Below are 57,671 nucleotides of genomic sequence, written 5' to 3'. Positions count from 1 at the left end.
ACTAACCGTCCTGCTGCTAGCGTAAGAAACAAAAGAAGCGTTCCTGCTCTTTACAAGCAGAAACGCTTCTTAAATTATATTAGGCCTGAGGTTCCTTCGTCTCGTCAGCCTCTTTCATCTTCTTTTCAATGTCAGCGATTGAATAGACGGACTTCGGCTTCTTAACGTCGGATTCGGGTTCCATGTTCCGGTAAACCGGAAGACCGGTACCGGCAGGAATAATCTTGCCGATGATAACATTTTCCTTTAATCCCAGCAGCGGGTCGTTCTTGCCCCGAATAGAGGCGTCGGTCAGAACCCGGGTCGTCTCCTGGAAGGAAGCGGCGGACAAGAAACTGTTCGTCTCAAGGGCAGCCTTGGTGATACCCAGAATTACGCTCTGCGCAGTCGCCGGAATGCCACCCGAAATGATCACGGACTTGTTGCGCTCCTTGAACTGGTCGATATCCATCACCTCGCCCGGAAGGAGGGTGGTCTCGCCCGGATCAAGGATACGGACCTTTTGCAGCATCTGTCTGGTCAAAACCTCGACGTGCTTGTCGGAAATATCCACACCTTGCATCCGGTAAGCTTTCTGGACTTCAACCAGGATGTACTCTTCGGTCGTCAGCGTGTCGGTAACCTGGATCAATTCCTTCGGGTCGACCGAACCAAGCGTCAGCTTGTCGCCGCGGCGCACTTCGTCACCCTCGGCAACCGCCACTGAGGCGGTGTAAGGTATGCTGTAGCTCCGAGTATCGATCCTGCCCTTAACGGTAATTTCACGCGTGTGTTCCGCCGGATTCTCCTGGATTGAATCAATGGTCCCATCGACCTCGGAGATGATTGCACGACCCTTAGGGTTACGTGCCTCAAACAATTCCTGCACACGCGGCAGACCTTGAGTAATATCTTCAGCACCGGCAACACCACCGTTGTGGAAGGTACGTAGCGTAAGCTGGGTACCCGGTTCACCGATTGACTGGGCAGCAACAGTGCCGACTGCTTCACCAACCTCAACCTCTTCACCGGTTGCCAGGTTCATGCCGTAGCACTTGCGGCAGATGCCGTGGGAGGTGTCACAAGTCAGAATCGAACGAATCTTGACGTTCTTGACGCCGGCATCACAGATTTCGTGCGTCAATTTTTCATCCATTAATTCGTTGGGACCAACAATTGCCTTGCCCGTCTGCGGGTTCTTAACCGTTTCTGCGGTAAAGCGACCCAACAGCCGGTCATAAAGCGGCTCGATCAGTTCATCGCCTTCCATAATGGCGTGAACGTTGATGCCCCGGTCAGTACCACAGTCATCATCACGAATGATAACGTCTTGCGCAACGTCGACCAGCCGCCGGGTCAGATAACCGGATTGTGCGGTCTTCAGGGCCGTATCGGTCATGCCTTTTCGGGCTCCGTGGGTAGACATGAACAGTTCCAGAACAGACAGCCCTTCCTTGAAGTTGGAGGTAACCGGAATTTCGAACAGCCCACCGTTTGGCGTAGCCATCAGGCCCCGCATCCCGGCCAGCTGGGTAAAGTTGGAGATGTTACCCCGGGCACCGGAATCGGCCATGATGGTAATTGGGTTCCGTGGATCGTAAATCTGTGCGATTTCATCCTGAACCTGGTCCTTGCATTCGTTCCAGATGCTGATAACCCGGTCATGCCGCTCTTGTTCGGTAATCAGACCACGTCTGAACTGCTTGGAAACAACGTCGACTTGCTTGTGGGCCTTGGCCACCTTTTCGTCCTTGTCATCAATCTCAGGAACATCGGTCATGCCGATGGTGATGCCCGAAGTAGTGGAACTGGTGTAACCCAGCGTCTTCAGATCATCGAGGTATTCTGACGTCCTCTGTACCCTGTAGTACTTGTAGATTGTGGCAATGGAATCAGACAAAAATGACTTCTTAAACGGCGTGGAAATAAGTTCACCCGCAACCGTGTCGATCTTCTCGTGAATATTCTCGCCCGGCTCCAAGAAGTACTTGGAATCAAGCGGATTGTTCAGGTTTTCTGCGGTCGGCTCGTTAACGTAGAAGTAGTCTTGCGGGAAAATCTGGTTGAAGATTACCCGCCCGTAAGTCGTAATGAAGATGCTGTGCTCATAGCCCTTCGGCCATGCCTTTTCTGGCATCGAATCAGCGGAAATACCAATAATCGTGTGGTAGTGGATGTCGCCGTTGTTGTAAGCAACCGTTGCTTCAGCAGGAGAATTAAAAATCATTCCCTCGCCTTCACGGCCCTTTTCGGCTTGGGTTAACCAGTAGTTGCCTAAAACAATATCCTGTGAAGGCGTCACGATTGGCTTACCGTCTTTAGGTGCCAGGATGTGGTGGGCCGCAAGCATCAGCAAACGTGACTCGGCCACCGCCTCGTCTGACAACGGAACGTGAATGGCCATCTGGTCACCATCAAAATCGGCGTTGTAGGCTTCACACGCCAGCGGGTGCAAACGAATAGACTTGCCCGGAACCAAGACCGGTTCGAAGGCCTGGATACTCAAACGGTGCAAGGTAGGGGCCCGGTTCAAGAGAACCGTTCTTTCCTTAATGACGCTTTCCAGTACGTCCCAGACGTCGTCATCCTCGCGGTCAATCTTGCGTTTGGCGCTCTTGATATTTGAAGCAAGCTTGCGCTTAACCAGTTCGTGCATAACAAACGGCTTGAACAGTTCAAGTGCCATCGGACGCGGAACGCCACACTGGTAAAACTTGAGCTTAGGCGAAACGTCGATAACAGAACGACCGGAGTAGTCGACCCGCTTGCCCAGCAGGTTTTGACGGAAACGTCCCTGCTTACCCTTCAGCATGTGTGAAAGTGACTTCAGCGGACGGTTACCCGGCCCGACAACTGAACGACCCCGGCGACCGTTGTCAATCAGCGCATCGACTGCTTCCTGCAGCATCCGCTTCTCGTTCTGCACGATAATGTTGGGCGCATTGAGGTCAAGCAGACGCTTCAGCCGGTTGTTGCGGTTGATAACCCGGCGGTAAAGGTCGTTGAGGTCGGAAGTCGCAAAGCGTCCACCTTCCAGCTGGACCATTGGACGCAAGTCCGGCGGGATGACCGGTACCGCGTCAATGACCATCCATTCGGGCTTGTTGCCTGAATTATTGAAGGCATCCAGGATGTCCAGACGTCTGATTGCACGTGTCCGCTTCTGGCCGGTAGCCGTCTCCAGCTCCTTGCGTAGCTCGGTTACTTCCTTAGCCAGGTCCACCTTGCGTAGCAGGTCCCGAATCGCTTCGGCCCCCATCTTGGCGGTAAAGCGGTTGCCGTACTTGGCTTTTTGCTCACGGTATTCAACTTCAGTCAGGAGCTGCTTGAATTCAAGGTCGGTATCACCCGGGTCAATCACAATGTACGCGGCAAAGTAAATGACCTCTTCAAGCAGTCTGGGCGACATGTCGAGTATCAATCCCATCCGGGACGGGATGCCCTTGAAATACCAGATGTGAGTTACCGGTGCGGCCAGTTCAATGTGACCCATCCGTTCTCTTCTAACCTTGGAGGAAGTAACCTCGACCCCACAGCGATCACAAACGATGCCGCGGTACCTTACGCCCTTGTACTTGCCACATGCACAGGACCAGTCCTTGGTCGGCCCAAAGATCCGCTCATCAAACAACCCGTCTTTTTCAGGCTTAAGCGTCCGGTAGTTAATCGTCTCTGGCTTCTTAACTTCGCCGTAGGACCAACTTCTAATCTTGTTCGGTGATGCAAGACCAATCTGCATGCTTTCAAATTTATTTACGTCGATCAAAAGTTTAACCTCCTAATTATTTAGAAATCTTGTTGTCATCATCGGACTCATCTACAGGAGTTTCGGCTTCTGCCGGTTCTTCTGCCTCGCCATCTTCTGATTTTGCGGTTTCTTCGGCCAACTTCTTCTTTTGCTGCTCTTCAGCCATCTTCGACAGCGTGTCAATGTTCAGGTGTTCGTTAGAGTCATCGTCCATGTCGCGCAGCTCGATTTCCTTGTGATCCATGTCAAGAACACGAATATCCAGTCCGAGGGACTGGAGTTCCTTGACCAGAACCCGGAAGGATTCGGGAACACCAGGCATTGGAATTCTTTCACCTTTGACAATTGCTTCATAGGCCTTCACACGACCAACGACGTCATCGGACTTGTAGGTCAAGATTTCTTGAAGCGTGTAGGCGGCACCGTAAGCTTCCAGTGCCCAAACCTCCATTTCACCAAACCGTTGGCCACCAAATTGCGCCTTGCCGCCAAGAGGCTGCTGCGTAACAAGTGAGTAAGGCCCAATTGAGCGGGCGTGAATCTTGTCGTCAACCATGTGCGTTAGCTTCAGGTAATGCATGATGCCAACGGAAACACGGTTATGGAATGGTTCACCGGTCCGGCCATCGTACAAAACGGTCTTGCCGTCCTTATCAATGCCAGCCTTGTGGACCGTGTCCCAAACGTCGTCTTCGCTTGCACCGTCAAATACTGGCGTTGCAACGTGAATACCAAGGCTATTGGCAGCACGCCCCAGGTGCAATTCCAAAAGCTGTCCGATGTTCATACGTGAGGGAACACCCATCGGGTTCAAACAAATATCAACCGGCGTACCATCTGGCAGGTACGGCATGTCCTCTTCCGGAACAACGGCCGCAACCGTACCCTTGTTACCGTGACGTCCGGACATCTTGTCGCCGACCTGAATCTTACGCTTCTGTGCAATATAGACGCGGACCAATGTGTTCACGCCAGGCGCCAGTTCATCGCCGTTTTCACGGGTGTAGACCTTGACGTCGCGCACGATCCCGCCGCCGCCGTGAGGCACGCGCAAAGACGTATCGCGGACTTCACGGGCTTTTTCGCCAAAGATGGCGTGCAGTAGACGCTCCTCGGCCGAAAGCTCAGTTACCCCTTTAGGCGTAACCTTGCCCACCAGAATGTCGCCGTCGTGCACTTCGGCACCGATGCGGACGACGCCGTGCTTGTCGAGGTCCTTGAGTGCGTCCTCACCAACGTTAGGGAGTTCGCTCGTGATTTCCTCGGGGCCAAGCTTCGTGTCGCGGGCCTCGGACTCGTAGTCTTCAATACTGATCGAAGTGTACACGTCGTCTTTAACCAGGCGCTCCGACAGCATGATGGCATCCTCATAGTTGTACATGTTCCAGGTCATGAAGGCGATAACCGGGTTTTGCCCGAGAGCAAGCTCTCCGTGGTCCATCGTTGGACCGTTACCGATAACTTCGCCCTCTTCAACCTTGTCGCCGAGCTTAACGTTCGGTGTTTGGTTGTAAGACTTGGAGTTATTAGACCGGCGGTACTTTTCAAGCGTGTACTTGTCCAACGTGCTGTCTTCACGTCTAACCCTGATTGAATTAGCATCGACGTATTCAACCGTACCGGCTGCCTTAGCTAAAACCGCGGCACCGGAATCGTGCGCTGCCCGGTATTCCATACCGGTACCAACGAGCGCACTGTGCGGATTGATTAGCGGCGCAGCCTGACGCTGCTGGTTGGCACCCATCAGCGCACGGTTGGAGTCATCGTTTTCCAAAAACGGGATACATGCCGAAGCGACCGAAACCACTTGCTTGGGGATAACGTCCATATAGTCAATCTTGTCCGGACTGACCTCAACGTTGTCTTCCTTGTGCCGCGCCAAAATCAAGTCATCCTTAAAGGAACCATCGGGATTCAAACGCGTGTTTGCACCGGCAATAATATAGTTATCCTCAACATCAGCGGTAAGGTAGTCAATCCTGTCGGTTACCTTGTGCGTCTTCCACGAAACGCGGCGGTACGGCGTTTCAATGAAGCCATACTTGTTAATTACCGCATACGTAGCCAACGAGTTAATCAAGCCAATGTTAGGGCCTTCCGGCGTTTCAATCGGACACAGACGACCATACTGGGTATAGTGTACGTCACGGACCTCATAGCCGGCACGGTCACGGGTCAAACCACCAGGTCCCAAGGCAGACATCCGGCGCTTGTGCGTCAATTCGCCCAGGGGGTTATGCTGGTCCATAAACTGTGACAGTTGTGAGGAACCGAAGAATTCCTTGATGCTGGCAACAATCGGCCGGATGTTGATCAATTGCTGGGGGGTCACCGTTGACGGATCCTGAATTGACATTCTTTCCCGAACAACCCGCTCCATTCTGGCCAGTCCAATTCTAAACTGGTTCTGCAGCAGTTCACCAACACGACGGATACGGCGGTTGCCTAGGTGGTCAATGTCATCGGTGTTGCCAATTTCATCCTGCAGCAGCAGGAAGTAATTGATTGACGCCAGAACATCGGCCGGCGTCAAATACTTGACGCTCTTGTCAATGTGACCGTTAGAAATAAGCTTAACCACACGTTCTGGGTTAACCTTAGAGTATACCTTGATTTCCTGAACGTTGATGGGATCCGGCAACACGCCCTCCTTTGAAGGCTCGTAGGTAACCATCTTAAAGTCATCCCGGTCAAGGTAGTCCTCAAGTGTTTCCATTAATTCATGGGTAACAACCGTGCCCTTCTTGGCAATAATTTCACCGGTGTCGGGGTCGGCCAGGGTTTCGGCCAGGGTCTGACCATACAGGCGGTTCTTAAGGGATAATTTCTTGTTAACCTTGTAACGGCCTACCGGCGCTAGGTCATAGCGGCGGGGATCAAAAAAGCGTGCGTATAGAAGCGAACGTGATGAATCAGTCGTCTTCGGTTCGCCCGGGCGCAGCCGCTCGTAGACATCCTTCAACGCCTCGGCAACGCGCGAATCGGCTGGATTCTTGTGCACATCCTTTTCCAGCGTGAACTGCAGGGTGTCACTCTGACCGAACATATCGAGGATTTCATCGTCTGAACCGATTCCAAGCGCCCGAATAAAAACAGTCAGCGGCAATTTACGGGTACGGTCAACCCGGACGTACGACACATTCTTGGCGTCGGTCTCGTATTCTAGCCATGCACCCCGGTTAGGGATGACGGTCGTGCCAAAAATCTGCCGGCCGTTCTTGTCATAGTCTCCAGAATAATAGACGCTCGGCGATCTAACTAACTGAGAAACAATTACTCTTTCGGCACCGTTGATAATGAATGAACCTGATTCGGTCATTAGCGGCAGGTCACCGAAGAAAACTTCCTGCGTCTTGATTTCACCGGTCTTTTGGTTGGTTAATTTCAGGGTGACGTTCATCGGTGCGGCATAGGTCGCATCGTGGTCCCGTGCTTCATCTACAGTATACTTGGGCTTCTGCAGCTTATAGCCTAAGTATTCTAAGGAAAGCTTGCCCGAAAAGTCACTAATTGGCATAATATCGTCAAAGACGTCTTTAATACCTTCATCCAAAAACCATTGATATGATTCGGTCTGGACATCGGTCAGGTTAGGCAGCTTCAGCACTTCTTTAATGCGGGAAAAACTGCGCCTAGTACGATGTTTGCCAAAATTCACTACGTGTCCATTTAACAAGGAGAAACATCCTTTCTGTCAGAGAAAGCTAATATTACATTTCGATTACAATTTTAAAAAGGGGTGATTTTAGGCATAAAAAAGACAAAAACAACATTGTCGTTTTTGTCTTCTATTATTTTGCTGGACAATATATCAGCAAAATCCTGAAAATCAGCTTTTTAATCACGTTTAACCATAACAAAAAACTTTTTTGATGTCAACGGATCTACCTTGCGCCGATCAAACTGTCCTCATTTGCATGCACAATGTCAAACTTCAGCTTATTGTGACTGCAGCCAATCTTTAACAAGTCGCCGGCCCCGAGGGCGCCCTTGACCAGCATTGAGGCAATCTCATCCTCGAAGTCGGTCTGAATCGCGCGGCGCAGCGGTCGTGCGCCCATCTCAGGGTCGTAGCCGTCCCTAACAACCTTATCGAGCGCCGCCGGCGATATCTTCAGGCGAATCTCCTGCTTGTGCAGGCGGTCGATCAGCTTGTGCGTGAGCAGCGTGACAACCTGACGCAGCTGCTTCTGGTCCAGCTCATCGAAGATAATCGATTCGTCAATCCGGTTCAAAAACTCCGGCCGAAAGAACTGCTTCAGCGCCTGCTGAACGCGGTCGTGCCGCATCTTGGCCATACGGGTATTGTCCGCCGAAAAGCCAACCGTCTTCGTCTCAAACAGTGAACGCGAACCCAGGTTAGACGTCATGATGATAATCGTGTTCTTGAAGTCAACCTTGCGTCCCTTCGAGTCGGTCAAAAAGCCGTCGTCAAGAACTTGGAGCAGCAGGTTGAACACGTCCGGGTGGGCCTTTTCAACCTCATCCAGCAGAACAACGGAATAGGGGTGGCGCCGGACCTTCTCGGACAACTGACCGCCCTCGTCGTAGCCAACGTAGCCGGGGGACGAGCCAATCAGCTTGCTGCTGGCTACTTGGTCCATGTACTCGGACATGTCAATCCTAATCAGGTTGTTTTCGGAGCCGAAGACGGCCGCCGCAATTGCCTTGGCCAGCTCCGTCTTGCCAACGCCAGTCGGCCCCAAGAATAGGAAGGAACCAATCGGTCTGTTCTCGTCCTTGATGCCGCTGCGACTGCGCCGGACTGCCCGGCTGACCGCAGAAACGGCCTTGTCCTGCCCGATGATCCGCTTGTGCAGGTCACCTTCAAGGTTGGCCAGCTGTTTGGATTCATCGCGGTTCATCTGGGTTACGGGAACGCCGGTCCAGTTAGAGACAACCTTTGCAATGTCTTCGGGCTGCACCATGGCCTTGCCCGTAATCGTCTTTTCCAAACGGTCGTCCAGCTTGTTCAGCCGCACCTGCAGGCTGTTCTGCCGGTCCTGGAGCTGGGCCGCCTTCACGAAGTTTTGGTTAACCGCGGCCTGATTCTTCTGGTCCACGACCTTTTTTATCTGCTCGGCAACCTGCAGCATCTGGTTGTTCGAGCCCTTGCCCGAACTAATCTTGACGGCCGCACTGGCCTCGTCAACCAGGTCGATTGCCTTGTCCGGCAAGTAGCGGTTAGAAATATAGCGGCTGGACAAGTCAACCGCACTTGCCAGCGCCTCATCCGTGATCTTGACGTGGTGAAACTTCTCGTACTTGGGCTTCAGGCCGGTTAAAATTGCCAGCGACTCCGTCCGGGACGGCTCGTTCAGCCGCACAATCTGGAAGCGCCGGGCCAGGGCCTGGTCCTTTTCCACGTATTTTTGGTATTCATCAAAGGTTGTGGCGCCAATCATCTGAATGTCGCCGCGCGCAAGGGACGGCTTCAGAATGTTGGCCGCGTCGATCGACCCCTCGGCACCGCCCGCACCGATTAACGTATGCATCTCATCCACAAAGAGAATGATGCTGCCGTCCGCCGTGATTTCCTTGATGATCTTCTTCATCCGGTCCTCAAACTCGCCGCGGTACTTGGTGCCCGCAACCAGACCCCCAAGGTCCAGCGATACCACCTGCTTGTCCAGCAGGTCGCGGGGCACCTTTTTATTAACAATCGCCGTTGCAATTGCCTCGGCGACCGCCGTCTTGCCGACACCCGGCTCACCAATGAGCACCGGATTATTCTTGTTGCGCCGCGAAAGAATTTCAATCACGCGTGCAACTTCGCGGTCGCGCCCAATCACCGGGTCAATCTGGCCGTTCTCGGCGCGTGCGTTCAGGTTAACCGAGACCTGATCTAAAGTCGGCGTGGAGCTCTGCGCACTAGGCGCGTTGTAGTCGGGACCGTTAAAGCTGGACCAGCCGTTATCATCGGACTGGCCGCCCCCGCCGAGGTCCTCCTCGTCCTCGCCCAGGCTGTGGAGAATATCGCTGCGCAGCCCGTCGAGGTCGATGCTGAGGTTGCGCAAAATGACTGAAGCCAGAACCTGTTCGTTGAGAACCAGGCCCAGCAGGATGTGGCAGGTTCTAATCTTGGCTGAGCCCTCACGTTCGGCCAGGGTGCCCGCATAGGCCAAAACCATGCTGAGGCGTGGCGACATTTCCATGTACGTGGTCTTGCCGGCCGACCCGTAGCCCGTGTAGCGCTCAATCTCTTCACGGATTGCCTTCGGTGTTGCTCCCCACGCACGCAGGTCCTTGCCCGCCTCACCATCGGATTCGATGACCATTGCAAGCAGCACGTGCTCGGTGCCGATCAGGCGGTGATGGAACGCCTGCGCTTGCTCGCGTGCAATTTCCAAGACTTGATTTGCACTGTTAGTATAAGATTTTTTCATTATTGCACCACCTTTAAAATTGACGTGTTTATACTATAAACTTTTTTGCCAGAATGTAAAATATTATGTTCTTAATTCTTTTACCGTCAAAAACATTGCAACCATTATATCAAAGACTACTTTGTGATGCTAATTTTCCACCTTTGGCGAAGCTTTATAAAGAAAAAGGCCCGGAAGTGCATGATCGAACACAAAAAATGCCTTCATGCCAACGATTCAAACCGTTAGCACAAAGGCAAAATTCCCATTATCGGGAAAACAGGATTCGAACCTGCGACCTCTACGTCCCGAACGTAGCGCTCTACCAAGCTGAGCTATTTCCCGTTTAATAAAAAGGCCCACCCCAAGCGGTGGGCTCTTTTTAGATAGAGCGGAAGACGGGATTCGAACCCGCGACCCCCACCATGGCAAGGTGATGTTCTACCACTGAACTACTTCCGCAAGACAAATATTATTATAGCAAATCGGTCCCAGTTTGCAAGTGCTTTTTGCAAAAAAATCTAAAAAAATATTCTGCTTGCAATAAGGCCCGGCTTATCAAGCTTTGCAGCGGCCAGTTTTTTTGCACCATCCCGCGGCGCGCCCCGCCTTGCCCAGCTTGCCGCACCGTTAAAAATGCTTGACGGCCATCCGTTGTCCGGGCTATCATTTCTTAACCACACATTTTTGATTTTGACAAAGGAGCCACCCATGCAGACATCCCTAGAAGAACTTTTACAATCAGACACCCCAGATTTCCGCTTCACGGATGCGCAGGTCGCCTTCATGCTGCAAAACGTGGGCAGCCTCGACCCCCACCTGCGCGATGACCTCATCTACAGCCTCTTTGCCCGCGGCTTTGCCGGGGATGCCTTCACCAAGAAGCAGGTAGAAACAATCATTGCGACGTTTATTAATGAGGAAAACCTGTTCAGGGGCATCGATGAGCCCGAAAATGACCTGGTCTTCTTGCGCACCTTCAGCGCGCTGCTTGGCAGCCTGCTGTTAGAGAAAGACAACGAGCAAAACATTCTAACGGATAAAAAGCGGCAGCTCCTGTTTGACTGGAGCGTTGCCTACCTGGTCCGCGAAAAAGACTACCGCGGCTTTGTGCCCGGCAAGGGCTGGGCCCACGCCGTGGCGCACGGCAGCGATTTACTGGGCGCAGCACTCGGTCACAAGGATTTTACAACCAGTGATAGCGCAAGACTCTTTGCACCGATTGAAACGATTTTCCACAACATGCAAACGCCCTTCGTCGACGACGAGGAGCAGCGCCTCGCCTATGCCTTCTACCAGGGCGTCAGCGTCGGCAATGTCGCTGGGGCCGACTTTAAGCACTTCATCTGCCACTTCGATGATGAACTCTACCAGCAGCTAGACTGGCAGAAGCAATCGGACTGGTACCGCCTGTCTAGCTGGCTGCGCCTACTGCAGAACTGGTACTTTTTCTTTTCAAGGCAAAAAGATATTCAGGATTTGTTAGCAGACAAAATCTACAAGTACTACGAAAAAATGGGCTATGACGTTTGCAAAAAGTAAGACCACCGCACTCGGTGGTCTACATTATCATTTGTTAATTTGTTAAAAAGTATTTAATTAGCCCGTTTTCCTTTGATATGCCTGAAGAATACAAACCACTCATAAACAAAATCAACAACTGCAATATCAAATTGCTTTATTTACTTCTGATATAAATGAGATACAATTGATTTAATCATATATTAAAGGGTAAAAATATCCGTGAAGAGGGGAACGGTTATGAACAGAGTATTTAAGTTAATAATGGCCCTAATGCTGGCAGCAGTCCCGGCAACCGTAATGGCGACTCATAGTGAAATCAAGGCTGCACAAGTGTCATGGCCTAAAGATGTAACTGCTAAAGCTTGGACCAAGCGTTTAGCCAAGGCTGGTTATGTTTTCAAACTCCCCAATGCTAACAAAGGAGTTTTGTATAAAAACACTGCGGCTAAAGGCGGTAATTCATACAGTAAAAAAGTACTCCAAAAAATTGTTCGACAGAATACCCTCTTCAAAGTAACGCGGGTATCAACGGTAAAAAATTCTGTAACTGTTGATTTGGTCTCACAAGATGGCAAGTATAAGGGTTATACGAACTATGTGAATGGTATTTATAATAAAAACTTGCTTAACAAAGATCTCCAGCCGCTAATCAAGGCGGAAATAAAAGTGATTAGAGCTAAAGGTAAGAAAGCTAAAGCTAATGAACTGAAAATAGTAAATGGTTTAGCAGCTGCTTTAACTGGCGAAAATCAAAAAATAGCTCTTGCTTCAATTAAAGAGCTAAAGCAGCTCATCAGGCATAACAATGACCTTTCAAAGGTTCCAGTTCTTTTAATTGGTCGTTATCCTGGCAACTTGCTAGAATTTAATCAGATTGGCCCGGTAAAAGTATAGCCGACTATGATAAAAAATAAATTAGTCCTTATACAAAAAGAAGACGAACTCAAACTCGTCTTCTTTTTCTCTATCAATTATTATTTGTTCTTCTTTTCCAAGTCGGCGCGCACCTCGCGGTCGATGTCCTCAACCTTTTCCGGACGCATCGTCGGGAAGAGCAAGACGTCGCGGATAGCCGGCGCATCGGTCAAGAGCATGACTAAGCGGTCGATGCCGATTCCGAGGCCGCCCGTTGGCGGCATGCCGTATTCCATGGCCCGGAGGTAGTCCTCGTCGATCATGTCGGCCTCGTCGTTGCCGGCTTCACGCTCGGCCATCTGGGCCTCGAAGCGCTCGCGTTGGTCGTCGGGGTCATTGAGCTCGGAAAACGCGTTGCCGTATTCCTCGCCCATGATGTAGATTTCGAAGCGGTCGGTGAAGCGCGGATCGTCTGCGTTTTTCTTGGCCAGCGGGGAAATCTCCACCGGGTGACCGTAAACGAAGGTCGGATCAACGATGGTTTCCTCGCAATACTTTTCAAAGAAGGCGTTGATGATGTGGCCCACGCCCCAGAAGCTCTCGACCTGAATCTTGTGGTCGCGGGCAATCTGCTGCGCTTCTTCCAGGCTCATCTTAGGCCAGAAGTCGACGCCGGTCTTCTCCTTGATCAGGTCAACCATGTGCACGCGCCTAAACGGCTTGCCCAAATCGATTGCGGTGCCCTGGTAGGTTACCTTGCCGTCGTCTGATACAACGCTGGCAGCGGCCCGGATAATGCCCTCCGCCTCGTCCATGACGTCGTGGAAGTCCCAGTATGCGGCGTAGGTTTCTAGCTCGGTAAATTCCGGGTTGTGGTGCGTGTCGAGGCCCTCGTTTCTGAAGACCCGGCCGATCTCATAAACGCGTTCCATGTCCCCGACAATCAGGCGCTTAAGCGGCAACTCGAGCGCGATTCGCATGTACAGGTCAATGTCCAGTGCGTTGTGGTGGGTAACAAACGGCCGCGCCTCTGCGCCACCGGGAATGTTGTGCAGAACCGGCGTCTCAACTTCCAAAAAGTCCTTCTTGTTCAAGAAGTCGCGGATGGCCTGGATGATCTTGGTCCGGTGGACAAAGCGTTCATAGCTGGCCCGGTTGGAAATAAGGTCAAGGTAGCGCTGGCGGTAGATCTGCTCAACGTCTTTCAAGCCATGATACTTGTCCGGCAAAGGCCGCAGGGCCTTGGACAGGAACGTGACGTGCAGTGCCCGGATGGTCAACTCGCCCGTGTCGGTCTTCATGACCTCGCCGTCAATGCCCAGGAAGTCGCCGATGTCAGACTTTTTGAAAATCTGGTAGTTGTCTTCGCCCACCATGTCCTTGCGGACGTAAATCTGAATCTTGCCGGTTCGGTCATACAGGTCGGCAAAGCCAACCTTGCCCTTGCCCCTTTTTGCCAGCATGCGCCCGGCAATCTTGGTCTTCGGCAGTTTTTCGTTCAGTTCATCCTTGTCTTCGTCCTGGTACTTCTCGTTCAGGGTGCGGGCCAGGTCTTGCCGGTCGAACTTTCTCATGCCGAAGGGTTCGATCCCCTTTTCCCGTAGCTCCTGCATCTTTTGGCGACGAACAATCAACTGGTCGTTCATTTCATTCTTAGCCACTTACTTTTCCTCCATCATTTTTCTTTCACTTCGGTCAGCTCTCTGCGCCTGCCGCTTCTCGTAGTCTTCGACAAAATTATCAAGCAGATCATATACTTCCTGGGCCGTCCACACCTCGTTTATTCTAGCGCGGGTGCGGGCCGAACGCGGAACGCCCTTCAGGTAATAGGCGGCCTGCTGGCGAAATTCCGGCACGGCAATCTTCTCGCCCTTGAGTTCAACCAGACCCTGCAGCTGGTGCTCGGCGGTTGCCACCCGCTCGCGCACGCTCTGCGGCGCGAGCTTTTCACCGGTATCAAGGTAATGCACCATGTCCTGCAGAATCCACGGGTTGCCCAGAGCAGCCCGGCCCACCATGATCGCGGTCGAGCCGATTTCCTTGAGCGCCTTGGCCGCTAGTTCGGGCGTTCTAACGTCGCCGTTGGCCACAAAGGGCACGTCGAGCACCTGGGCAACGTCGTGCAGCGTCTCCCAGTCGGCCTCGCCCTGGTACATCTGCTTGCGCGTGCGGCCGTGCATGGCAATCATTGCGGCACCCGCTTCCTGGGCGGCCAGTGCGTTCTCAACGGCAAAAATGTGCTTGCGGTCCCAGCCAATCCGCATCTTAACGGAAACGGGCTTGGACACGTTTTGCACAACTTTATGCACCATCTGGTAAATCTTGTTGGCGTCCAGCAGCCACTTGGAGCCCGCGTCGGTCTTCGTCACCTTGGGCACCGGACACCCCATGTTAATATCAATAATGTCGGCCGCAGTATGCTGGTCAATGTATTGTGCCGCTTCCAGCAGCGTCTCCTCGGAGCCCCCGAAAATCTGGATGCTCATCGGGTGTTCGCGCGGATCAACCTTCATCATCGACATCGTTTTCTTGTTCCGGTAAATTATTCCGTGATCGGAAATCATCTCGCATACAACCAGCCCCGCACCGTATTCCTTGCAAATTATGCGGAAGGCCGCGTTGGACACGCCGGCCATGGGCGCAACAACCACCCGGTTGGGAATAGTTATATCGCGAATTTTCCAGCTATTATCCACCAAATCATCCCCTTATATCTTTCATAATGATAACAAAAAGCGCCCCCTAAGCAAAATCACAAGGCGCGGACTAGGCAAAAACCCGTCCACCCGCAGCAGCCAATTATTTTTTAATAAAGAACTTGCCCGGCGCTACCCGGTTGTAGTAGCGCAGGAACGCCTTCTTGCTTTGATCGTCAACCGAAATATTGGTGACGCCGGCGTTCTGCACTTCCCCAATGGTCGCAATCTCTGGAATATTCAAAATGCTCTGGATCAGCGACCGCGAAGCCGTACCGTGAAAAACCAGGGCCACGGATTCATTTGCGTGCTTTTGCACCAGGTCATGCCAGAAGTCGGTCAGCCGCTGGGAGAGATGCTCGTAGCTTTCGCCCGTTGAATAATCTGTGTACTTTTCGTTAAAATAGCCCAGTTCATCGAAGACCTGCGGGTACTTGGCAATGATGTTCTGAATGGATTCGCCGTCCCAGTTGCCGTAATCCATTTCCTTCAAGCGGTCATCAAGGATAATTTCGTGCCTGCCCTGGTCCAAGATCTCGGCTGTCTGCTTTGCCCGCTTTAGGGGACTGGCGTAGACATAATCAATCTTGCCCAGGTCGAAGCTGTCGCGCAAGGCTTCGGCCTGCTTAATTCCCGTTTCGTTGAGGGGCAGGTTGGTACGCGACCCGTTGATGGCATCGGTCTTGTTCGTATCCGTTTGACCATGACGCACAATATACACGTTTAGCATTAATTACACTCCTTCTTTCTAATTCAAGTCAACCCTTCTATTATAATCAAAATTGGTACTTACCGCACCCCCTTAATTGGGCAAAACCGCGCTTTAGCAGTGGACTAGTCTTGAAAACGGAAGTCAGTCTTCCGGCAGCTGGACCACATCATCATAGTAATGCAATTCGGCATTGCGGTGCACAACGCTGATTACCGTCGCCCCGGGCAGATATTTTTTGATCATCGAGTAGACGTTTGCAATCGCATTTTCATCCAGGTTGCTGGTAAGTTCGTCAAGCAGCAGAACCTGCGATTCGCCGCGCCATTCCAACAGAAATCAGCACGTAGCTCACAAAAAAGCAGGTAGAGCAGACCCAGCTTAATTACGAGCGTCTCAGAAAAACGTGCTGATCACGCCCCTATTTTTTCGCCAGTATCGCCTTCAGCTCGTCTTCGGTGTAATGATACTTGCTTTTGCAGAAGCTGCAAGTCAACTCCGCACCGTGATCTTCGCTAATCATCGCTTTTAATTGGCTGGCTTTGATCGTTGCTAAGATTTTACCATACTTTTCCTTGGAACAATCACACTTGAAGGCAACCGGATCCTTTTCCAGGATTTTGCGATCGGGACCTAGAATTAGGGTCGCCAATTTTTCGGGCGTCATTCCACCCAAAAATGCGGTAGAAAGTGCCGGCAACTCATTAATCCGCGCAATCGTTGCATTAATCAGACTATCGCTGGCGCCGGGAAGGGCCTGCAGCATGAATCCGCTGGCCTCGCCAATCGTATTGTTGGGGTTGACGAAGACGGACAGACCCACTGCCGACGGAATCTGTTCGGACTTCGTCAGGTAATAGGCAATGTCTTCAGCAATCTCACCCGAAACAATCGGCACCTGCCCCGTGTATGGTTCTTTTAGCCCCAGGTCCTTCGTCACCTCAAGCCAGCCTTGTCCAACTGCCTTCTTCACGTTAATGTGCCCGTTTTTTTGCGGCGGCAGCGCAATGTGCGGATTTTTCACGTAGCCCTTCACCGTCAGGTCCGCCTTGGCCGTGACTACCGTGGGACCGACCGGTCCGTTGCCGAGCAAGCGCACCGTTAATTCTTCTTTGCCCGTCAGTTCCGCGCCCGCAAGCAGCACGCCGGCAACGAGGCTGCGGCCTAAAACGGCCGAAGAAGCCGACCAGGTGTCGTGACGCGTCTGTGCTTCTTGTACCAAATCCTTGGCCGTGATTGTCAACAGCCGCAGATTCTTCGTTTTATCAATCGCTCTAATCAAATAATCGTCCATCGTATTTCTCCCCAAAAAAATAGGGCCCGCGGGCCCTATTAATTATTAATCTTGGTGGTCTTCCTCATCAGAATCATTCTGTGGAGCAGCTTCTTTACCATCAGGCGCAGTTGAAGTTGGTTCCTTATCAGCGGAAGGTGCGGATTCGCGGGGGAATTCCATCTTTTCGGGATTCTCCGGATTCCTTTCTTCCGTTTGCTGGTTCTTTTCTAACGGCGTCTCAGGCTTAGCGTCTGCTTCAGAAGGCTTGGCTGTGTCTGTCTGGTTCCCTTGGGAATCGGCAGAAGTGGCCTTGGTGTTTTCCTTCTTCTCAGCGGCGGCCTTGGCCTCTTCATAGGTCAGGGCCTTGGATTCGCTCGGATATTCCTGCTCAGCTTTTTCAGGCATTTTTCCAGTGGTGTAAAGCGACATGATCTGCTTCTCATCCAAAGTTTCATACTTGAGCAGTGCTTCCGCAATGATCCGGTGCTTTTCGCGGTTGTTCTTAACGATTTCAACCGCCTTGGCGTGCGCCTCATTAAGCAGCTCCTTAACCGCCTCGTCAATCTTAGCCGCCGTGGCCTCACTGTACTGCTTGAAACCGTAAGGGTTGGTTTCACCCTCTTTTTCGAGTTCAACCATGCCCAGCGAATCGGTCATGCCGTAGTTGACAACCATGCTGTGGGCGATCTGCGTTGCCTGTTCGAAGTCGTTGGACGCACCCGTTGACTGGTCGCCAACAACCACTTCTTCACCGGCACGACCACCCATCAGTCCCACGATTTGCTCCATCAACTGTTTCTTAGTCAAGAGGAACTGGTCGTCTTTGGGCAGCATCAAGTTGTAGCCGCCAGTACGGCCGTGCGGGACAATCGTAACCTTGCGGACAGTCCGTGAATCGCTTAAAACCAGCCCGCAGATTGAGTGACCAGCCTCGTGGAAGGCGACCCTGCGCCTTTCCTTCTTTGAAATCAAGCTGTTGCGCTTGGCCGGGCCGGCAATCACCCGGTCCTCGGCCTCGTCAAGGTCAGCAGCCCCGATTTCACTAGCATTGCGCCGGGCAGCCAAAAGTGCGGCCTCGTTTAGCAGGTTGGCCAAGTCAGCACCGACAAAGCCGGGAGTCTGCCGCGCAATTTCCTTCAGGTCAACGTCAGCGGCCAGTGGCATATTCTTGGCGTGCACGCGCAAGATGGCCTCACGTCCGCGCACGTCGGGACTGCCGACCAGCACCTTGCGGTCAAAGCGACCGGGACGCAGCAGCGCCGGGTCCAAAACGTCGGAGCGGTTGGTAGCAGCGATGACGATTACGCCCTCGTTGCCCTCAAAACCGTCCATTTCAACCAGCAACTGGTTCAGCGTCTGTTCACGCTCATCGTTGCCGCCACCACTGGCATTGCTGCCACGGCGCCGTCCAATCGCGTCGATTTCATCAATAAAAATGATACTGGGACCGTTCTTTTTGGCGTTGGTGAACAAGTCACGGACGCGGCTGGCACCGACACCGACGAACATTTCAACGAAGTCGGAACCAGAAATGGAGAAGAACGGCACGTTGGCCTCGCCCGCTACCGCACGCGCAAGCAGCGTCTTACCGGTACCCGGAGGGCCTTCAAGCAAGACGCCAGATGGAATCTTGGCGCCGAGTCGCGTGAATTTAGCCGGATTTTTCAAGAATTCAACAACTTCGACCAACTCCTGCTTTTCTTCCTCTTCACCAGCAACGTCGGAAAAGCGGACCTTATTTTTCTTTGGATCCTCCGGCTTAACGTGCGAACGGCCAAAGTTCATGATGCCGCCATTGCCGCCGCGGCCACCGCCGCTGCTCTGGCTGATCATCATCCAAAGCATGACAATGAAGAGAACAGTCGGAACAAGCATGACGATGGTCGAGATCCAGTTGCCCGACTGCGACTCGCCCTGGGTTGTCATCTTGGTGCTGCTCTTTTGCGCCAATTCCTGCACGTTGGCAACACTGGAATCATTCTGCAGCATCGTCGTCGAAAAGCGTTCGACCTTCGAAGAGGAGCGGCCGCCAAAGAAGTCAAAGCTATTCTTGGACTGGGCCTTAGTATCCTGTGCTTCCTTATAATTGCCCGTAACGGTGTAGATGCCGTTTGCCGGCTGCACGCTAAAATTCTTAACCTTGCCATCGCGCAGGTCCTGGACAAATTCTGAGTAGCTGATATTTTCGCTGCCGCCAGAATTATCGGACCCACCGAGTGCCCAATTGATTCCCCCTAATAATAAAAGGAAAACGATTATATAGAATAAACCGTTTGAAAACAGCCGATTCCGGTTATTTTTCATAAAAAACCTCCGCAAAGTTTCTAGAGATACACGAATAAAAGTTTAACATAAATTTCACTCACACTCTAACATTTTATATTTTCTTATTAATTGCTTGCGTATAAATAATATTCCTGCAAATCGGCCCCGCTGCTCTGCCTGCTGTATGTCTGCTCAACGTAGACGGCGACGTCACCTTCATAGATCGTCAGGCAGTATGGGCGCAGCCTGCCGGGAATTGCCGCCTGGGCAAACTTCTTCTTGCCCTTAGCGTGCTGACCGTTTTTAAGCAGCAATTTCTTGCCGGGTGCGAGCGGTCCTGCACTCAGTTTCGCGTTAGCGCGCACAAAGAGCCGGCCCAGCGGCTGGGCTTGGCCCCTCTTGAACTTGGTAAGCACAAAGCGGCGACGCCCAAATGCAAATTCACGTTCCGGCACAACGAAGCTGATTGCGGGCTGGGGCGGCAATTTCCGGGGCAATAGGTAAAAATAGCCCTGATACGCAATTAGGTCAAAACGGCCCAGATTTTCGTTCACGCGGACGTGCCACGTGCGCCAGATGAAGTACTGCCAAAAAGAGAGTCGATCTGCTTCATCCATAGCGCGCAGAGTGGCTTGCGGCAAGCGGAACGCGACGCCCAAAAACGGCGTCGGCTGCCCTAGCTGCGTAAACGTGCGGGCAACGATGCTTGCCATCTGGTTGACCCGGCGGTTAAAGCGCAGGGCGCTGCGCCCGATGTGGGGATTTTCACGCTTAAGCACGGGAATCACCTGGTGGCGCAGCCGGTTGCGCAAGGCCTCATCTTCGTTGTTGGTCTCATCGATGACAAACGGGATGCCGCGGCTGCGGACGTAAGCCAAAAGATCGGCCTTCTCCAGCGTCAAAAGCGGGCGCAGGAGCAGTGCCCCACGCCAGCCGCTTACGGCCTGCAAACTATTCATCTCGCTAGGATCACCCGAGCGAATAAACTTGATCAGGATATTTTCCAGCAGGTCATCGCAGTGGTGGGCGGTTAGCAGGTAGTCACCGGCGTTTTTGTGCATCACCTGCGCCAAAAAATCGTAGCGGTAGCGGCGCGCCGCGGCCTCCACGCCGCTCTGGGGGTGCAGCGCTTGCGGCCAGGTGCCATGCACGACCTTAATCTGCTTTTTGCCGCAGTACTGGTCGATTGCTGCGGCCTCACGAAAAGAGTCGGGCCGCAGCCGGTGGTCGAGGTGGGCGGCAATCAGGTGAAAGTGCTGGTCGTCCTTGATGGTATTGAGCATGTCAAGTAGAGCCATCGAATCGGGGCCGCCGCTTGTTGCCACCACCAGCGTCTTGTTTTTCAGGCACAGGTTGTTCCTGCTGAAAAAAGCCTCAATCCGCATAACTGCTCAACTCTTGCTGCAGCTTCTCAAGCTCTTTTTGCGCATCCGCCACGGTCTGAGTCAACACCGGCAAAAATTTTTCTTTCTCCACGTTTGTAAATGGATTTGTCCGGTCAACCAGCGCAGCATCGTTAACGCGCATTTTTGACAGTGCAAGCTTCCCCTGACGGTTGGCCGTGACCACCACGCGCACCAACTGCCCCACCCGGTAATTGTGCCGCTCGCGGGCCCAATTATCGCCGAAGTCACTGTGGTGAATCAGCCCCGTGGCTTTCTGCGGAAGCGTCAAAAAGATGCCGAGAGCGCTAATATTGTTGATTACGCCCGTAACGCGCTGTCCAACTTGGTACTTCATTAGTCGTTATTTCTGTCCTCAGGCAAATTATAAACTTTTTCGTTCGGCTTCGAGTATAAGAACTTGGACCGAACGAGCTTGGCCACATAATCCGGATCCTTCAGGTCATCCCGCTTGGCAGCCAAAGTACGCTTCTGGCTGTTAACCTTGTTCAGCGTCTTCTTGGAGGCGTGCACCCGTTCGTTAATCTGGTTCGTCTGTGCGTGCGTATAAGCAATCTGGCCGCCCAAAACCGCAAAAATCACCACAAAAACAGCAATTATCCGGTTGCGCCGAACCCGGTGTACCTCTTTTGCCCTTTTTTCCTGCTTGCGCCGCAGACGGGCAAGCTGCTCCTCGGGGCTGAGTGAATTATAGATGCGTGGACCCTTCATAATTTCAAACCTCTATTACTAAAACAATACCCCTTAATTATAACAAGGGCCCCACCAAAAGTCATTAAATAGCGGGCATTAATCGACCAATTCATAGAGCTCGCTTGCTTCTGCCTTCTTGGTCGTCTCCCTGACCTCGCACACCCTGGCCTTGACCTTCCTTGCACCGTAGCCGACTTCGATTACGTCGCCCACCTTGACGTCGTAGCTCGACTTGACGACGTGCTCATTGACCTTGATCCGGCCCTGGTCGGCCATCTCTTTAGCGATGGGACGGCGTTTAACCAAGCGGGAAACCTTTAAAAACTTGTCAATTCTCATTTCAATACCTCGTTTTACCTTTGAATAATAGCGCTCGCCGCCGTCATGAACTTGGTCAGTTCATTGAATAGTTGGCGGTTATGCATGTCTTTGCTCGTTTCAAGCAGCACCACCATCGTGTGCTGCGGCGTTAAGGCGATTTTAGCCTTAAGCGTCACGTGCTCCAGTGCCTTAAAAATATTGGGCCCGGCGAGTTCTTTTGCCGCCGCTGGCTGAAACTCAACCCTTACCTGCTGGTTTTTCCTGATGATGCCCAGCGCCTGCGCACTGTCCGCTGCCGCCTTCAGTTTCGAAATGGCCAGCAGGTTTTCAACCGGCTGCGGGTAGTCTCCGAAGCGGTCAATCAGTTCATCCTGAATCTGTTCAACCTCGGTGGCATCCGCAGCCTTGATTTTTTTATAAAATTCGATTTTTTCTTCCTGGTCGCCAATGTAGCTTTCGGGAATGTACGCTTCAAGTCCCAGGTCAACCTCTGCGTTGCTCTTCTTGACCTTTTGCTTACCCTTGCGCTCCTTGACCGCATCGGCCAGCATCTGTGCGTACAGGTCATAGCCGACACTGTCAATGAAGCCGTGCTGCTGGGCCCCCAGCATGTTGCCGGCGCCGCGGATCGATAGGTCGCGCATCGCAATCTTGAAGCCGCTCCCCAGTTCGGTAAAGTCACGGATGGCGTCCAGCCGCTTCTCGCCGACCTCAGTCAAGACCTTGTTAGGCTGGTACAAGAAGTAGGCGTAAGCCAGCCGAGCGCTGCGGCCGATGCGGCCCCGCAGCTGGTAGAGCTGACTCAGGCCGTAGTGGTCGGCGTCCTCAACAATCATCGTGTTGACGTTGGGCATGTCGATGCCCGTTTCAATAATGGTCGTCGTCACAAGAACGTCAAATTCCCGGTTTAAAAAGCGGTAGAGCATGTCTTCCATCAGGTTCTTGCTCATGCGTCCGTGGACGCTGGCAATACGGGCAGTTGGCAGCAGGTTTTGCAGCTGGTTGACCACCTCATCGATATCGCCGATGCGGTTGTGCAGGTAAAACACCTGGCCGTCCCGCTGCATTTCGCGCAGGCATGCATCCTTGATCACGCTGGGAATCTGTTCCATAACGTAGGTCTGAATCGGGTAGCGGTTCGACGGTGGCGTCTCCATGACCGACAAATCGCGCACGCCGACCATTGACATGTGCAGCGTCCGTGGAATCGGGGTCGCCGTCAGCGTCAAAACGTCAATGTTGGCCTTCAATTCCTTCAACCGCTCCTTGTGCTTGACGCCGAAGCGCTGCTCCTCATCAACGATTAAGAGGCCCAGGTCCTTGAACTTGACGTCTTTAGACAGGATGCGGTGCGTCCCGACGACCAGGTCAATCTTGCCGCTCTTTAAGCCCGCAACGGTTTTTCTTGCTTCCTTGTCCGTTTGAAAGCGTGACAATACCGCATAATTGACCGGAAAGTTTTTGAAGCGGTCCTGAATAGTCTCGTAGTGCTGCTGGGCCAGGATGGTTGTCGGCACCAAAAAGGCCACCTGCTTGTTGTCCTCGATTGCCTTGAAGGCGGCACGCAGCGCCACCTCAGTCTTGCCAAAGCCAACGTCGCCCACCAGCAGCCGGTCCATGGGCTTGGATTGTTCCATGTCGCTTTTGACCTCTGCGATTGACCGCAGCTGGTCCGGCGTCTCCACGTATGGAAAAGCATCCTCAAACTGCCGCTGCAGCTCATCGTCCGGTGAATACGCAAAGCCCTTTTCGGCCTCACGCTTGGCATACAGGTCAATCAACTCGTCCGCAATGTCCTCGACCTTGGACTGCACGCGGTGTTTAGTTTTGGCCCACTCGCTGCCGCCCAGCTTGTTAATGTGCGGCGTCTTGCCCTCACTGGCCACATATTTTTGGACCAGCTTCAACTGGTCGGCCGGCACAAACAGCTGGTCGCCGTGCTGGTAGGTAATAGTAATGTAGTCACGCTTGGTGCCGTTGTTTTCAAGCGTCTTGATGCCCTCGAAGCGTCCGATACCATGGTTCACGTGCACGACGTAATCGCCCGGCTTCAGCTCGGTGTAGCTGCGCAGCCGCTGCGCGTTCTCCAGCGTCCTGATGCGCCGACTGTGGTGCGTCGTCTTGTTGAACAGTTCGTGCTCGGTCAGGTAAACGAGGTCGCTTACGGGCAGGGTAAAGCCATTGGCAAAGCCGTTAACCGTAATCTGTACGTGCCCCTCGATCAGGTCATCAGCGCTGACAACCGGCACGTCCATTCCAAAATCAGCAAGCGTCTGGCTGATTTGCCGGGCCCGCTTGGCATTATCGGCCTGCAGGATGACCGTTTGACCCTTCTTCTGGTAGGACTCCAGTTCTGCCTTAAGCAGGGGCATCTGACTAAAAAACTGCTCGGGTTCACGCGTCTGCCAGTCAAGCAGCTGACCCAAGCGAATGCGTCCAATACTCCTTTGGAAAAGCGAAAAGTAAATGTGGTGGTGCTTGTCCTGCGCCCAGTTGCGGTAGAAATCCGCACGCAGTTCCTGACCCGGCAGCATGGCACCGGTCTTTAATTCATCATCGATAAAGCCCGTGTTTTGCTGGTCAACGGTTTTGACCGCCTGGTCGATCAGGGGCCAGTCATCAAGCATGACCAGTCCGGTGTCATCCAAGTACTCGAGCAGATTGCTCGGGTGCGCGATCAAGAAGTCAACGAGAAATGCATAGTTCGGCGGCAGCGTGTCGGCATTCAATTCTTCCAGAAGCGGGGCAAAGTGGTTGTGGACCGCCTCTGCAGGCGCCGGTGCGTTTGCCATCGCCTTGTCTATTGCGGCAGTGGCACGCTTAAATTCACCCGTCGAAAATACCCGGTCCTGGGCCGCCGCTACCGCTACGCGCTCCAGGTCTTTCTGGCTACGCTGGCTTGCCAGGTCAAATTCCTTAACCGAATCCACCTCATCGCCAAAGAATTCTATCCGCACCGGATTCTCACGGTCCAGCGGGTAAATATCCAAGATATCGCCCCGCAACGCGAATTCGCCGGGCTTTGCCACCAGGTTCTCGCGGCTGTAACCCGCACCCACGAGCCAAGCGGTCAATTCGGATAATTCATACTCAAAGCCGGGTGCAAGCGTGCGGTGGACCTTGGCGTAATCTGCGGGTGCAGATAGTTTATACTGCAGGCCCTGGGGTGTCGTAACGACGATTCCACTCTGCTTGTGCAGCAAAAAATTGAGGGCCTGGATCCGACTGCTCAATTCATCGGGTGAGCTTACCGCCGTTTGCGTCGCAATCGTTGCGTCAACCGGAAAGGTCTGCACGCTTCCCTCCGGCAGCAGTGCATTCAGTTCACTGAAGCGTTTTTGCGCCTTGTTCTCGTTTTCTTCAATCAAAAGCAGCGGGCGATCGAGCTTAGTGACAATCTGCATTAAGAAGAGGCTAAAGGCACCGGCGTTGGCGCCCGTGAGCAGTGAATTATTGACCTGCGTGGTCTTGGTAATAAAATTGGTTAAATCGCGGTCTTTTTCGATTAGGTCTGTTAAGCGCATGTTAGTTGTATCTGTTCATTAAAAACTGGCTGCTCTTGCCCGCAATAAAATCGGCAATTACATCGCTGCTGCTGGCAAAGGCCGCCTCCATTAATTTTTGCTGGTCAGCGTTAAAGGGCGACAGTACCCAGGAAACGACGCTGGCGTTATCCGGATGGCGGATGCCGATCTTCAGGCGGTTAAAGTCGCTGCTGCCCAGGTCGCGGATGATGCTTTTAATGCCGTTATGGCCACCCGACTTGCCGTTTGCACGGATACGGATCTTGCCCAGAGGCAGGTCCATGTCATCGTGGATAATCAGGATGTCCCGGGGCGCAATCTTAAAAAAATGGGCAAACTGGGCAACAGACCGGCCCGAATCATTCATAAAGGTCTGGGGTTCAAGCAGGATCACGTCCGTTTCGCCAATCTTTTGCTTGGTGTACTTGCCCTCAAACTTCTCGCGCTCCAGCAGCAGGTTGTTCTTATCCAAATAATAGTCAAGTGCCATAAAACCCGTATTGTGTTTAGTTCCATCGTATTTTTGGCCCGGATTGCCCAGGCCCGCAATTAATTTCATCTGTCTTTCCCCTTGTTTTAGTCGTATTAATGATAGCACATTCTCTTCGCCTGCAATTGCAGCGGACTGTTACACTTTGATTTCACCCTGCAAAAATGCTTTTTTATTCCGGGGGCACGTGCTACACTTAATTGATCAATATTTTGTTTTTAATATTTATTTAATAGTATTGCTGATTATGGTATAATGTCGTGGAGCAATTTTATCAACGGAGGCTGTATCATGCTTATCAAATCTTTAGTTATTAAAAAAGATTACCTGACCACGGTTAACGAACACGCTACGCTTGAAGAAGCGCTGAAAATTTTGGAAGATTCAGGCTTCCGCTGCGTGCCGATTCTGGACGATACGGGTACTATTTTTCGCGGTAACATCTACAAGATGCACATTTACCGCCACAAGTCGCAGGGCAAGGACATGAATCTGCCCGTCACCTACCTGCTTAAGAACGCAACCAAGACCATCAAGGTTAATTCTCCGTTTTTTAAAGTTTTCTTCACAATCAAGGACTTGCCCTACATTGCCGTTTTGGATGAAAGCCACGAATTCTACGGCATCCTGACCCACTCGCGCCTGCTTGACATGCTGTCGGACGCGTGGAACGTCAAGAACGGGTCTTACGTTTTAACGGTGTTAACTGATAATTCACGGGGCAACCTGGTCAAGATGGCCAAAATCATCAGTAAATATTCTGTTATCGCCGGAACAATGAGCCTGGACGCATCCTCTGCTAAAAAGAGCGACAACTCCGTGCGGCGCATTCTGTTCACCCTGCCCGCAGGTGTCAGCGAGGAGACGCTGAAGACAATCGTCAAGAAGCTGGAAAGCAAGAGCTATGTGGTCGCAGAAATCGAAGACTTGCAGGCTGGAATGACGCTCATGAGTGATGAAAATCCAGGAGTTTACCTCAACACATCACAAGATGAATAATCATTGTCCAATTAACTAAAAGAGTCTGGAAAAAAACTCTAATCTAACTAAAAAGGCTGACAAATCACATTAATCAAACGTTGATTTATCGGTCTTTTTAAATTGTGAAATTTTTTAATTTAACTTCAAGAGCACTTTTTTCCCAGACTCTTTTTAGTTTTCTTATTTACTCTCGTAGTATTCGCGCGGCAAGCGGTCGGTGAGCAGGCAGGCAACTTCGTAGTGGATGGAATCAACGTAGTCGGCGGCTTTTTTAATGCTATTCGACGCCGCTGGATCATTAGAAATGAGTACCACCTTCGTGCCTGCAGGCATTGAATGCGGTAGGCGCACCATCAACTGGTCCATGCAAACGCGGCCCACAATCGGGCAGTAATAATCGCCCACTTTGACCTCAAAGCCCTGAAACTTACGGATAAAGCCATCGGCGTAACCAACCGGAACCGTCCCGATAACTTGCTCGCTGGCCGCAACGTACGTTGTGCCGTAACCCACGCCCTGACCCCGGGAAATCGTATGGACCTGCACCAATTCGCTTTCAAGCGACAGGGCAGGCCTGAGCGCGATTTTGGTTGGCAGGTCAGGTCCATTGGGATTAGACGACGGATTGAGGCCGTAGATGCCGATGCCGAAGCGTACCAGATCGCTGTGCACGTCCTTATCGTACACGCTGGCCGCCGTATTATCAACGTGGATCCACTTAGGCTGCACCTTGAGCAGACCTTTGAAGTGAGCAAACCGTGCGACCTGCTTTTTGAAGTAGGTGTCATCGCTGCTGTCGGCCGACGCAAAGTGCGTGAACATGCCCTCGACCTCGAAGTGCGGGCTGGCCAATAAGAGGTCGTTAGCGGCCAGGAACGCGTCATCCGTGTTAAAGCCGATGCGACCCATGCCGGAATCAACCGCCAGGTGAATTTTGAGGCGCGAATCTATGTCCGCCTGTTCCAATACCGTGTCTGCTTCTTTCAGCCAGGCCAAATCAGGCACCGTCAGTGAAATCCCGTTGACCGCAGCCAGGGGCGCAAAGTCTGCTGGCGTCACGCCCAAGACTAAAAGCGGCGCCACGATGCCGGCGCGCCGCAATTCCAGTGCCTCGTCCAGGATAGCGACACAGAAGCCGCTCGCACCGGCCTTTAAAACCGCGCGTGCGACCTGCACCGCACCATGTCCGTAAGCGTTGGCCTTTACAACGGCGAACAGCTTCTGGTCCGCTGCCAAATGTTTTATTTCCTGTTTTACGTTCTGCCTAATTGCCGCTAAATCCACGCGAACGGCTGCGCGACGGTGTATACCTGGAACCATCTTTAATTCTCCAAAACAACTAAAGTAACTATTTCATTTTTATCATGAGTAATACTGGGAAAGATTTTGCCAGCAAACTTGGACGAGGTGGTAACTGGGTGACCGGCTTCATCCCACAGGGTCTCAACGTCCCGCAATCCTATTTCCTTGCCCAATCCTGTCCCCATCGCCTTAGAAAAGGACTCCTTGAGTGAGAAACGGCCGCCCAGGTACTCCACCTTGCGCTTGCCCGTCATACGCTCATACTGTGCAAATTCTTTGGCGGTCAATACCTTGCGAGCAAAGCCGTCGCCCTTTACGACAATCTTGGCCATCCGCTCGACTTCAACCGCATCGATGCCTACACCAACAATCATTTCCATCACCTCACTTTAAAATTATAGTACAAAAAAAGAGTCGTACATTGCTACAACCCTTTTTTAGTAAAATTGTTAATCTTTTTTATTCTTGATGACGAAATCCCGGCCACTGCCCGAACGGTGCGAGCCACCACGATAACCGCCGTGATCGTGGTCACCACCGCGATAGCTGCCATGGCCGTGACCACCGCTGTGGCCGTAATTGCCACGTCCGCCACGGTCACCACCGCGTCCATGACCATATCCGCCACGACCATGACTGCCACCGTGACCGTAGTTGCTACGGCTTCTACCGCTGCGTCCATGGCCACCACGGTTAGGAAGTGGTTTCTGCGAACTAATATTAACCTCAACGTCGGAAGAATCTTTAGACAAATCCTTCAAAAACGCCGAAACAAGGTCGACTGCAGAGTAGTTTTCCAGCAGCTCGCTTGCATCATCCGTATACTTGGATAGGTCTTCCTTTATCAGGTCAACAATCTTGGACTTGGCCAGCTTTAATTGACCCTGCAGAGCCTGGTCATCCGTTGGCGGAGTCAGCGGCATCATCTGCTTCTTGGTCAGCTTTTCAATCGTCTTCATGTAACTAATCTCACCCGGCGTAACAAAGGTAATCGAGTTACCATTTTGACCAGCACGGCCAGTACGACCGATACGGTGAACGTATGAGTCCGGATCCTGCGGAATGTCATAATTATACACATGGGTAACGCCAGAGATATCAAGGCCACGGGCAGCCACGTCAGTTGCCACTAGAATATCCAGCTTGCCAGCCCGGAAGCGCTTAAGTACGCTAATTCTACGAGCCTGGGAAAGGTCGCCGTGAATCCCAGCTGCATTGTAGCCCCGCGCTTGCAGTCCCCGGGTCACCTCATCAACGCGACGTTTGGTCCGAACAAAGACAACGGCTAAGTCGGGACTTTCGACGTCGAATAACCGGCACATAATGTCGAACTTTTCGGAGTCTTTAGCCCGGACAAAGTACTGATCGATTAGGTCTGCCGTCAATTCCTTAGCCTTAATTTGCACAATCTCGGGGTCATGCATGAATTTTTCACTAATGTTTAAGATGGGTTTGGGCATTGTAGCACTAAATAATAGGGTCTGCTTGCGGTTTTTCACGTAGCTGAGAATGCTTTCAATATCCTGAATAAAACCCATATCTAGCATTTCGTCTGCTTCATCTAAGACAATTGTAGAAACGTCCTCCAAGTTAACCGTCTTTCGCTTCAGGTGGTCGAGCAGCCGACCCGGCGTACCGACTAAAATCGCCGGCACGTTATTTTTCAACGAACGAATCTGGCGGCCAATGTCGGCACCACCGTACACAACCTGAACGCGTGCATGTTCATCGCGGCCAAGCCGGAAGAGTTCTTCCTGGGTCTGAATGGCCAATTCACGCGTTGGTTCAATAATTAGCGCCTGAATCACCTTATTATGGTTATCTAAGTTTTGTAAAATTGGCAGGGCGAAGGCGGCCGTCTTACCGGTACCCGTCTGCGCCTGACCAATCACATCTTTGCCCGCAAGGGCAAGTGGAATCGTCTGTTCCTGGATTGGCGTTGCTTCCTCAAATCCTGAACGTTTGATGGCCTTTAACAGCTCATCGTTTAAACCTAATTCCGTAAATTTCACTAAATTCTCCTTATCTAAGCCGCTCTACTACCTTTTCTAGGTGCATTCCATGTGATCCCTTGAGGACAACTATGTCGTGCGGCTTAATATCATTCTTCAGATCAGCGATCATGCGCTGCATCTGGTCTTCTCGGTAATAATGCAAATGTTCTGACCCATAACTGCCCCTTAGTGCATCAGCTAAATTGTTCATCTCTGAGCCAAATAAATATACTTCGTTAATCACTCGGGGGTCAAGGCAGTCAGCCAAAGAGCGGTGCAGAGCAGCAGACCTCTGACCGAGTTCCAGCATGTCACCCAAAACGGCAATTCTCCTGCTGCCCGCGGCCACCTGAATCTGGCCAAAACTGGTCAAAACGGCGCGCACAGCGGTCGGGTTTGAGTTATAGACATCGCTCATGATGTCCTCGCCCACGTCACCTTTTTCCCATTCCATCCGGTTAGCCGTCGGCGTAAAACTGGCCAGAGCAGATGCAATCTCCTCGTCACTCTCGCCGAAGCGCCGGCCGACGCACAGGGCCGAAAGCGCGTTGGACACGTTGTGCTTGCCAATCATCGGAATGGTGAACTTGCAGCTTGAGCCGTTGACGGTAAACGTTGCGTGGTGCTTGTAGCTGGTAAAGCCAGTTGCATAAACTTTATCATCTTTTGCAAAGCCAAAGGTAACTTTTGCCTGGCTAATCTTGGCAGCACGCTCACGAAGTAGTGGTTCATCCCCATTATAAATCAGCTCCCCGTCTTCACGCAGAAAGTCGGTGATCTCCATCTTGGCGTCGGCAATTTTTTCCCGCGATCCCAAAAATTCAATGTGGGCCTCACCAATCATGGTAATCACGGCCACATCAGGATGGGCTAATTCACTCAGGTGGTGCAGCTGCCCCGCACGGTCCATGCCCATTTCCAGTACCAAAATCTCGGTGTTGGGCTTCATTTCCAGGATAGTCATCGGGACACCAATCTCATTGTTAAAGTTGGCATCGGTCTTGTGCACGTTGAACCGCTTGGAAAGAACAGCGGCGGTCATGTCCTTGGTCGTCGTCTTCCCGTTGGAACCCGTGATCCCGACAACCGTGGGGTTGACCTTGCCCAGGTAATACCGGGCAAGCTTCTGCATGCTCGCTAGCGGATTGTCAACCTCCAGCACCGCAATATTGTCCGGCTTTCCTGGGTGGCCCTTCTGCCACAAGGTGGCCTTGGCACCCTTGACGATTGCGCTGTCAATAAAACTATGACCGTCCCGGTCCCCTTGCAGCGGAACAAACAGTCCCCCGTCTTCAATCTTTCTCGAATCAAAGGCAACAGATGTAATAACGGTTTCGCAATTACCTTCACAAGTTGAATTAATCGCTTTGGCAATTTCTGCCAGTTGCATTTTCATCTATTTTTCTCCTTGCTAAAAAAGAAATTCGTGGTAAAGCAACGGCTATGCTAGTCCCCGTTTAGTGCAGCACCCGACAGCTTTACATAAAAAAGCAGCCCCAATGGGACTGCTTCCACCAGATCAAAGATACTACTTCTTGTTCATACCATACTTCTTGTTGAACTTGTCGATCCGGCCATCGGCTTGAGCAAACTTCTGCTTGCCCGTGTAGAATGGGTGGGAATCTGAAGTGATTTCAACCCGAATCAATGGGTAAGTCTTACCTTCATAATCTACTGTTTCCTTTGACTGAATGGTTGAACCGGCAACAAACTTTGCACCTGTTGCGGAATCCATAAAGACAACTTCATGGTAATCTGGATGAATGCCTTGTTTCATGTTTATTACTCCTTTGCCATGGCTTTATCGCAAGCCATAGATTAATCGATTAACGTTTACTACTTTAACATTTTTGCGTCCAAACTTCAAGGCTTAATTATCAGCAGGCCACCTCTAGTTTAAAACGATGTCCGCCGGCCTGACTTCCTTGCCAAAGTATGGTTTCAGTTCCTTGTCGTAATCGGCAGTAAAAAACTTCTGCTTGTTAAGCTTAGCAATTTCCTTGTTGGTCCAGTTCAAAAGCGACTTGTTGTCCATTTTGACGGCCGGACTGATAAACTGGTTCGGCCCCAGATTCTTGATGCCCACGGTGTAATTCGGGTTGCGCTTAACCCACGCATAAAGGTAAGAATTGTCATCGGCCAGGGCAGTGGCACGCTTGTTTTTGATGGCGTTGAACTGCTGGGTCTTGGAATCAAACTTGAGCAGGTTGACGTTGCCCTTTTTAGTAAAGTAGTTTTCGGCGGTCGTTCCCTTAGTAACAATTACGCCCTTGCCCTTCAGCTTGTCTTCACTCGTAATCGGTGCGTTTTTGGGTGTGACGACGCCAACCGAGACCTTCATGTACGGCTTGGCAAAGTCCACCACCTGCTTGCGCTCGGGCGTAACCGTGAAGTTGGCCAAAATAATATCAGCCTTGTTCGAATTCAGCGTATCCACCCGGTTATTGGCATTGACCTGAACAAATTTAATTTTCACGCCCAGATCCCTGGCCATTTGCCGGGCCAAGCGAACATCATAACCGACCCGCTTGCCGTGATCATCAACCCAACCGTAAGGCGGAAGGTCGCCGAAAACTGCTACGCGCAGCGTACCGCGCTTTTTAATTGCGGCCACGCTGCTATCATTGTCACCAGCAGCATTATTTCCGCCTGTTGCTGCCTTGATGCCCCCAAAAGCAGCCAGGACCAGCACAACGGCTGCAATTGCGCCAACGATTATTTTTTTAGTCTTGCTCATCTTGCTCTTTTCCATTACGTACTCCTTAAAAATCCATGCTATTCAAAAATTCACGGGCACGCTCGGTCTTCGGGTGCGCAAAAAATTCCTTGCCCGTAGTTTCTAAAATCTGTCCGTCTTCCAAAAATAGCACCTGATCTGCAATTTGCTGTGCAAAGTTCATCTCATGAGTCACAATAATCATCGTCATGTGGTCCTTCTGGGATAAATCGGCCATGATTTGCAAGACGCCCCGCACCATCTCGGGATCAAGCGACGCCGTCACTTCATCAAACAGCATAACCTCCGGGTGGAGAGCCAGGGCTCTGACAATTGCGATTCGCTGCTTCTGGCCACCCGATAATTCACGTGGGTAAGAGTCAACGTACTGGTCGAGTTCCACGCGCTTCAATAGCTGGATTGCTTCAGCGCGCACTTCTGCACGCGGCCTTTTTTGCACGTTGACCGGTGCCAGCAAGATATTTTCAATCACGGTCAAATTTGGAAACAGGTCATAGCTCTGAAAAACCATGCCAATCTTTTGGCGCAGTGCCTGCCAATTTTTGGCCGTAGGAACAACTTTCTGCCCCTTAAAATAAAGCGCACCGCTGCTAAACTCCTCAAGACCGTTCAGGCACCTGATCAGGGTGCTCTTGCCCGAGCCCGATGGCCCCAGCAGCGTTAGAACTTCCCCCTTGTGCAGGGTAAGATTAATGTCATGCAGCGCCTGCCAATCACCATAAAATTTATTTAAATGCTCTACTCGTAAAATTTCTTCTGCCATTATGCTCACTTCTCCTGTTTAGCTGCCAGGCGCTTGGCCCAAACTGACAATGGATAGTCAATTATGAAGTATAAAATGAAAATCAGTCCGTAAATCCAAAAAACGGCACTCGGATACTGCTGGCTGCTTGCTTCAATAATCTGCTGTCCGATTGCAATCACGTCCATGATGCTAATCATCATTAAGAGTGACGTAGTCTTGATCACCCGCGTTGCCAAGTTTATTGTTGCCGGCAGTTCGAGCTGAACGGCCTGGGGCAGGAGAACGAAGCGAAACAGTTGAACCCGGCTCAATCCCAGGGCCAGTCCCGACTCTTTCTGCGATAACGGCACCGACTCAATCGCACCGCGCACAATATCACTAAACTCAGCTGCTACCCACAAGGAGAAGGCAAGAACGGCCATCCAACTTGCAGGCCAGTTGATGTGAAAACTCCGGGGCAGGATGTAGTAGACCAGGTACAGCAGCACAATCGTTGGAACAATGCGGAAAAATTCGAGGTAAAGCCGCAAAACAAAGCGGACGATCTTGTTAGGCATCGTTCGCAGAATGCCAAAAAGCATTCCCAGCAGCAGGCCAATCACTAGACTGATCGCCGCAATCCACACGGAGGTCCACAGGCCCCCAAGAATGCGGGCCAAATTATTGCCTGCAAAAAAAACATTAATCGCCGAATGTCCCATAGCGTACCTTCCTTTCCACATAGTTAAGCCCCAAGATCACCGGAATCAGGATAATTGCATAGGCAACCACCAGAACCAGCAGGTACTCGCTTGACCGGTAGTACAACCCGATGAGGTCAAGAGCAGTATTGGTCAATTCCGGAATGGCGATTACCGAAAAAATTGAGGTTTCCTTAATCAGAAAAATCACGTTCGCAGTTAACGCCGGCATGCTCAGGGTGAAGCCCTGCGGAAAAACGACGTAGCGGGCAAGCTGGAGACCGTTCATTCCCAGCGCCTTGCCATCATCAATTTGGGTCTGACTAACGCCATTAAAGCCGCCGGTAAAGCCCTCGGCCATGTATGCGCCGCCCAGAAAAATTAGGCCAATAACGCCACAGGTCTGGGCTGACATTTTTAGTCCAATGACGGGAAACGCGTAGTACAAGAAGAACAGTTGAATTAACAAAGGCGTATTGCGGGCCACTTCAACGTACGCCGTCAATACCTGGCTCAGAACCGGAACATGGAAGTACTGCATCAGACTGACGACAATACCGACAATAATCGAGCCCAAGATGCCGACAACTGAGAGCCCCAGGGTTAATTCAAAGGCCTTGACAAAAATGGGTAAACTTTGTGCGATAATTTGCCAACTCATTTATGACCTCCCTTTTAAACAAAAAAAGCCTTATATCACGTAGATTTACAGGCTTATATCACAAGTAAAACAAAAACCCACGAATTGTTTATCTTCGTAGATTGGCAGTCAATCATGCAATGCACAGTACGAATCCAGAAACAAGTTGCACCCTTCGGTGCTTTATTCAAAAATAGCGAAATGCGCCCCATCCCGCACTAATTTAGCTTGCTTCATAAATACGCTCTCCTGATCAACTTTAAGTGTGTTTAATCATATTCTTTCACTTACTTTTTGTCAATTAATACGACTTGACGGCCTCCGCCCACGCTGCACCGCCATTAACCAAAAAATGCACCCACGGGTGCATTCACTTTATGACTAGCTTATTCAACTTTTTTAATTTCTGCCAAATAGGGAATTGACGGCTGGGCGCCGTAACGCTGCACTGTAAGTGCTGAGGCCCGGTTAGCAAAAGCGAGCGCCGCCTTAAAGTTAGAAAAGTCCGGCCTAAGCACGCTCGCCATCGCGCCAATAAAGGTATCGCCAGCCGCAGTTGTATCAACGGCCTTCACCTTGAGGGCGGGCACCAGTTCACTTTGGCCCCGGAAATCATAGAACGCACCCTTGGACCCAATCGTGATGACAACTGCTGCTGCTCCTAAGTCATGAAGCCTGCCGGCCGCCTTTTGCGCGCTCGCTTCATCAACCACCTCCACCTGGGCAATGGTTGCCGCCTCGGTTTCGTTCGGGACGATAATGTCTGTCAGCCGCAGCAGTTCTACCGGAATTTTCCCCATTGCGGGCGCAGGATTCAAAATGGTTCTAACTTTGGCCCTATGCGCGATTTCAAAGGCCCTCATCGTTGCTTCAAGCGGCGTTTCAAACTGGGCAATGATAAAGTCGCTGCTGGAAATCAGGGACTGGTTTTGTTCAACGTGATCAACCCCAAAACCAAAATTGGCACCAGCGTAAATGGTAATCGCATTTTGACCATTATCATCGACCGTGACGAAAGCCTGACCCGTAGATTCTTTAGGGCTAACCGCAATGCCCTGGGCGTTAATGCCTTCTTGCTGGATCAGAGCCAGCATCTCTTTTCCAGGCGCGTCATTGCCCACTGCCCCAATAAAGTTGACGGTGCAGCCCGCCCGTGCCGCAGCTACCGCTTGGTTGGCCCCCTTGCCGCCCGCCGCGGAATAGTGTTCTTTGGCGTGAATGGTCTCGCCCGGCTTCGCCATGCGCTCAACCCGCAGATTAGTGTCCAGGTTAATACTTCCAACAACAGTAACTTTGTTCATTTTTTCTCCTTTGCACCCATAAAACAAGTGAAACTTTTCTTCTCCAGTACACCAAAATAATAACATATTTGAAATTGCTTTCAATTATATTTATTTCCTGTTTTCTTCACTTTACCAACAACATAAAATACTATTGAGCCCACTAACAGAGTTCAGTCTTTTTATTTCACACGCCATGGCCTATAATTGAGCTTGATTTATTATAATTATTTAAGATAATTATTTAAGGAATTAACATGAAACGACAACTCAACTTTTTTACTGCCCTTGCTACAGTCATGGGAACCATGATTGGGGGCGGCGCTTTTTTCAAAATTGCAAACGTCTCATCCTTGACCCACAACGCCTGGCTCAGCATCCTCGTCTGGCCGCTTGCGGGCTTTATTACGCTCATGGCTGGCCTCAGCATTGCCGAATTAGCGGCCATTTTTCCCGAAGATGGCGGTCCGGTGAAGTATCTGGAGGCCATTTACGGACCCAAAGTGGCGTTTTTATTTGGCTGGTCCCTAATAATCGTCTATTATCCTGCCAATATTGCCGCGCTCTCCATCATTTTTGCGACCCAACTCAAGCAAATTTCCCCCTTTCAGGACCTTTCGACCACCGCTATCGCACTTGTCGTGATGCTTTTGATTTTAACCATCAACTGGCTGGGCTCCAAGTTGAGTTCCCAAGTGCAAAAGGCTGCGCTCATTATAAAACTTATTCCCATTGCCGCCATTATCCTGTTCGCCCTGTTTTATCAAGGGCCCAACCAATTGGCTCACATTCCTGCGCCGCACATCAATTCGGTATCGGGGGCCGCTGCCTTCGGACAAGCCCTGCTGGCCGTTCTCTTTGCCTATGACGGGTGGCTAAGCATCGGCAATTTGGCCAGTGAAGTCAAAAATCCCTCCAAGACCTTGGCACAAGCAATTATTTGGGGGCTGCTGGGCGTTACTGTTTTTTACACGATGCTTAATTGGAGCTACGTTAAAGTTATCCCGTGGCCACAAGTAGTAGGCAACCAAACAACGGCGATTTTAACAGCCCAAAAATTATTCGGGGACTTGGGCAGCACGTTGATTGCGGGCGGCATCCTGGTTTCGGTTTTTGGCGCCATCAATGGTCACCTCTTGCTGGGCTCACGCATGCCCTATATCCTCGGGCGGCAAAAAAAGCTGCCGGCAGCGGACTTTTTTGGCAAGCTTAATTACAAGACGCTCGTGCCCACCAACAGCATGATCTTTGAATGCGTTATTGCTGCCATCATGATTTTCTCCGGAACATTCGATTCCCTGACCAACATGCTAGTTTATGTGTCGTGGATTTTTTCTATCCTGCTATTCCTGGGCATCTTTATTTTGCGCAAAAGGCAGCCCGATTTGATCCGCCCCTTTAAAGTTCCCGGGTATCCCTTGCCGCCGGTGTTGGCAATCGGCGGTGCGCTTTTTATCGTGATCAGCACCACCCTGTCGCAGCCAGTTCTAGCGCTTACCGGCATTCTGCTCATGCTTACCGGTTGGCCCGTCTATGCTTATGTTCATGCTAAAAATACGCCGGATAACAATTTAGACAAAGATAACGAACTGAACTGACCTTAATCCTGACCACTACCATATTGACCACAGCTCCGGATACACAAGCAGCCGGACTTTTTTTGTAACTGCTAGCACTCTTTTAATGTCAACCAAGATAATGCCTTTTAGCCGCAGCTTGAATTTAAACTTCAAATTACCGAGGGTTTCTATTTGCTAAAGAAATTTTTTGAGCCTATATTTACTATAGTTAGAACTTAAGATAGAAGGAGTAAAGATGACAAACTTATTAATTCTAGGTGCCAGCGGCCAAATTGCTCAATTAGCAGAAGAATTGCTGCACCAACATAAAGAAATCGTCACAACATACTATTTGCGCCACTTAAACAAGTTGCCCGAGGCACACAAGTCCTGGGGCAAAGTGATAAAAGGCGACGCGACGGACGCTCAGACCCTGAATCAGGCAATGGCAGGACAGGACATTGTTTATGCCAACCTGGCGGGCAGCAACATTGAGCAACAGGCTAAAAATGTTGTAGCAGCAATGAAAAAGCAGGGTGTCAAGCGCCTGATCTGGATTTCCACGATCGGCATTTACGACGAGGTGCCCGGCAAGTTTGGTGAATGGAACAACCAGATGCTGGGTGAAAGCTACTTGCCTACCTACGCAGCAGCTGCCAAAGTAATTGAAGAGAGTGGTCTTGATTACACCATTATCCGTCCAGCCTGGCTGCAGGATCATGATGAAATCGACTACGAGCTTACCCAGAAGGGTGAACCTTTCAAGGGAACCGAAGTCTCACGCAAGAGCATTGCCAGCTTAGTGACAACGCTTGTGCTCAATCCAGCCGAGCATGTCCAGGAATCCCTGGGCGTCAACAAGCCCAATACGGATGGGGATAAGCCTAGCTGGTACTAGTTAACGCAGATATAGACGCCCAAAAGCCGCTTAAATTATAAATTTAGGCGGCTTTTTACGTAGTCAGATGTTGATTTCTTTAATTGAGTGCACGAAACTTTTGAGTGCTTTTGAATGGTTGTTTTTTAGATAGATCAGCTGCATTGCGTACCCTTGCTTTTGGCGTGAATGAAAATGGCGGTAAACAATTTCGGGGTCTGGCTTCATTATCTGGTTGATCAGGCCCTTCGGAATATACGCAATCCCCTGGTTCAGTGCTGTGCTTGTCATCAGCTGTTCAATTGAAGAAACACGCTCAATCTGGTAGTTGTTCATACTCTTATGCAGAGTAGCAGTAAACGTCTTCCGCATAAAATCAGAATTTTCGCTACTGTAATAGAATAGCGTTTGCCCGTCCAGGTCTTTTTCAGTCAAATATTTCTTTTGACTGAGCACATTTTGTCTGCTAATTCCCATCACCATCTCATTGGAATAGACCGGCACAAATTCATATTGGGCTGCTTGCGGAATGTCATAACTGCCGTAGTGGTTAATATAGGCGCAATCCAGCTTATTGAGAGCAAGATCGGTCAGGATGTGTTCGACGCTCTCCTCCATGGTAAAGAAGTCAATTTTCGGCTCCAGCTTTTTGGTCTGATAATTAATGATCTCCCTTTCCATTATAAAGGCGTCAAAGATCGAAAAATAGCCAATATAGAGCGTGTTGCCAGTAGCCTTGGAAATGTTTTTCAATTCGGAAACGGTCGCGTCCAAGTTGTTCAGGTATTCCTGCGCACGCCCGGCAAAATATTTACCAGCTTCTGTCAAGCTAATTCGATTACTGGTGCGATCAAATAACTCTACACCCACTTCATTCTCAAGCCGGGCCATCTGGCGTGACACCGCTCTTTGGGTAACGTACCTTTGTTCTGCAACCCTGCCAAAACTGCCCTGCTGGACCACAGTCAGGAAAACTTTCAATTGTTCACTATCCATCTATTTTCACCCGTACATTTATATCCTAGTGGCGACTGAAACTACTATAACACATTTTGCGTGTAAGCGATTATAATTTTAGTGTAAATACTTGTATGAGGTTTCACAAATGGAAATCAAAGAAAATTATGATGTTGTTATTGTTGGTGGTGGTGCAGCCGGTTTTACAGCCGCATACCAGGCCAGCAAACGTGGACTATCCGTCTTGGTCGTTGAAAAAGGCCGCAACACGGGCGGCAGCGGCGAGCATATCGAAGGTGCTTTCGCCGTTGACTCATACTTGCAAAAGCAGCATAACGTCAAGTTAACCAAAAAAGAGGCCTTAGACGAAGAGTTAGATTATTCACATTACCGGGCCGACACACAGGTTTGGAAAGAATATATTGACGCTTCTGCTGGCATCATCAAGTGGCTGAACGACATCGGCGTTGAATACCTGGACGTAGCACCGCTTGGTAGCGGCTACCAGACTTGGCACTTGTTCAAGGGCCTGGGCAAATCCGTTATTCATGACGTTTTAGAGCCTAAATCCAAGCAGCAAGGCACAGAAGTTGTCACGTCTACGACCGTAACCAAGATTAACTTGGACAGCAAGGGCCAGGTCGAAGGCCTGGTTCTCAAAGACTTGACCGATGACTCAACTAAAACAGTCTCGACTAGAGCAGTTGTGCTGGCAACGGGTGGCTACTTAAACAACAAGGAAATGATTAAAAACGAAACCCATTACGATGAGAACCAGCTTATCCCGGTTAACTCAATGAAGAACACGGGTGACGGACTTAAGCTTGCCTGGGACGTCGGTGCACAAAAGTACGCAATGGACATGGCAATGCTCTTTGGTGGTTACCTTAAGGACCCAACCAAGCCAGGCTACGTTTACCGTTATTCAGAATTAAACGGTGCAGCCGACCAGCAGTCGCTGCTCTGGGTTAACGAAAACGGCGACCGTTTTGTCAATGAAGAAGTTGTTGATAACTTTGCACTGGCCGGCAACGCTTTGTTCACCCAAGGCAAGGTTTACTCCATTATCGACCAGGCCACCATTGATCACTTGGCTGACGAGGGTCTCTACAAGCCAATGGGAACTTGGGACTACCACGACACCAAGCTGCCACACCTGAAGGAAGAAATGCAAAAGGCCTTTGATGAAAACGCGCCTTACATTACCAAGGCCGACTCAATTGCCGAATTAGCACAAAAATTAGGCTTGGCTGACCTGGAGCAAACTATTAGCCACTACAACGAGATGGCTCACAACGGCCAAGACGTTGACTTTGATAAGAAGGCCGACTTCATGATTCCAGTCGAGAACGGTCCGTTCTACGCCTTTGAACTTGGCATCGGTGCCTTCTGTACAATGGGTGGCCTGAAGACCGATACTGAACACCGGGTTATGGATAAAACCGGAAAGCCGATTAAGGGTCTGTACGCCGCCGGCAATGACGGTGCTGGCATGCTCATTGGCGACACTTATGGTCCTAACATGCCTGGTACGGAAGCCGGATTTGTCTTCTACTCCGGCAAGCACGTTGCCAACGTAATTGCTGACCAGATCAAGGGTTAAAAAATATTAGCAATTAAAAAGAACGAGTCACGGTACCCGTTCTTTTTTGTTTGCACCCTGACTTTTACTAAAATAAGTGGGCTTTACCCTGTCCTTTGTGCCAATTATCAGTATTCTGATTGGCTCGTTCCGCCAGAAAAGCTTAACCTTGCATCATTAAAGAAAGCAGGTTAACAAACATGGTTAAAGCAATCGTTCAAACAGGTTATCGGCGCGCGGAATTGCGGGACAGGGCTGCAGATGCGCTCACGCCCCTGTCAATCAAAATCGAAACAAAATTCGTACCGCTCTTGCGCTATGATCTGCTCAAACTGGATCAGCCGGTCCCCGCCCAGTTGCCCGCGGTCCTGGGCTACGGTGCAACGGGCATTGTTAAAGAAGTGGGCAGTTTGCGGTCAACGGCACTTTTGGGGCAGCCCGTCCTGCTGCTGCATCCCCGGGGAACCTTTCAGGAAGAAATCACTTCCAGCATCCCACCGCTTGCAATTCCACTCATTTCTGGTGTTACATTAAGAGACGCAGCTGCACTAATCGGTGGCGGTGACCTGGCCTTGACCCTTTTTAAAATTGCCCAGAAAAAGCAGCAGCCGCTGGTGATTTATGGTGCAGACTCGGTGACCGGTCTAATCTTGATGCAGCTATTGACGCACCACAGTCAACTGCCCTTCATCCCCAAGGTGCGGCCAATTTCACAAGATTACCTCAATGAAAAAGCCACCAGGTACAACATCGATACTGCACGGCCAGTTAACTCGACGAATAAACTTGTCTTTGACCTGGCCGGTGCGGGCGTTAATTCCCAGTTACTGGCCCACCTGCAAGGCGGTGACCAGGTAATCAGCGTCGCCCAAAAGGACGTGCCCGGCATTCAGTTCATTAGCAAGCCCTCTTTACCCAAAGATTATCTTTATTTAATGCAAGAAATCCAGCATAACAGGTTATTCATTCCCATCAACCAGGTTTTTTCCTACTTGAACTTTGAGCGGGCGCTTGCTGCCCAAGCCCACGGGATCCGTCGCGGCCGCAACCTGATTGCCTTTCAGGAAGCACCAGAATAGGCATATAATATAGTTGATTAATCAGAAAATACTGTTCGAGGATCACATGCAAAATTACGAAGGATTAATTTCACAAAAGATTGGTGCACTGGTCAAAAACGCCCGCGTAAAGCAGCGACTTTCCCAGCAAGAACTCGCTAGCGGCATCTGCTCGCAGGCGTTGATCAGCAGCATTGAACATGGCGAATATATTCCCAATGCTGCTATTTTTATTGCCCTCTGCAACAAGCTGCACCTTTCAATCGATGATGCTTTTTTGAAGGAACGCCTAAATTTTGGTAACAACGACCAGCTAGCACAAACAGCCTTCGATCTCTGCCGCCAGCATCAATATCAGCGCCTCTTGCAGTATCTTGATCGGCAAGCAATTATTATGTCACTTAACTCAGACTTAGACTTTCAAACCTATTATTACTATTATGGCTGTGCCGTTTACCAGGTAGAATGCAACCTGCGCGACTGCCAGCACTACTTTGAACTCGCCCTTTCCTACACGATGAACGCGAATCAGCCCGCACCGCGCAATCCTGTTGAACTACTGCTAGTAAATACCCTCGGCTTTATCTACGCCCAGCAAAAAAGAACTGAGGAGGCCTTTGGTCTCTTCAAGATAGTTAATGCCGCTCTTCTTAAAATAGACGCCCAGACCGAAAACCTTAACGTAATCCACTTTCAGCAGGGTAAAATTCACTTTGAATTAAAGCAGTACGATCAGGCCTTAGACACGCTTCTCACCGACCTCAAGCGTATCAACCAACTAGGCTCAACCTTCATGGTAAACAACTACGCACTGCTAATCCTGGATTGCTACCAGCACCTGCAGTAAATCACCTAAAAATCCGCTGCTTGAATTACAGCAGCGGATTTTGCTTTGACCAAAAAAGTAATGCTTCATTTTAAAAACCATGTTGCAAAAAATTTTAACTGCACTTACAATTGTGCCAACAACCCCAAAATATTGATAGTACAGGAGAAACAACAATTGATTATTGAAGAATTTAAAGACATCCAAATTGCATATATGCGCAGAATTGGTAAATACGGAGCAGAAAACAAACAGCTAATGGAAAACTTTAAGGCATACTTAAAAGCAAACAACTTGTTCAACAATGATACTGCCATACTAGGAATCGCCTTAGATGATCCAATGCAAACACCGGCAAAGCAGCAAAGATACGATGTAGGCGTCATTGTGACTAACAAAGTGCAGCCCCATAAATTACCAACTCGTGGAATTACCAACGGACGCTACGCAATATTTGAAATTGCGCATACAGAAGAGGCCGTAGCAAACTTCTGGAACAACATCCCCGCTTTAACTGCCAGTCTGCCAATAGACGGCACTAAACCAATAATTGAGCGCTATGCTTATCCCCAAATTTCACAGCACTTATGCGAATTTTGCGTCCCACTGCAATAATCACCTAAAAAAGCTCCAGCGTAATTAAAATTTCACTTAACTATGTTGAAGCCTTTTATTCTCTTATAATACTTATTTCCCCTGCGCGTTGCGCTTCTTGATGCGTGCATTGATCCGCTTGGCCGATTTTTTCAATTCCAAGATGCAAATCAACCAGATAACAACATAAATTACTAAGAAGAGGCTAAGTGTCCACAAATCAATCGACCACTTATTAACCGTTACCATTACTAAGAAGAGTAAAAACGTGCCACCAAAGTGAAGGGCAAGGGCAAGTATGAAGGGCAAATCAGGGATAAATATTAGGCCAAGCAGTCCAATCAAACCCGAAAGCACGAAGACAGATACCACGCCCTTAGGTGTTGGTGCTATTCCTGGATATGCAAAAGTTAGAATCAACAAGTAAAAAACTGCACCAAATCCCAGGCCAGTAAAGAAGTAATCTACACATTTACTAAATAATTTCATTTTACAGACCAAGTGCTCTTTCTAATAGTGGAAAATAATGCCGCGAAACATCAACCTTGAGGTCATTTGTCAGAATTGCAATCATATTGCCATCGAAGCCGACTTCAACAGACTCAAGGTGATTTAGATTGATAACCGCATGCCGAGATACTTGGATAAAATCATTGCCTAATTTTTCTTGGGCCTGATAGAGTCGGCCAATTGTCTTGATATTTTTTGTGGTGGTGTAATAGGTTAAATTAGTTGTTTGGACTTCAATTTTGATTAATTCTGCACGTTTTACAACTACGATCCGGTCACTAGTCTTAACCGGTATAAGCTGTGGCTCTTTTTGAGCCAACTTTTCAAGCCAGCCAATCAGTCTCCTTACAGTCACATTTTTGTGTTGTGCCCTGATTTCAATTTGAATATCGCCTTCATCTAAAGACGAATCATTTTGAAAATTGATTTTCACTTTGTCCAATTCTCTTTCTAGTGGTTATGACCGAGATGACAATAATTATTAGAAGCAGAATAATACTCATTCCTAGCATGACAAGCGCATTGCCACCTTGGGTCAACTGGTGTCCACTCAGCTTTAAGTTAATACCCAAATATCTACTGAGTCGATTGCTTACGTTGGCGGTTAAGCGTGCCTTAAAGATTGGCGCTAACAAAAACTTTCTTAATGCGGCTGCTTCATAACTGCTTGGTACTAATTTTACCAGAGTTTGTGCACCAGGTGATAGTGTGCCATACGGCATATAAGTAGCAACGGCAAATCCAGCCACAGCACTAATCAATGCCGATAACCGACTAAAAGTGGTGGACGAATTAATAAAAATAACAATTATTTCATTTAATAAAGTTGCACAGACTGCACCTAGAGCAATAAAGAGGAGGATTGGCAGGTAAGCGGCAGTAGGAATCTGGACCTGATCAACTGCAGTGAAGTAAACTGCCATAACGGCAAAGGTGATAACCTGCATGATGAAACTGATGATTGTACTGGATAAAACGTAGGAACAATTCTGCTTTAGTGCTGAAATATTGGTCAGCATAATATCATCTGCGGTCCTTGTTTCCCGGTCCCGGACCAGCTGTCCTAGAGCCTGAAACGACGTGGTAATCCCGGCAATTGCCACGATGCCCGCTATCATCCACAAATCCAGTACCTTGGTGGCACTAGGTAGACCACTCCAAGAACCTTTTAAAACCTTTTGCAGGAAGCCAATGTAAATAAAGAAGGAAATCAGCGCACCTAGACACGACATGATTGCACCCGGAACGTTGGCAAAGTATATTTTGATATTTCTCCATAATAAAGCGAGCATTATTGTAATTCCTTTCCCGTAATTTTAACAAAGGCATCATTGATTGAACCCTTCTGATAGTCAAAATCGGCAATAACGTTTCGGTTGGCACTGAGCAAGTTGATTGCCTTATCTGCATCCAGCGCTTCGACCTCAAATTGATTGCCTCCAAGTTGCCGCAAAGGATAGTCCGTCTTCAGTACGCACTTATCCCTCATCCTGATAAGCAGCTTTGTTGGTGCATAGCTTGCTATAATTTGACTGGCAGAACCACTGGCCAAGATATTTCCATTTTCCAGCACATATATCTGGTCCGCATTAGCAGCTTCTTCAAGGTAATGCGTAGTTAAAAAAATCGTTAGCCCCTGTTCTTTCTGCAGCTTCTCAAGTAAGTGCCAGATAACTAGTCTTGTCTGCAAATCCAAGCCTGTGGTCGGTTCATCTAAAAATAGCAGATTGGGTCGATCAACCAGTGCGCGAGCAATATCCACCCTCCTTCTTTGTCCCCCAGATAGTGTGCCATACTTTTGCTTAAAGAATTTTTTAATGCCGATTAACTTGACCAATTCTTCTATCCATTCAGGTGACCAGTGTTGGTACATCTTCGCCCTGAGGTAGAGATTATCTTTGACCGTCAAACTACTATCAAGCACACTATTTTGGAAGACAACGCCAATCTTCAAATTTTGACTATAGGTAATCGTCCCAGCCGTCGCTTTAAGCAGCCCAGTTAGAATATTTATCGTTGTAGACTTGCCTGCACCGTTAGTTCCCAGATACGCCACCAATTGTCCTTCATCAATCTTTAAATTGACTTTATTCAAAGCAAGATTCTTGCCATACTTCTTGGTTAGGTCACTAGTTTCAATTAGCATTAGAAATATTCTCCTCATTATTTATACTTAGTTAAGAATACAATTTTCGCTCTAATTTGTAGCACATTTCTAAATAAGTAGTCGTTTTTCACTCATAAAAAGCTGAATAATATACATAAAATATTTTAGAGAAGGGACTCTTCTAAATAAAGATTAGAAATTTGAGATAAGCAAAAAAAGGCCGGAGCCTCTTTTGATATGCCCCCAAAATGAGGACAGTTTAATAATTTCTAGCTGAGGACTAACCCCCGATATTCAGAAGGAGTCAGTCCTATTAGTTTTGCTTTTAGCAACCGACACTTTGCTTCGGGGTGCAAATTTGACCCAGAATTGTTTTTTTAAGGCGCAGCCCTTATTCCTGCCAGCCTGCTACAACTGCCTTGCCGATCATGTGACCGCTCTCCACCAGTTTGTGGGCCTTGCGCAGATTTTGCGCATTCAACGGCGTCAGCGTTTTAGTCAGCGTACACTCAAGCAGCCCGCTGTCTAGCATGGCCGCTAACTTGTCGAGAATTTCATGCTGCGAAATCATATCGCTGGTCTGGTAGTAAGACTTGGTAAATATCCATTCCCAGGCAAAGTGCGCCTTCTTCATAGTCAATGCGCGCAAATTAATGGGCCGCAGGTTTTCAGTGGTCGAAACAATTCGCCCTTCCGGCTTGATTAGCTTGCACATTTCATTCCAGTGCCCGTCCAGGTCGCTTAATTCAAGGATGTAATCAACATATCGATGGCCCAACGCCCTAACTTGTTTTACTAAATCACTGCGGTGATTGACAACAAAATCGGCACCATGATTTTTGGTCCATTCAATGCTGTCTGGCCGTGAAGCAGTTGCGATTACCTTTAGTCCCGCCAGGTGGGCCAGTTGGGTTGCAATAGAGCCGACGCCACCGGCACCGTTAATGATCAGAATGGTCTTGTCCACATTACGGCTCGGGTCTATTGCTAATTCCAATTGTTCAAACAGGGCCTCATATGCGGTAAGCCCGGTCAAGGGCATTGCGGCGGCCTGAGCAGCGGTCAATTTCTGGGGCGCACTGCCGACAATCCGCTCGTCAACCAGCTGGTACTCGCTGTCGCTGCCCGACCTAGCAAACGAACCGGCATAATAGACGCGTGTGCCCGGTTTGAACAGTGTAACCTCTGCCCCCACTTCAGCAACGGTCCCGCAGGCGTCCCACCCAATAACTTGGGGCTCCTTCAGGACGCCGTGACCATTTTTTCTAATGCTGACGTCAACCGGGTTAACCGCGACCGCACTTGTTTTTACCAAAAGATCATGCCCTGTTGCAACGGGCCTGGACATCTCTACGTCAACCAGGCTTTTTTCATCGTCAATATCCAAGTGTTCTCTAAAACCAATAGCTTTCATTTCTGCTCCTTTGCGTTTTGCCTACCCCTCAATAGTACTTGGCCGCAGGAGAAAAACAAGACGTGAATTTTTATTTACTAAGTAACAATTTATTCCCCTAGCATACTAACGGATAAAACGCTAAAATTAGCAGTGTACCGCAGAAAGAGAGTGATCATTTGCCACGCCACGCCTATAATTGTGCTCGGGGCTGTCCCGTCGAAAGCACGCTGCAAGTAATTGCGGGAAAATGGAAGAGCGTCATTATTTACCACCTAATCACCAATAAATCCTGCCGGTTTAGCGAGTTGCAGCGGCTGATGCCCCATATTTCCAGAAGGATGCTGGCCCTGCAGCTGAAGGAACTGGCAGGCGACAACGTCATTGCAAAAACCACCTATCCGGTGGTGCCGCCCAGAACCAGCTACGAATTGACCGACTGGGGCAAAACGCTTACCCCGCTAATCCTGGAAATGGAAAAATGGGGCGAAAAATACAACCAAACGCACGTTAACGATGATTAAGACCATTATTTCTTAGGGGGGCAAGACGGAGTCAAGAAGTGCAAAATAATTCAGAAAAATAAGCAGCAAAAAAAGAGGCCGGAGCCTCTTTTTTTAATCAATCAAATTACTTGTTAGCTGGCGTTGTCGCTGCTGGCTTTTGATCCGTCGAACTGGTTGAACCAGCAGGAGTCGTTGCAGTCTTGGAATCGTCCTTGGCTGGCGTAGTTGCAGTCTTGGAATCATCTTTAGCCGGTGTAGCTGGCTTCTTAGCGTCGTCTGCAGCTGGTGCAGTTGTTGGCTTTGAATCGTCTTTAGCAGGAGTCGTTGGCTTCTGTTCTGGCGTAGCAGCTGGCTTTTGGTTAGCAGCCTTGATCTCGGCCTTGAGTGCCTTAATCTCAGCGCTCAAGTATGAACGGTAACGCTTAGCGTACTTAGCGTGGTTCTTCTTGAGGTGCTTCAGGGCCTTCTTGTACAAGTTCAGCTTCTTCTTGTCGGACAGCTTAGCGCCCTTCTTGACAGTCTTGTTGAAGTAATTGTTAGCCTTCTTGTGCTTCTTCGTCCATGACGCCTTGGTCTTGCGGATCGGGCTCTTCTTTGCCGGTGCAGTCGCAGTTGGGCCGTTGAAACCAGGGTCCAGCGGGTTGGACGGATCAAAATCCGTTCCCTTAATCGGCTCGTTGATTGGCTGCTTTGTAGGCTCTTCAGCCGGCTTTTGTGCAGAATCCTTAGCTGGTGCTGTGGTTTGATCTTGTTTAGCAGTTTGGTCTGGCTTAGCGGTCTGATCTGGCTTAGCAGTTTGGTCAGCTTGCGTATCAGCCAGCACCATTGCGGTCTGACTAACAACTGGAGTCAGCGCGGTTAAACCGGCAACGGCCAACATGATGGCATTTTTCTTTAAATTCATAATTACCTCTCCGTATCTGAAATATTTTGTTCAAAAGGGTGCCTTTTGAAATTCCCTATAGTATACACGTTTTTAGGCGTTTTTGATACTAAATTTTTATAAAATCACAGTGTTAAAGAATTTATTCTAAGAATTTTACTTGTATTAGGGGTAATGCGCATAGAAGTAATTATATTTGAAGACAAAATCAAGCACTGCTCGTATAGTGGTAACAAATAGTACGTAATTTTCCCGATTAAAGACTTTTATTCTTCTAGTATGTCTTCAAATAAACTTATTTTTAACGGCTTATTTGCAGCCGGCTAATTATTTCGTTAATTAAATTATTAATTGTATCAAAATCCGCAATAAACCATTCTCGTGGATGAATGATTTTTCCATTACCAGCTCTGATATCAACATCTAACTTATATTTTGCTAAAGCGTGGTGCAAGGCCGTCTCTAAAGCTTCAGGTTTAAGATTAATCACTTGATATTCCGCCATTACTTTAACTGGACCATATAAATAAGTTGCTTCATTTTCTGCATTAGCTATCCTTTGCTCAACTGTTCCGCTAGTAAAACCAACTTTAAACAGCGGATAGTCTTCCCGTATTCGTTTAACTTCAGGATTTTTGCTCAATGACCTAAGAACATAAATGTAGCCTGTAGTTTGATCATCTTCAGCAAGTTTAAAGCTACCCTCGGGTTCTGATACCGCTTTGCCATATCTCTCTTTAGTACCATATAACGAAGCAATTAGTCCATTTCTCAAGGGATTATTTTCTGTCCCATTTTCATAAATTACGTGTAAGCGGGCATTTGTTGGTCTTGAACTATTAGTCTTGTCTTTAAACTCCGAACCAATTGATTCAATATACAGCAACTGCCCATTTAAGACGTAAAATTTGTGTAATTCAATTTCGTTATTATTAAACCTAACTAAACGTCTTCTACCAGAAGCCAAATCTTTTTGAACGTCTTTAAATAATTTCCTGTACTGTGCAAAATTACTTGCGACTTTTCTAGTGGAGATTAACTCAGGTGAATTTTCCTGTTCCCGCTTATACTTCTTGAATTTTTTTGTGTCAAATAGTTTGGCATTCAGACTCTTTCCAGAAACATTATTATTTAATAAAATTGAATCGTCATTTAGGATGTCGTCTAACGAATTAAAGTTAGTTTTCTCTTGACTAACCTTTTCCTTAAGATCCAGATTTTCATCCACATCATTTAATAGATTCATTTCATCATAGGGCTTCAGCTTGGCTACCCGTTCAGGATTATTCCGAATGCCCTTGAGCCTACTGGCCAAGCCACGCTCCTGCAGACGCGATAAATCAGAAGTTTTTTCAGGTTCTTGACCATTATGAGCTTTAACCCAGTCCTGAATTTCCTTAAAGTGCTCAATTTCTGGATCAAAACAACTTGAATTTTTTGCCTTTTCTCTTACCAATAATTCCTTTGAATCAGGATCTTTGAAAATATCGTCTAGTGAACGAATCGGCCGTGAATTATCTATTTTCATTCTTTCTCGCCCTCAGATCACTTAACTTAGCTAAAGCATATGCCATTCGTACTTCCTCTTCATTATTAGAATTTTTGTTGGGTAATCTGTCATTTTCTTTAGCAAAAGCTTTTGCATTATTATAAAGCTGAACCAATTGCTCATCAGAAAAATCGTACTTTTTAGCATCAAGTGACCGCTCGATGATTCGTAAAGTATTACTGTCAATATTTTGTGACATAACATCATAAGCACGTTGAAACGGATTAACAGACTCAATCAAATTAATGTCGAGGTCATCCACATTAATAAACTTGTCTGCCATCTTTAAGATATTATTGGTGGTGCCATTTTTATCAGTAGTAGAGTCAACCTTAGCCTGCCGTAAAACATTATCCGCCACCACATACTCGCTAACTTGTTCAACTTCTTCATCGTTTAGATCCGGGTAGCGCGTCATGATTACTTTGGGAATCAATTCCTTGTTCATCACTTCGGGATCCACATTTGCTGCAATACCCTTGCGTACATCCTCATCTTGCAAAATTCCTGCTGTCAAATCTGGTATCTCGTTTTCGATAATGCTTTGCGTTCTTTCCGTAGTAGGTTCCTTTAACCCTCTAATCAAGATGTCAGCATCTCCCTGCGGACGCTCATTCTCATGCTTCCTACGCTTAAGGTGAATTTCAGGAGCCAATACCTGTTCCATCAACAGCGAAGCAGTGATAGCTTTCAAAATCTGGTTAACCGCGTATTGCACCGCATCGTCCTTAGCATCCGGTTGCTCAACCATATTGGTGAACTGCGCATGTGTCTTATTGGGACTATCACGCGTCACCCGGCCAATAATCTGCACAATCTCGGTCAATGAATGACGATAGCCAATCGTCAGCGCCTGCTCCGCCCAGGGCCAGTCAAAGCCTTCCTTGGCCATATTCAGTGCGACAATAATATCCAGATCATCTGCACTCTTTATATTACGCAGATATTCCTGGACTTTTTCCCTGCCTAATTCATTAACCAAGTCAGCTACTTTTAACAGTTTTCCCGTTTGCTTACTCTTAATTAAGTAAATGCCAGTTTTCTTGTCCCTTTCTTTGATAGAACCAATTGCGTCAAAAATGGTATCTACTTCATTTTCTTTATCTTTGGTCGATTCATTGGAGTTAATGTTAGGGATATGAATAATCGTTTTCTTAGATGTATCAAGTGCTTCTTCCAGGGCTCCAAGGTACGACCCCTGATAAAACTTATAGTCAATGCCAAAGGACTTCAGATACTGGTACCCATCTAATTGTTCATAATAAGTGTACGTTACCTTATCAAATTTCTGTTCATCACTCGGCGAAAGAATTGGCGCAGAATCGCCTCTAAAGTACGAACCTGTCATCGCCATCACATGAGCAGAAGAATTATGCATAATATTTTTTATAGCAGTTCCCAAAACTGAACTGTCATCCGAAGAAACATGGTGAAATTCATCAATAGCAACCAGCACGCTATCAAACTTATGATCATCCATAATTTTGTCATAAGCAAAGCGCAACGTTGAATGTGTACAGATTAATATCCCTTGGTTAGGCACATTCAGAAAATCCACTAACTTTTGTACCTTACTTTGATCGCCGCCCGGTAAAGTCAAATCGTATTGCGGATTTACCTGCCAGTCCTCATAAAAGCCATATTTAACTAATTCGGTATTCTTAAATGAGCGCCCAATCGAGCGCTCTGGTACAGCTACAATAACCTTTTTAATTCCTTGGTGGGCTAATTTATCCAAAGCGACAAACATCAAGGCCCGTGATTTCCCTGAAGCAGGTGGTGCCTTAACCAATAGATATTGTGAATTTCGGTGTTGGTACACACGCGCCTGCATTTCGCGCATCCCTAATTCATCGGTACTGGTACTATTTCCAGTACGATGATAGTTAACCTCAACTACATTTTTATTTTGCATAACTAAAATACCTTCTTATCACAATCAATCAAAAATTTTATTATTATAGTTGACTGATTCATTAACAGCGCAATCTCTTCGGAACATAGACCTGTTGGTAAGCCATGCTTTACTTCATCATTCTGAATTTTTTCGTACATTTCTAGCATTCTAAAGAACAAATTTCTTACTTGCTTAGAAATACCTTTTTCTTTCAAAAATGCTCCTAAATTTTTCTTTTGATTTTCTAAAGATGCTTTTGAATTAGTTATATGACTGACCAATAATTCGATAGTTAGTCTTATTGAATCTAAAGCGTTTCTATAGTCTGCTTTATCGTAAAAGTTATACGACTTTTGCCATTGGTTTCTAATTCCGGCTGGATAATCAGATAGTAAATCAGTTAGGGAATTTCTTGAGCGAATAGCTGCCTCACTTGAGCCTGAAACAACTTTTTCGATTTCTTTGCAAAGCTCTAAATTTGTAACCACTTTACTATGATTCTTTATTTGCGATAGAAATCCTATTTTTTCATTATTATCCAGGCATCCTATATTAGCACTAATAATATCTTTTTTAGAATTAAAGTTGACAACTTGAATTGGAACTTCCTTGCCTACACTTTCGCCATACATTTTTGTCAAATTAATAATTTCATTGGCTGTGAAAATTTCTTTTAATTGGTCTTCTATATCATCAAGTAATACAAATGGAATGTTATTTGTCATCTGAATGTTCTTTCATTTTTTTACTGTACATATCTAGTAGCAATGCTAGCCTTTCATTATCGTCCCTAAAGCCAGTTGCTTTATATGCCCTATCCACCACCTGATCAAGTTCTTGATGGGCCGCTAATAATCTCGAATTCATTGGCTTAGGATTTTTTTGGGCAAGTGGAGAACCATATAATTCTGCTAAAGTTCCACCTTCTTCATTCCTAACATCAAGAATATTCAAGGTTAAGTCTTCAATCTCTTTTTCTCTTCGTTTAGATATCTCAGGAACGGGGAAAGTGTTATACACTAGCCCAGCGGAATAACGATAATCAGTTCCTAATCTACCACCTATTGTTTTTAACCAAACCATATGCAATCTAGATTCTAAAAGTCCTAAAAGCCATAGCGGAGAATCATAAATAGTAAAAGTTGCATATGAAGGAATTATATTACTTTGAACATAATCCATAGGTATATACAGTCTATTATCACTTGATACAACAGGAAGTACTATTGCAGGAGAATCTTGCCATCGAATTTCTCCAAATTTATATGGAGTTGATGCAGCTTTTCTTGTAACTTCTCTATTGCTATTTTCACGATATTTTTTTACAAGTTTTATGCGCTTAGCTATATCATTAATACTTGTAGCTAATTGCAAATTTTCCTTACTTATCCAAAGACAATACTTATACGTTCCATTCAAAAAGTCAGCTGCACTCATATACTTACGAAAAAGTGGTTTTGCTGTGGGATTGTTTTTTATAAAAATCTTATACTTTTCTATACTATAGGTTAGCAGTCCATCATCATAAGCAGCATTGCCTTTTTGTAGTTTCGGTAGTCCATCTTTCCTAGATACTATTTTTTTAACAGTAGTAGATGGTCCCTCACTTAAATAAGGACTTATGCCCACGATATCAGTTTTAAGTAAACCATTCTCATATAGTTTCTTTTGCTTCTTCCATTTTTTACTTTTGCTTCTTAATCCTGCAATTGCAACAATAACACCTGCATTATTTTTAGCATTATTAGTCCATTTAAAAGAAGTGTAAGCAAATGAAAATTCTATATCCAAATTAAATACCAGGGGCCAAAAAATCGGAACCTGTTCTCCTTGAAATATAGAATTAGTCGTTACAAATGATAGTTCTGCATAGGTTTGATATATATATTTAGCTCCCTTCAAATACCAACAACAAACATAATCTAATTTTTTATATGATTGGAATCCCTGAAACACAACGCTCATATCGGATTTATTATCTTTTGTTTGATTTCTACTGCCTATGTATGGCGGATTTCCAAACAAATAAACCTCATCTTCCTTACCATGGGGTAAAACTTCATTCCAATCAAGCCTTAAGGCATTGCCACAAACTATCGCACCAGTATGTTGCAAAGGCAAAGTCGGCCTCACGGCATCCTGGATTTCTTCGTGCAATTTAACATTCATCTGGTGCTCGGCAATCCATAAAGAAAGTCTGGTCGTATCACACGCAAAGTCATCAATCTCGATTCCGTAAAATTGATCAAGCGTAACGGACGGAATATACATTGTTGCAATTCCCAAATTGTTTTCTTCTTTGATAATATCTATTTCAAGTTGGCGCAGCTGCTTGTAAGTAACAATTAGGAAATTGCCTGATCCACAAGCTGGATCCATAAACTTGATATTGCCAATTCGATTATATAAATCTTGCAGCTTTTTATAGTTACCCTTGGCTTTTTCAAATTCGCTTCTCAAGTCATCAAGGAATAATGGCTTAATCACCTTCATGATGTTCGAAACAGATGTATAGTGCATCCCCAAGTGACTGCGGCTATCTTCGGTAGCGACTGCTTGCAGCATTGACCCTAAAATATCAGGATTGATTTGATCCCACTCAAGTTTTTCACCAGCATCAATTATTAGTTTTCTGGCTTTAGCGGTTAATTTTAAAGACTCGTGCGGTTCCTTAAATAAATCACCGTCAACGTAGGGAAAGTCCTGGAACCAACTAGGTGTATTGACTGGTCGTTCTTCTTTTTTTACATCCAAAATGCCAAATAATTGACCGATAAATGCATCCAAATCACTGCCATCAGCTTTGGTTAGTCGCTTTAAGCGATTAGTAAACAAATCTTTTGTGAAAATATCTGTGTCTTCAGCAAATAGGCAAAACAAAACTCGAATCAAAAATAGGTTCAAGCCCTTCCTCGTGGCATTGGGATTGTCCTTGACAATTACATCATACAGTTTGGCAAATCTTTCAGCTGCTCGTATATCGGCGGGGTTTTCTTTGTTAAAGTCAGCCCTTTCAATACCATTCCATGCTAAAAAGAACTCGAATTTTTGGGGGAGTTTCTTAAATGGGATGTTCAGAGTATCCTTAGTTTTAGTATCAAACGCTGCAAATTCCTTGAAGTCCGTAGCTACAATGTACCGCGGCTTCGTGCCCAATTCATCAACTTTATCCTTTATATCGGTAAAAGCTTGCATAACAGCACTATCTGTTTGCTTGTAATAGAGCTTATTCTTCAGGTAAACTTCCCCAGGTACATCAGATAAGTTATTAATTCCCTTTCTCAATTTAGTTACCGTCGCCTTAGGAATGTCATAGACACCCAAAAAGTCATAAATAAAGTTAACCCTATCATTTTTTTCGATTATGTCAGAAATTTTGTCTTCGATGTCTGTAATTGCCATTATTAATTCCTCAATTATTCTATTTGTCTATTTTTATTATCGTAGAAGTAACAAACTAACTCAATACAATTAGTTTAAGATTTTCCTATAAACCAAAACTTTTTAACTGGTTCAAACAAGAAATATGACACTGATTATATTATAATCAAGGATTGTATTATATTCGCATTAAAGCGCAGTTCGGACATCTTAACGATTGAACGTATTCTGTTATCTTATTTTTCTGAATTTAAACTAAATGTTTTATGCTTCTATCATTAACATTCCATCGAAATACCCAAGATGGCCGTAGTTTTTTATCTTTTGCAATCAGTAATAAGCACACAGTTCGGCATAGTTCCTATTAGATTCCTACCGACATAATCAAAACTTTCAATACCATAGTTTCAATACCATAGTATAAGTTTAAAGCAGTTGAAGGTTGAACAAAGTATATTGACTACTACAACACCAAAAAATCAAAAGGCAAACTGAAAGGACTAACTCCGCTTGAATATCGAGAGTTAATCCTTAGCTAAAATTTATTAAACTGTCATAACTGGGGGCACATCAATATCGGAATCGTGCATTACGTTTTTGCTCAATAATAAAATGTCTAATTTTAAGTTGCGTTTTAATTTCTGGTGGATCTACCAGTACTTCAAGTTATTCCATATTTAGACCTAAATATTTATATTATATTTTTTTAACAATATCAATAGTATCATTAAAGTCATAATTTAAATTAGGAGATATAGCTAAAAACTCTGCTGCTCTTTTATGAGATTTTATCTTATACTGTAAAGAATAAATATACTTATTCTTGGCAAAATTATAGTAGTCTTCTATTTCATCAACAGAATCATAGGTTAAAATCCAATTACATTTCAACTTTTTAACTTGATCAGCTATTTTTTTGTGATCATCCATACTCCTAATAGGTAGGTATAGTCTCTTACCTTGTGTTACATAGGGAGGATCTATAAACATAATAGTTCGCTTAGAATTATAATTATCATCTACTAATTTTTTTGTCATATCCAAATTAGAAACGGTAATTTTATTTGAATAATCACCAATCTTTTCTATTAACGGACGTAACCTTGACTTATTAAATTCATAGTCTATTTTCCATTTTCCATTTTGAGATAAACCGCCAATTGGCGTAGCTCCTCTTAAAATACCAGAAAAATTTGTTCTATTCAAAAAAAAAGTAGCGAAACCCAGTTTTACAATTTCAACATTTGTTAATTCATAAGATTTTTTACACTCTAATTTACCAAAAATACTTTTTTGTTTTTTCCATTCTTCTACGTTTATAGGGGTTTCATTGAACAACTTTATAAAGTCATTAGTTTCTTCAGTTATTGCTTTCCAAAAACAATAAATCGCAATGTCAAAATCATTCAAAACAACTTTATTAACTAAATTATTTAAAAGCAAATTAATTGCTATTCCACCGCCTCCGGCAAACGGTTCAACGTAATTATCAATTTCAGTATTATTTTTTATAATTTGCCGTAAAAAAGGAGCTAATTTAAATTTACCTCCAGGATATCTTAATGGTGACCTCCATTTGTCCATATTCTATATACTCCTTTTATTATTTTAACCTTTAACTTCAAGAACCTTTTGTATAATATCATCTAAGAATTTCTTGTTAGACGTTAATCCAGAACCAGTAATATCTTGATTGTCTTCTTTAGCTACTTCTTTAATAATTTCAACCATTTTTAGCATTAATTTCTTACATTGATGTTTATTCCAAAGTACTTTATTTATCTT

At 47.8% G+C, this 57,671-nt stretch carries 50 protein-coding genes and 2 tRNA genes (2 of these 52 running past the window's edge); 12 read left to right on the top strand and 40 right to left on the bottom strand.

Annotated features, from left to right (window positions below):
• On the top strand, positions 1-25 hold the 3' portion of the coding sequence (locus AC2JF8_RS03570) for a prepilin peptidase (RefSeq protein WP_500761182.1). It extends 665 nt beyond the left edge of the window; only the last 25 of its 690 coding nucleotides appear in the window; the start codon falls outside the window, past its left edge; its stop codon occupies positions 23-25.
• A 54-nt stretch (positions 26-79) separates the two neighbouring features.
• On the opposite strand, the gene rpoC is transcribed toward AC2JF8_RS03570, so the two are convergent.
• From rpoC to AC2JF8_RS03545, 5 genes are all read right to left on the bottom strand, one after another.
• A complete protein-coding gene (gene rpoC / locus AC2JF8_RS03565) occupies positions 80-3,745 on the bottom strand; it encodes a DNA-directed RNA polymerase subunit beta' (RefSeq protein ID WP_500729192.1) in 3,666 nt (1,221 codons plus the stop codon).
• A 16-nt stretch (positions 3,746-3,761) separates the two neighbouring features.
• Positions 3,762-7,403 carry a DNA-directed RNA polymerase subunit beta gene (gene rpoB / locus AC2JF8_RS03560; RefSeq protein WP_500729193.1) on the bottom strand — a complete coding sequence of 1,214 codons (3,642 nt, stop codon included), beginning with the start codon at positions 7,401-7,403 and terminating at the stop codon, positions 3,762-3,764.
• A 208-nt stretch (positions 7,404-7,611) separates the two neighbouring features.
• Positions 7,612-10,113, bottom strand: a complete 2,502-nt coding sequence (locus tag AC2JF8_RS03555) for an ATP-dependent Clp protease ATP-binding subunit (RefSeq protein WP_500761180.1) — start codon at positions 10,111-10,113, stop codon at positions 7,612-7,614.
• 250 nt (positions 10,114-10,363) lie between these two features.
• A tRNA-Pro gene (locus AC2JF8_RS03550) sits at positions 10,364-10,437 on the bottom strand.
• A gap of 45 nt (positions 10,438-10,482) precedes the next feature.
• A tRNA-Gly gene (locus AC2JF8_RS03545) sits at positions 10,483-10,554 on the bottom strand.
• 249 nt (positions 10,555-10,803) lie between these two features.
• Between AC2JF8_RS03545 and AC2JF8_RS03540 the strand changes: the two genes are divergently transcribed.
• Complete coding sequence (locus AC2JF8_RS03540; protein ID WP_500761178.1) at positions 10,804-11,634, top strand: DUF2785 domain-containing protein; 831 nt, start codon at positions 10,804-10,806, stop codon at positions 11,632-11,634.
• Between the two features lie 219 nt (positions 11,635-11,853).
• Positions 11,854-12,510 carry a hypothetical protein gene (locus AC2JF8_RS03535; protein ID WP_500761176.1) on the top strand — a complete coding sequence of 219 codons (657 nt, stop codon included), beginning with the start codon at positions 11,854-11,856 and terminating at the stop codon, positions 12,508-12,510.
• An 80-nt stretch (positions 12,511-12,590) separates the two neighbouring features.
• Here AC2JF8_RS03535 and lysS read toward each other — a convergent pair whose 3' ends face one another.
• The 12 genes from lysS to pth form a co-directional block, all read right to left on the bottom strand.
• Positions 12,591-14,132 carry a lysine--tRNA ligase gene (lysS, locus tag AC2JF8_RS03530; RefSeq protein ID WP_500729197.1) on the bottom strand — a complete coding sequence of 514 codons (1,542 nt, stop codon included), beginning with the start codon at positions 14,130-14,132 and terminating at the stop codon, positions 12,591-12,593.
• Positions 14,133-15,167 carry a tRNA dihydrouridine synthase DusB gene (gene dusB, locus AC2JF8_RS03525; protein WP_500729199.1) on the bottom strand — a complete coding sequence of 345 codons (1,035 nt, stop codon included), beginning with the start codon at positions 15,165-15,167 and terminating at the stop codon, positions 14,133-14,135.
• Between the two features lie 103 nt (positions 15,168-15,270).
• Positions 15,271-15,897, bottom strand: a complete 627-nt coding sequence (locus AC2JF8_RS03520) for a histidine phosphatase family protein (RefSeq protein WP_500729200.1) — start codon at positions 15,895-15,897, stop codon at positions 15,271-15,273.
• Between the two features lie 123 nt (positions 15,898-16,020).
• Entirely contained in the window at positions 16,021-16,209 is a 189-nt protein-coding gene (locus AC2JF8_RS03515; RefSeq protein ID WP_500761174.1) for a hypothetical protein, read from the bottom strand.
• Positions 16,210-16,297: 88 nt separating this feature from the next.
• Positions 16,298-17,170: an Hsp33 family molecular chaperone HslO gene (gene hslO / locus AC2JF8_RS03510; protein WP_500761172.1), complete on the bottom strand. Its 873-nt coding sequence runs from the start codon at positions 17,168-17,170 to the stop codon at positions 16,298-16,300.
• Positions 17,171-17,215: 45 nt separating this feature from the next.
• Positions 17,216-19,456, bottom strand: coding sequence for an ATP-dependent zinc metalloprotease FtsH (ftsH, locus tag AC2JF8_RS03505; RefSeq protein ID WP_500761170.1), 2,241 nt, complete (start codon positions 19,454-19,456; stop codon positions 17,216-17,218).
• Positions 19,457-19,542: 86 nt separating this feature from the next.
• On the bottom strand, positions 19,543-20,802 hold the full coding sequence (gene tilS, locus AC2JF8_RS03500; RefSeq protein WP_500729205.1) for a tRNA lysidine(34) synthetase TilS: 1,260 nt from the start codon (positions 20,800-20,802) through the stop codon (positions 19,543-19,545).
• Positions 20,792-21,157, bottom strand: coding sequence for a S1 RNA-binding domain-containing protein (locus AC2JF8_RS03495; RefSeq protein ID WP_500729206.1), 366 nt, complete (start codon positions 21,155-21,157; stop codon positions 20,792-20,794). Before AC2JF8_RS03495 ends, tilS begins: the two co-directional genes overlap by 11 nt.
• Positions 21,157-21,534 carry an FtsB family cell division protein gene (locus tag AC2JF8_RS03490; protein WP_500729237.1) on the bottom strand — a complete coding sequence of 126 codons (378 nt, stop codon included), beginning with the start codon at positions 21,532-21,534 and terminating at the stop codon, positions 21,157-21,159. Before AC2JF8_RS03490 ends, AC2JF8_RS03495 begins: the two co-directional genes overlap by 1 nt.
• Before the next feature lie 75 nt (positions 21,535-21,609).
• Positions 21,610-21,852 carry an RNA-binding S4 domain-containing protein gene (locus AC2JF8_RS03485; RefSeq protein WP_500729207.1) on the bottom strand — a complete coding sequence of 81 codons (243 nt, stop codon included), beginning with the start codon at positions 21,850-21,852 and terminating at the stop codon, positions 21,610-21,612.
• Positions 21,853-21,866: 14 nt separating this feature from the next.
• The gene (gene mfd / locus AC2JF8_RS03480; RefSeq protein ID WP_500761168.1) at positions 21,867-25,358 is read right to left on the bottom strand and encodes a transcription-repair coupling factor; all 3,492 of its coding nucleotides are present in this window, start codon (positions 25,356-25,358) and stop codon (positions 21,867-21,869) included.
• 1 nt (position 25,359) lies between these two features.
• On the bottom strand, positions 25,360-25,917 hold the full coding sequence (gene pth / locus AC2JF8_RS03475; RefSeq protein ID WP_500761165.1) for an aminoacyl-tRNA hydrolase: 558 nt from the start codon (positions 25,915-25,917) through the stop codon (positions 25,360-25,362).
• 222 nt (positions 25,918-26,139) lie between these two features.
• Here pth and cbpA point away from each other — a divergent pair, with 222 nt between their 5' ends.
• Positions 26,140-26,847, top strand: coding sequence for a cyclic di-AMP binding protein CbpA (gene cbpA, locus AC2JF8_RS03470; RefSeq protein WP_500729210.1), 708 nt, complete (start codon positions 26,140-26,142; stop codon positions 26,845-26,847).
• 162 nt (positions 26,848-27,009) lie between these two features.
• On the opposite strand, the gene alr is transcribed toward cbpA, so the two are convergent.
• From alr to rbsK, 10 genes are all read right to left on the bottom strand, one after another.
• A complete protein-coding gene (alr, locus tag AC2JF8_RS03465) occupies positions 27,010-28,149 on the bottom strand; it encodes an alanine racemase (RefSeq protein WP_500761163.1) in 1,140 nt (379 codons plus the stop codon).
• Between the two features lie 2 nt (positions 28,150-28,151).
• On the bottom strand, positions 28,152-28,505 hold the full coding sequence (gene acpS / locus AC2JF8_RS03460) for a holo-ACP synthase (RefSeq protein ID WP_500761161.1): 354 nt from the start codon (positions 28,503-28,505) through the stop codon (positions 28,152-28,154).
• Between the two features lie 75 nt (positions 28,506-28,580).
• The gene (gene cshA / locus AC2JF8_RS03455; protein ID WP_500729213.1) at positions 28,581-30,143 is read right to left on the bottom strand and encodes a degradosome RNA helicase CshA; all 1,563 of its coding nucleotides are present in this window, start codon (positions 30,141-30,143) and stop codon (positions 28,581-28,583) included.
• 10 nt (positions 30,144-30,153) lie between these two features.
• Positions 30,154-31,521, bottom strand: a complete 1,368-nt coding sequence (locus AC2JF8_RS03450) for a UDP-N-acetylmuramoyl-tripeptide--D-alanyl-D-alanine ligase (RefSeq protein WP_500761159.1) — start codon at positions 31,519-31,521, stop codon at positions 30,154-30,156.
• Between the two features lie 132 nt (positions 31,522-31,653).
• Positions 31,654-31,902, bottom strand: coding sequence for a type B 50S ribosomal protein L31 (locus AC2JF8_RS03445; RefSeq protein ID WP_500729215.1), 249 nt, complete (start codon positions 31,900-31,902; stop codon positions 31,654-31,656).
• A gap of 114 nt (positions 31,903-32,016) precedes the next feature.
• Complete coding sequence (locus AC2JF8_RS03440; protein ID WP_500761157.1) at positions 32,017-32,877, bottom strand: transporter substrate-binding domain-containing protein; 861 nt, start codon at positions 32,875-32,877, stop codon at positions 32,017-32,019.
• Positions 32,878-32,887: 10 nt separating this feature from the next.
• Positions 32,888-33,625 carry an amino acid ABC transporter ATP-binding protein gene (locus tag AC2JF8_RS03435; protein ID WP_500761155.1) on the bottom strand — a complete coding sequence of 246 codons (738 nt, stop codon included), beginning with the start codon at positions 33,623-33,625 and terminating at the stop codon, positions 32,888-32,890.
• Between the two features lie 5 nt (positions 33,626-33,630).
• Positions 33,631-34,308, bottom strand: coding sequence for an amino acid ABC transporter permease (locus tag AC2JF8_RS03430; protein ID WP_500761153.1), 678 nt, complete (start codon positions 34,306-34,308; stop codon positions 33,631-33,633).
• Complete coding sequence (locus tag AC2JF8_RS03425; RefSeq protein ID WP_500761151.1) at positions 34,289-34,948, bottom strand: amino acid ABC transporter permease; 660 nt, start codon at positions 34,946-34,948, stop codon at positions 34,289-34,291. Before AC2JF8_RS03425 ends, AC2JF8_RS03430 begins: the two co-directional genes overlap by 20 nt.
• Positions 34,949-35,313: 365 nt before the next feature.
• Positions 35,314-36,228 carry a ribokinase gene (gene rbsK / locus AC2JF8_RS03420; RefSeq protein WP_500729220.1) on the bottom strand — a complete coding sequence of 305 codons (915 nt, stop codon included), beginning with the start codon at positions 36,226-36,228 and terminating at the stop codon, positions 35,314-35,316.
• 236 nt (positions 36,229-36,464) lie between these two features.
• Between rbsK and AC2JF8_RS03415 the strand changes: the two genes are divergently transcribed.
• Together AC2JF8_RS03415 and AC2JF8_RS03410 are read left to right on the top strand one after the other, a co-directional pair.
• The gene (locus AC2JF8_RS03415) at positions 36,465-37,805 is read left to right on the top strand and encodes an APC family permease (protein WP_500761149.1); all 1,341 of its coding nucleotides are present in this window, start codon (positions 36,465-36,467) and stop codon (positions 37,803-37,805) included.
• Positions 37,806-38,022: 217 nt separating this feature from the next.
• Entirely contained in the window at positions 38,023-38,664 is a 642-nt protein-coding gene (locus AC2JF8_RS03410; protein ID WP_500729222.1) for an SDR family oxidoreductase, read from the top strand.
• Positions 38,665-38,727: 63 nt separating this feature from the next.
• Here AC2JF8_RS03410 and AC2JF8_RS03405 read toward each other — a convergent pair whose 3' ends face one another.
• On the bottom strand, positions 38,728-39,639 hold the full coding sequence (locus AC2JF8_RS03405) for a LysR family transcriptional regulator (RefSeq protein ID WP_500729223.1): 912 nt from the start codon (positions 39,637-39,639) through the stop codon (positions 38,728-38,730).
• A 109-nt stretch (positions 39,640-39,748) separates the two neighbouring features.
• On the opposite strand from AC2JF8_RS03405, the gene vprA reads away from it, so the two are divergent.
• The 4 genes from vprA to AC2JF8_RS03385 all read left to right on the top strand — a co-directional run bounded on the left by vprA (position 39,749) and on the right by AC2JF8_RS03385 (position 43,681).
• On the top strand, positions 39,749-41,203 hold the full coding sequence (gene vprA, locus AC2JF8_RS03400; RefSeq protein ID WP_500729224.1) for a vinyl phenol reductase: 1,455 nt from the start codon (positions 39,749-39,751) through the stop codon (positions 41,201-41,203).
• 179 nt (positions 41,204-41,382) lie between these two features.
• Positions 41,383-42,261 (top strand): hypothetical protein, encoded by an 879-nt coding sequence (locus AC2JF8_RS03395; RefSeq protein WP_500761147.1) that lies wholly within the window; start codon positions 41,383-41,385, stop codon positions 42,259-42,261.
• A gap of 46 nt (positions 42,262-42,307) precedes the next feature.
• The gene (locus AC2JF8_RS03390) at positions 42,308-43,087 is read left to right on the top strand and encodes a helix-turn-helix domain-containing protein (protein ID WP_500761146.1); all 780 of its coding nucleotides are present in this window, start codon (positions 42,308-42,310) and stop codon (positions 43,085-43,087) included.
• 45 nt (positions 43,088-43,132) lie between these two features.
• Positions 43,133-43,681: an AraC family transcriptional regulator gene (locus AC2JF8_RS03385; protein WP_500761144.1), complete on the top strand. Its 549-nt coding sequence runs from the start codon at positions 43,133-43,135 to the stop codon at positions 43,679-43,681.
• Positions 43,682-43,753: 72 nt separating this feature from the next.
• On the opposite strand, the gene AC2JF8_RS03380 is transcribed toward AC2JF8_RS03385, so the two are convergent.
• The 5 genes from AC2JF8_RS03380 to AC2JF8_RS03360 all read right to left on the bottom strand — a co-directional run bounded on the left by AC2JF8_RS03380 (position 43,754) and on the right by AC2JF8_RS03360 (position 47,691).
• Complete coding sequence (locus tag AC2JF8_RS03380) at positions 43,754-44,149, bottom strand: DUF3021 family protein (protein WP_500761142.1); 396 nt, start codon at positions 44,147-44,149, stop codon at positions 43,754-43,756.
• Position 44,150: 1 nt separating this feature from the next.
• Positions 44,151-44,603, bottom strand: a complete 453-nt coding sequence (locus tag AC2JF8_RS03375) for a LytTR family DNA-binding domain-containing protein (RefSeq protein ID WP_500729229.1) — start codon at positions 44,601-44,603, stop codon at positions 44,151-44,153.
• Positions 44,581-45,462, bottom strand: a complete 882-nt coding sequence (locus AC2JF8_RS03370; protein WP_500729230.1) for an ABC transporter permease — start codon at positions 45,460-45,462, stop codon at positions 44,581-44,583. The genes AC2JF8_RS03375 and AC2JF8_RS03370 overlap by 23 nt, the downstream gene beginning before the upstream one ends.
• The gene (locus AC2JF8_RS03365) at positions 45,462-46,316 is read right to left on the bottom strand and encodes an ABC transporter ATP-binding protein (protein ID WP_500729231.1); all 855 of its coding nucleotides are present in this window, start codon (positions 46,314-46,316) and stop codon (positions 45,462-45,464) included. Before AC2JF8_RS03365 ends, AC2JF8_RS03370 begins: the two co-directional genes overlap by 1 nt.
• A 352-nt stretch (positions 46,317-46,668) precedes the next feature.
• Positions 46,669-47,691 (bottom strand): zinc-binding alcohol dehydrogenase family protein, encoded by a 1,023-nt coding sequence (locus tag AC2JF8_RS03360; protein ID WP_500761140.1) that lies wholly within the window; start codon positions 47,689-47,691, stop codon positions 46,669-46,671.
• 158 nt (positions 47,692-47,849) lie between these two features.
• Between AC2JF8_RS03360 and AC2JF8_RS03355 the strand changes: the two genes are divergently transcribed.
• On the top strand, positions 47,850-48,194 hold the full coding sequence (locus tag AC2JF8_RS03355; RefSeq protein WP_500727661.1) for a winged helix-turn-helix transcriptional regulator: 345 nt from the start codon (positions 47,850-47,852) through the stop codon (positions 48,192-48,194).
• Positions 48,195-48,300: 106 nt separating this feature from the next.
• Here AC2JF8_RS03355 and AC2JF8_RS03350 read toward each other — a convergent pair whose 3' ends face one another.
• From AC2JF8_RS03350 to AC2JF8_RS03330, 5 genes are all read right to left on the bottom strand, one after another.
• On the bottom strand, positions 48,301-49,080 hold the full coding sequence (locus tag AC2JF8_RS03350; protein ID WP_500761138.1) for a hypothetical protein: 780 nt from the start codon (positions 49,078-49,080) through the stop codon (positions 48,301-48,303).
• Between the two features lie 280 nt (positions 49,081-49,360).
• Positions 49,361-50,587 (bottom strand): GIY-YIG nuclease family protein, encoded by a 1,227-nt coding sequence (locus AC2JF8_RS03345; RefSeq protein WP_500761136.1) that lies wholly within the window; start codon positions 50,585-50,587, stop codon positions 49,361-49,363.
• A complete protein-coding gene (locus AC2JF8_RS03340) occupies positions 50,574-52,523 on the bottom strand; it encodes a DEAD/DEAH box helicase (protein WP_500761134.1) in 1,950 nt (649 codons plus the stop codon). The genes AC2JF8_RS03345 and AC2JF8_RS03340 overlap by 14 nt, the downstream gene beginning before the upstream one ends.
• 2 nt (positions 52,524-52,525) lie before the next feature.
• Complete coding sequence (locus AC2JF8_RS03335) at positions 52,526-53,230, bottom strand: hypothetical protein (protein WP_500761132.1); 705 nt, start codon at positions 53,228-53,230, stop codon at positions 52,526-52,528.
• Positions 53,220-55,907 carry a class I SAM-dependent DNA methyltransferase gene (locus AC2JF8_RS03330; protein ID WP_500761130.1) on the bottom strand — a complete coding sequence of 896 codons (2,688 nt, stop codon included), beginning with the start codon at positions 55,905-55,907 and terminating at the stop codon, positions 53,220-53,222. The genes AC2JF8_RS03335 and AC2JF8_RS03330 overlap by 11 nt, the downstream gene beginning before the upstream one ends.
• A 434-nt stretch (positions 55,908-56,341) precedes the next feature.
• Here AC2JF8_RS03330 and AC2JF8_RS03325 point away from each other — a divergent pair, with 434 nt between their 5' ends.
• Positions 56,342-56,425, top strand: coding sequence for a hypothetical protein (locus AC2JF8_RS03325; RefSeq protein ID WP_500761281.1), 84 nt, complete (start codon positions 56,342-56,344; stop codon positions 56,423-56,425).
• 157 nt (positions 56,426-56,582) lie between these two features.
• On the opposite strand, the gene AC2JF8_RS03320 is transcribed toward AC2JF8_RS03325, so the two are convergent.
• Complete coding sequence (locus AC2JF8_RS03320; protein WP_500761128.1) at positions 56,583-57,470, bottom strand: DNA adenine methylase; 888 nt, start codon at positions 57,468-57,470, stop codon at positions 56,583-56,585.
• 24 nt (positions 57,471-57,494) lie between these two features.
• Positions 57,495-57,671 carry the 3' end of an AIPR family protein gene (locus AC2JF8_RS03315; RefSeq protein ID WP_500761126.1) on the bottom strand. Its footprint extends 1,566 nt past the window's final position, so only the last 177 of its 1,743 coding nucleotides appear in the window; its start codon lies beyond the right edge, outside the window; its stop codon occupies positions 57,495-57,497.

The organism is Lactobacillus sp. CA30L, from assembly GCF_059900845.1.
This window is presented reverse-complemented; position numbering and strand designations above follow the sequence as displayed.

What these genes read in the sequence shown, in the direction of transcription:
- AC2JF8_RS03540 (WP_500761178.1), top strand. Translation starts at nt 10,804, where the DNA reads ATGCAGACATCCCTAGAAGAACTTTTACAATCAGACACCCCAGATTTC.
- rbsK (WP_500729220.1), bottom strand. Translation starts at nt 36,228, where the DNA reads ATGAACAAAGTTACTGTTGTTGGAAGTATTAACCTGGACACTAATCTG.
- vprA (WP_500729224.1), top strand. Translation starts at nt 39,749, where the DNA reads ATGGAAATCAAAGAAAATTATGATGTTGTTATTGTTGGTGGTGGTGCA.
- alr (WP_500761163.1), bottom strand. Translation starts at nt 28,149, where the DNA reads ATGGTTCCAGGTATACACCGTCGCGCAGCCGTTCGCGTGGATTTAGCG.
- AC2JF8_RS03520 (WP_500729200.1), bottom strand. Translation starts at nt 15,897, where the DNA reads ATGCTAAACGTGTATATTGTGCGTCATGGTCAAACGGATACGAACAAG.
- AC2JF8_RS03485 (WP_500729207.1), bottom strand. Translation starts at nt 21,852, where the DNA reads ATGAGAATTGACAAGTTTTTAAAGGTTTCCCGCTTGGTTAAACGCCGT.
- AC2JF8_RS03360 (WP_500761140.1), bottom strand. Translation starts at nt 47,691, where the DNA reads ATGAAAGCTATTGGTTTTAGAGAACACTTGGATATTGACGATGAAAAA.
- AC2JF8_RS03345 (WP_500761136.1), bottom strand. Translation starts at nt 50,587, where the DNA reads ATGAAAATAGATAATTCACGGCCGATTCGTTCACTAGACGATATTTTC.
- AC2JF8_RS03535 (WP_500761176.1), top strand. Translation starts at nt 11,854, where the DNA reads ATGAACAGAGTATTTAAGTTAATAATGGCCCTAATGCTGGCAGCAGTC.
- tilS (WP_500729205.1), bottom strand. Translation starts at nt 20,802, where the DNA reads ATGCGGATTGAGGCTTTTTTCAGCAGGAACAACCTGTGCCTGAAAAAC.
- cbpA (WP_500729210.1), top strand. Translation starts at nt 26,140, where the DNA reads ATGCTTATCAAATCTTTAGTTATTAAAAAAGATTACCTGACCACGGTT.
- AC2JF8_RS03425 (WP_500761151.1), bottom strand. Translation starts at nt 34,948, where the DNA reads ATGAGTTGGCAAATTATCGCACAAAGTTTACCCATTTTTGTCAAGGCC.
- AC2JF8_RS03330 (WP_500761130.1), bottom strand. Translation starts at nt 55,907, where the DNA reads ATGGCAATTACAGACATCGAAGACAAAATTTCTGACATAATCGAAAAA.
- hslO (WP_500761172.1), bottom strand. Translation starts at nt 17,170, where the DNA reads ATGGACGATTATTTGATTAGAGCGATTGATAAAACGAAGAATCTGCGG.
- AC2JF8_RS03340 (WP_500761134.1), bottom strand. Translation starts at nt 52,523, where the DNA reads ATGCAAAATAAAAATGTAGTTGAGGTTAACTATCATCGTACTGGAAAT.
- mfd (WP_500761168.1), bottom strand. Translation starts at nt 25,358, where the DNA reads ATGCGCTTAACAGACCTAATCGAAAAAGACCGCGATTTAACCAATTTT.
- AC2JF8_RS03445 (WP_500729215.1), bottom strand. Translation starts at nt 31,902, where the DNA reads ATGAAACAAGGCATTCATCCAGATTACCATGAAGTTGTCTTTATGGAT.
- AC2JF8_RS03410 (WP_500729222.1), top strand. Translation starts at nt 38,023, where the DNA reads ATGACAAACTTATTAATTCTAGGTGCCAGCGGCCAAATTGCTCAATTA.
- AC2JF8_RS03415 (WP_500761149.1), top strand. Translation starts at nt 36,465, where the DNA reads ATGAAACGACAACTCAACTTTTTTACTGCCCTTGCTACAGTCATGGGA.
- AC2JF8_RS03320 (WP_500761128.1), bottom strand. Translation starts at nt 57,470, where the DNA reads ATGGACAAATGGAGGTCACCATTAAGATATCCTGGAGGTAAATTTAAA.
- AC2JF8_RS03365 (WP_500729231.1), bottom strand. Translation starts at nt 46,316, where the DNA reads ATGCTAATTGAAACTAGTGACCTAACCAAGAAGTATGGCAAGAATCTT.
- AC2JF8_RS03440 (WP_500761157.1), bottom strand. Translation starts at nt 32,877, where the DNA reads ATGGAAAAGAGCAAGATGAGCAAGACTAAAAAAATAATCGTTGGCGCA.
- AC2JF8_RS03395 (WP_500761147.1), top strand. Translation starts at nt 41,383, where the DNA reads ATGGTTAAAGCAATCGTTCAAACAGGTTATCGGCGCGCGGAATTGCGG.
- AC2JF8_RS03450 (WP_500761159.1), bottom strand. Translation starts at nt 31,521, where the DNA reads ATGAAAATGCAACTGGCAGAAATTGCCAAAGCGATTAATTCAACTTGT.
- AC2JF8_RS03430 (WP_500761153.1), bottom strand. Translation starts at nt 34,308, where the DNA reads ATGGGACATTCGGCGATTAATGTTTTTTTTGCAGGCAATAATTTGGCC.
- AC2JF8_RS03390 (WP_500761146.1), top strand. Translation starts at nt 42,308, where the DNA reads ATGCAAAATTACGAAGGATTAATTTCACAAAAGATTGGTGCACTGGTC.
- AC2JF8_RS03405 (WP_500729223.1), bottom strand. Translation starts at nt 39,639, where the DNA reads ATGGATAGTGAACAATTGAAAGTTTTCCTGACTGTGGTCCAGCAGGGC.
- AC2JF8_RS03555 (WP_500761180.1), bottom strand. Translation starts at nt 10,113, where the DNA reads ATGAAAAAATCTTATACTAACAGTGCAAATCAAGTCTTGGAAATTGCA.
- pth (WP_500761165.1), bottom strand. Translation starts at nt 25,917, where the DNA reads ATGAAATTAATTGCGGGCCTGGGCAATCCGGGCCAAAAATACGATGGA.
- ftsH (WP_500761170.1), bottom strand. Translation starts at nt 19,456, where the DNA reads ATGAAAAATAACCGGAATCGGCTGTTTTCAAACGGTTTATTCTATATA.
- acpS (WP_500761161.1), bottom strand. Translation starts at nt 28,505, where the DNA reads ATGATTGTTGGTGTAGGCATCGATGCGGTTGAAGTCGAGCGGATGGCC.
- AC2JF8_RS03350 (WP_500761138.1), bottom strand. Translation starts at nt 49,080, where the DNA reads ATGAATTTAAAGAAAAATGCCATCATGTTGGCCGTTGCCGGTTTAACC.
- AC2JF8_RS03380 (WP_500761142.1), bottom strand. Translation starts at nt 44,149, where the DNA reads ATGAAATTATTTAGTAAATGTGTAGATTACTTCTTTACTGGCCTGGGA.
- AC2JF8_RS03370 (WP_500729230.1), bottom strand. Translation starts at nt 45,462, where the DNA reads ATGCTCGCTTTATTATGGAGAAATATCAAAATATACTTTGCCAACGTT.
- AC2JF8_RS03435 (WP_500761155.1), bottom strand. Translation starts at nt 33,625, where the DNA reads ATGGCAGAAGAAATTTTACGAGTAGAGCATTTAAATAAATTTTATGGT.
- AC2JF8_RS03335 (WP_500761132.1), bottom strand. Translation starts at nt 53,230, where the DNA reads ATGACAAATAACATTCCATTTGTATTACTTGATGATATAGAAGACCAA.
- AC2JF8_RS03495 (WP_500729206.1), bottom strand. Translation starts at nt 21,157, where the DNA reads ATGAAGTACCAAGTTGGACAGCGCGTTACGGGCGTAATCAACAATATT.